This window comes from Carboxylicivirga mesophila, assembly GCF_018271975.1.
Taxonomy (GTDB): domain Bacteria; phylum Bacteroidota; class Bacteroidia; order Bacteroidales; family Marinilabiliaceae; genus Carboxylicivirga; species Carboxylicivirga mesophila.
In genome coordinates, this window is record NZ_JAGUCN010000023.1 from 1 (window position 1) to 57,671 (window position 57,671).

The window sequence follows — 57,671 nt, forward strand, 5'->3', positions numbered from 1 at the left end:
GGGTTCCACCTCTTCCCATTCCGAACAGAGAAGTTAAGCCCGATAGCGCCGATGGTACTGCGTAGAAGTGGGAGAGTAGGTCGCCGCCTTTTTTTTAGAGAAACCTCTTATTCAGAAATGAGTAAGAGGTTTTTTGCGTTTATGGTTATCTTATATTGTTTGCTATTTTAATTAATTCCAAATAAAAACTATTTTTGTGGCCTAACAATTTGTATATGCATATTACAGGTGATATGAAAATGGTGGATGTTGTTCAACACGACATCCAACTGCTGGCTGTTATACAGCGCTTTGAAATTCCTTTGGGCTTTCGAGAAAAAACAGTAAAAGAAGTTTGCGATGGACACGAAGTAAATGTAGACTTCTTCTTACACATCGCGAATTCATTTCATGATAAAGAATTTTTAGATTGGCAGAAGTTTAAAACTTTTCCTATAGAATGGATAATTCGTTATCTCAAAAATGCCCATCGCTGCTATATTGATTACCGCATTCCTGAAATTGAACGTCAGATACAGAACTTCGAAAAGCAAGTTGATATTAATGAGAAAAATATTGATTTGTTATTGAATTTCTTTAGAAAATACATTACGGAGTTTAATGCACACATAGAGCAGGAGGAAAAAAATGTATTTCCATATATTATACGTTTAAATCAGCTTGTAAACGAGCCAACTTCTGAAGGTATTGACACGTCTGATGAATTCTTTATAAAGCAATATCACGAGGAGCATAATAATATTGAAGAAACGTTATTTGACCTGAAAAGTATTTTACTGAAGTATCTTCCTCCACCGGTTAATAACTGTTTGTATAATAACTTGATATATGACATATTCAGGTTAGAACGTGATTTATTGGATCATGCCGAGTTGGAAGAGAATGTTCTTTACCCATTGGTTAAAGAGATGGAAGATATTTTAATGTCGAATAGAAGCAGTAAATAATGGCCAGAGTACTAATTGCCGAACAATCACATATTATTGGATTAGGCTTATACAACCTGGTTAAAAGCTTCCAGGAAGTTGAAAGCATTAAAATTGTTGCACACGGAGAAGACTGTTGTAAGATCATAGAGCAATATGAACCTGAATTACTCTTTGTAAATACCACCTTTCTTAAACCAGAGATGATGCAAAAGGTAATGGACTTAAAGAAATCAGATGCTATACTGCTTCATGTTTTTAATACTTCTTTACCACTTGATGCTCCATTGACGCAGATATCTATTTTAGACAGTAAGCAAAAGCTACATCAAAAGATTGAAGAAGCTTTGAACAAGGTAAAAGAGTCTTCTGATGAAATGGATACCGAAGAATTGAGTCCAAGAGAAAAAGCGATATTGAAAGAAGTTGCTTTAGGTTTAACTAATAAAGAAATTGCCGAAAAAACGTATATTAGTACACACACTGTGATATCGCATCGTAAAAATATCACCCGGAAACTGGGAATTAAAACGGTGTCAGGATTGACAGTGTATGCTATATTGAATAATATTATTCAAATGGATGATATATCCTGAAGATGACAAAAGAAGGCAAGCTGCAAATTGGACAAATTAATTTCTTTACCGAACGGCTATTGGCTGGTTTAGTAGATGGGAGTATTGTGTTGGGACTATCACTATTTCCTCGTATTGGGTGGTTGTTTGGACTTATATATTTTCTGTTTAAGGATAGCTTGCCACTATTGAATGGACAAAGTTTTGGACGTCGCTTATTCAAAATTAAGGTAATTAATAAGGCGGATGGTACTGGCCTAATGAAGTCACCTGATAAGGCACTTATCAGGCAAATTATATTTTTAGTTCCAATCTTAAATTTACTTGAATTATATCGGTTCTTTACCAAATCAGAGCGCTTTGGCGACACCTGGACTGATACAACTGTTGTTAGAAGTTAATCTTCTTCATAAGCTGGAAACTGGATGTAGAAAGTAGTACCAATATCTTCGGTGGTTTTAAACCAGATTTCACCACCGCTATTAACAACAATATTTTTCACAATAGCCAAGCCAAGTCCCATACCGCTTGATTTTGTAGTAAAGTTGGGCATGAAAATCTTGCTCATTACATCATTGCTGATTCCTTTACCATTGTCCGATATGGCTATGGTTATCTGCGATTCAGCAGAGGTTGCCGTAATATTTATAATCCCTTCTCTATTAGCTGGAATTGCCTGAACAGCATTTTTAATGACATTATTAAAAATACTAACCAATTGGTCGGGATCAGCAAAAACAAACCGTTTGGTTGCTTCAATGTTCAGGCTAAAATGCATATCAGGTTCTGATTTCTCAAACAGTGCTGTTGTATTAATGAGCTTTTCAATAATATCCACTTTTGTTCGCTTAGCTTGTGGCATTTTAGCAAAATTCGAAAACTCGTTGGCAATGGTGTGCAACTGGTCAATTTGTTCGATAAGTGTTTTTGATACACGCTCGAGGTAGCTATCAAAATCTTCGGGGTTGTTTTCCCAGGCTTTAGTCAGGTATTGTACACTAAGTTTCATTGGAGTCAGAGGGTTCTTAATCTCATGTGCAATCTGTTTTGCCATCTCGCGCCATGCCATCTCCCGCTCCGATTTAGCCAGCTTTTCAGCACTTTCTGATATCTCATCAACCATACGATTGTATTCTTTAACCAAATTGCCAATCTCATCGTTGCCTTTATAGTTTATTTTTTGGTTCAGCTTATCTATTCGTATTTGTGCCAGGCGATCCTGTATCAGGAAAAGAGGGCGAGTGATTCGGCGCGAAATGAATACCGCCACGCCAATAGCAAATAGTACAAATAGCAGGTAGGCATTAATAACTGCTACTATAAGTGAATAAATTTCTGATTTAAGTTCGTTATTACCAACGAAATAGGGGAGGTTTAAGTAAGCCAAAACGTTTCCTTCATAGTTATATATTGGTACATAGGCTGATGTGAAATGTAGTGTACCAATATATTCCTCATGGATGTATTCTGCTTTTTGCAGGTTAGTCAATTGATAAAAAGCATGGGTATTCATCATTTGACCAGATAATCCTTGCTGATATACTTCAGGGCGTGATGTGGCCAATAGCCTACCGTTAGTGTTATATAGGTTAATATCTGAATAAAAAACATTTGAAAATTTCTGTAACAAGTATTGCAGGTAGTCATGCATGCTATAATCAAGCTCTTGTTCGTTAACAATTTTTTGCTCCATCTCCTGTAGCACTGATTTAATGCGTTGCGATAGCATCTGATTGTTTTTCTGCTTAAACTGGTGAATGGAGTAGAATACTGAACTGATACCTATCGCTAATAAAATGACTACCATTAGGCTGACAAATGTGATCTGTATTTTTTCCTGTATCGAGAAGTTGACAGCAGAATTCTTGTGGGTTCGTGTAATAAAGAAGATGATAGCAGTAAGTAGGAAAAACAGCAGAGCGTAAACAGAAAATGACATTAATAGATAAATGATCTTTATTTCAGGCCTGCTTAATACCAGCACAGTATCTTCACTTATTTGATATATCAGGTGAACTGTATTCTCATTGTGAAAGAATAGCTTGCTGCCAGATTCTGTTTGTGGAAATGTGTTGTTAATAGAGTACCTGTATGGGCCCAATTGTTTAACAAGTTTGTTGTCTATAAACTTTGCAAATGAATAGTTCTTATAAAGAGCATTGTTTATCTGTTCAGACTGGTTTTGTAAAAGCTCGGGATATCCCAGACCTGAAAAAATGGGTGTTGAGTTTATCTCACAATAAAGGGTTGTTTCTTTATTTGGGTCATCCTGCAGATATGGAATCTTACCAAAATATGTGATCTGACCGTTATCGTTATCCAGAAAATAGAAATAATCACACGATTCCAATGGTTTACCCTGCTTAGTAATCAGCTCATCAAAGTATTGATAGCAGTTAGTGGTAATATTTTCCGATTCAAGATATAAAGGCGCACTTTCCCAGCACACTACTATTTCAAGGTTATAACGCTTCCAATAACCGTAAAAATAGTTTTTCTCAAGGTAGCTGTTTATAAGTTCCTCATTATTTTCGTTATCTAGCAGTAATTTAATCAACTGCTCATCTGATTTTAGTTTCTCTTCAATATCACTCAGATACATTTCGGCTATTGGATCTGATTCTCTGGTGAGTTGGAACGATAAATTTTCGATAAGTAACTCCCGGCTATCCTTTTCTTTATCAAGGTTGTAATGGTACAATAGAATTACCAGATAGAAGGAAGTGATAAAAATTACCCAGATAAAGGAGCTATAGGTAATACCATTTGAATTATTGCGTTGAGCAGTAAGTAGTATAAAGCCAATGGCAAACAGTACTAACGGGTGTATGAGTAATAGAGTGTTTTGGATTATGAGGCTAGTAATAAGTGCGATAAAAATAAATATACCAGCAATTATCAGGTATTCTTTTCTTGATAGATGGGATTTTATAGCAACAATAATCCGTTCAAAAATGAAAAGAACAGATATGTATAAAAGACAGATGATTATCAGCTTATATAATGCAATTGAATTTAGATCTGTTATGTTGAAAAACACTGCTGCCTGTGAAGAATTATTGACAATGATGGCAAGTAGATTATCTGCTGCTAAAAACAAAATAAGCAGTAGTACAAATTGAGTTGTTATGAACAGATACTTGCTAATTCTCGATTGTTTGTAAAGAAGAAAAGCAGGCGTTTTATAGTATCTGTAAAAACAATAAGCAAATATGAGTATGAAAAGGCTAAACATTAGCATGCTGCCAAGCGAAGAGAGCCAGTCGGAAAAGGCAAAAACGACAGGCGAGAATAAAGGATGGTAGCTAAAATCTTTTGGGATAGCAAAATTGATAAACAGCAGCCATAGTCCTACAAAAAATACCAGTGAACCAATTAAAAAATGATTACTCCATGCTCGGTTTTTAAAGCTATCTAATGCTTTAATGCCAATGGCAATAAGTAGCGAAAAGCATAACAGGTATAATACAAAAGCAGCTATGCTGGTTGGCGATGTTATCTGATGATAGCTATAATGAAGGGATAGCAGGTAATTATCATTGATATCATATATGGGAACCGTATTTTCGCTTTGAGTCAGACTGATGCCGGGATTATGTGTGATGGTAAAATCATCAGCAAAATCATTGTTCAGAAATTTGTTCTGGTATTCATACTGCTTTTTAATCAGACTGATTGCCAATAGTTCATACCTGCCAACATTAATGCGTTGTTGCAAATACCAGCCATTGGCCAGTTGTATTACAGAAGCCGATTGGGTAACTATCTTGTTGATGGGAACAATGTGAGTGGACCAGGCAATAAGAGTTGAGTCTTCATATAAATAGAGCAGCTGATCTTTCTTTGCCAGCGAATCCATCGTTCCCCACCTGTTGTGCTCATTCCATTTACTTGTATCGTTTAAACCAGCCAGCGATTGTATTAGTTCGTTCTGTTTGTCCTTTATTGTTAGCTGAATCGAATACGAGTCCGCATCATGGGTATATTCATGATCGAACTGATGTTCTACTATTCTTCCTAATAAGTAAAGGGCAATAGCAACTATTAAAAGTGTGATAATTTTGTGCTGTTGACGCGACATAGTCATGGTTTAATACACTAAAGATAGAAAAAATCAGAGAGGGGCCTACTCATGGTGGTATGGTTCATTTTTTAAGATAGTCATGGCCCGGTATAATTGTTCAGTAAAGACCAGTCTGACCATTTGGTGCGAATAAGTCATTTTTGACAGGCTTATTTTACCATTTGCTTTAGCATAAACTTCATCGGAAAAACCGTAAGGCCCTCCAATTACAAACACCAGGCGCTTTAAGCCTGCTACCATATGCTTTTGTATCATTGTTGCAAATTCAATCGAACGATACTCTTTGCCCTTTTCATCCAGTAACAATATGTGATCGCCTGCTTTAAAGGTTTGCAGAAGCAATTGCCCTTCCATGCTTTTTTGTTGGTTGCTCGACAGGTTTCTGGTTTTTTTCAGGTCAGGTATTACCTGCATTTCGTAAGGCAGATAGTGCTTTAAGCGCTTCTCAAATTTCTCAATGCCAGTTTGTAAATAAGCCTCGTCTGTTTTACCAATCACAACCAAAACAACTTTCATGCGTATACCCCTTTTTTAACAATAATAAATTAAAACCTTAAAAGTGTAGTTAAATTAAGCTAAACCTCTATTTTTGTTGTAAAAGTAATGAGTGATTGTTGAAATCAAGAGGAATAGTGGATGGAATAATGGAGTTGGGCACTTATTTATATTACATTTTGACTAAATAGGCTTGATATTTGTAAATGTTTGGTCGACAAACGCTAGATGATGATTAATTTCAAATACATTTTTACGCTTTCGCTGGTTGTGTTTTTAACCACTCAGTTGCTGGATGCCCAACAAACGGCTTCTTTGCCCGATGGTGTTATTATGGCAGTAAAAAACAGCGATGCCGAAAAGCTGTCAGCTACCTTTAATGAGCAAGTTGAAATTATTTTGCCGCATAAAACTGCGGTATACAGTCGTAAGCAGGCCGAAATGGTTTTGAAAAATTTCTTTGAACAGAATCCAATTACTGAATTTAAGTTGATTCATCAAGGGAAAAAAGATAAAGCCTCATATGCCATTGCTAATTACTACACGTCAAACGGGCAATTTCGCTTTACTTTTCTGACCAAACAAAAAAGTGGTAAAATTTATATTCATCAGATAAGAATTGAGAGACAATGATTAATGAATTAATTGATCAGTTTATTGATATCTCCATACGCGAAGATATTGGAGACGGTGATCATTCTTCACAATCATGTATTCCTTCAGCTGCAGAAGGGAAGATGTATTTACTGGTTAAAGAAGAAGGGATTTTGGCTGGTGTTGAAGTGGCCAAAAAGATATTTCATAAAATTGATGCAGATATTAGCCTCGATATACATATTAATGATGGGGCCAAAGTTCAAGTGGGCGACATCGTGATGCATGTGAGGGGTAAAGTTTGGTCGCTGTTGCAGGCCGAGCGATTGGTGTTAAACGTGATGCAACGTATGAGTGGCATTGCTACCCGCACGGCCGAATATGTCGAACGTTTGGAGGGGACCAACACCAGAGTGCTTGATACACGTAAAACAACACCAGGTATGCGCTACCTTGAGAAGGAGGCTGTGCGTTTGGGTGGAGGAGTGAATCACCGTATGGGTTTGTACGACATGGTGATGCTTAAGGATAATCACATCGATTTTGCAGGCGGTATCGAAAAGGCAGTGCAACAGGTGAAAAGCTACCTAAAGGATAAGGGTAAAGACCTTAAGATTGAGGTGGAAGTGCGCGATTGGGACGAGCTCGAAGAAGTGATACGTGTGGGCGGGATTCAACGCATTATGCTCGATAACTTTTCGGTGGAGGAAACTAAAAAGGCGGTTGATTATATTAATGGAAAGTTTGAAACCGAATCAAGCGGAGGTATCACCATTGACACCTTAAGAGATTATGCGCTTTGTGGTGTGGATTATATCTCGGTGGGTGCACTTACGCACCATATCAAGAGTTTGGATTTGAGCTTAAAAGCCATGGACTAGAAAAAGAATATGGGCAGGAGCCCGTTAGATATAGTAATCCCCTTCGTGACCACTGAGGTCAAACGAAGGGGATTATTTGTTAGAAACAAGCTGTTCTTATTAGCCTGCCTTGTGTACGTAAATCGTTTTTAGCTAAACCTACACTACTTATAATAAAGTTTCAGCGACTTAGGTTCATCTGAAATATTGAGCTTAATTGATTTCATCTGACCACCTTCTCCAGTGTAGTTAAAGCTGTAGGCTTTGTTCTTTTCCAATACAAACTCAAGTACGTCGTTCATATCCTGTGTAGGCCCTGCTGTGCGGCCGCCACCAACCTGGTCGGCACCACAAAATACGTCTACATTTACAGACATGCGATCATCGCCCTGAAAGGTGCATACATCGTCTTTAAACATCATCACCTTAACCGTCACATGCGTTTCGGCAATCTTTTTTGCAGCTTCTTCAGCTTCGTATAGTTGTATGTAACGCTCTGATACATTAACAGCCGGTACATATTTAATATCAAAATCCCACACCAATGGAAAGTGGATGCCTGTTGGTTTCCATGAGCTGGCATAGATGGCATGCTCCGGATTATCGGGAATAGACTTGCCGGCATCGGGCAAAAACCAGCTTTTATTTAAACCGCTGGGGTAGTATTCAGTGAAATACCACTGGCCATCCACCCACACCTCATTCCAGTTGTGGTTGCCTCGCTTATCGTGCCAGTTTGGTGTACCGCCAATACGTGATGGAATGCCAACGGCTCTGAAAGCATCGGTTAGCAGAATGGACAGACCGCTGCACGACGCCATGTTTTGTTCCATGGATTCATAAGGGCTTTGGTCGGGTTTTTCACGTTTGGTATTGTAGTCTACGCTCACTTCGTCGCGTATATTTTTATTTACCGAGTCGATGGCCGAACGGATATCTTTACAGTCCTTCACATATTTTGAGAAGCGTTCGTAGAAATCTTTTCGCCAGTTGTCGCGTCGCTCGTTCAGGCTGGCATAGGGGAGCACATCGTTAAAAAACACTGAATCAGGAATGGCCTGTGCCCATACAAACTGCTCACGGGCTATGAAAGCATAGTCGGTGTTTTCAAGAATAAAATCCGCACTTAGCGCTTTCAGATCGTGCTCGGGCATGTAGGCGATTAAAAAAGCTACAGCTTCTTTTTGGTGAGCAGGAGCTGCCTCCAGAGCCTTTTTGATTTCAGGCGCATTTTGTTCGGCTTTAACAAGGGCTTCATCGAGCAATTGATGATACTGTTTTGGAATACCCGTGTATTTTGTACAGGCACCCAGGCTGAGCACCATTAATAGTGCGAGGATTGATTTCTTCAGCATGATAATTACGATTTGTTTGAAGCAAAACTACAAAAAGTTAGGGCTGATAGATGTTAAACGATGTTCAGATAGGTGAACAAGCTACAGTAAAACGACAAAAAGAAAGCCGGCAAAATGCCGGCTTTTATCTATAAAGAAAATCTTGCGTTATTTTTTCAAACGGGCAATGCTTTCCGTTAATGTTTTGATCTTGGCTTCGGCATCGGCCTGCTTTTGACGTTCCTTGGCCACAACGGCTTCGGGGGCGCTGCTCACAAAGCGTTCGTTACCCAGCTTCTTCATCACACCTTTCAGGAAGCCTTCCTGGTGAGCCAACTCTTTTGTGAGTTTTTCTAACTCAGCTTCTACATCAATCAGACCTTCCATTGGCACAAAATATTCGCTGGTACGCACCATAAACGAAACGGCTCCCTCTACTTTCTCATTAACCATATTTAGTTCGTTCAGGTTGGCCAGCTTGCAAAGTACGGCGTTGAAATCGGGAGTAAAGCCTTCGCCTGCAAAAATGCTTAACGAAAGAGCATCTTTCATCGGGATGTTCTTCTCCTTACGGATGGTGCGCACACCACCAACTCCTTCTTTCAGCATTTCAAACTTATCGATGATAGATGCATCCAGACCTTTAACGGTTGGCATCTCTGATACCATGATGCTTTCGCCTTCTTGACGCTCTTCCAGAGCCTGCCATAGCTCTTCTGATAAGAATGGCATAAATGGATGCAACAGTCGTAGCAACTTATCAAAGAACTCACTGGTGGCTTTGTAAGTCGCTGCATCCAATGGTTTTTGATAAGCTGGTTTTACAGCTTCCAGGTACCATGATGAGAACTCCTGCCAGAAAACGGTGTAAACCGTCATCAGGGCATCAGAGATACGGTACTTCTCAAAATGGTCGTTCATGGTGGCAATGGTCTGATCTAATTTGGCATCGAACCAGGCAATTGCTTGCTTAGCCGATTCGGGCTGCTCAATGTTTTCATCAATCTCCCAGCCTTTTACCAATCGGAAGGCATTCCATATTTTATTGGCAAAGTTACGGCCTTGCTCAGGTAAGTTTTCGTCAAATAGCAGGTCGCCTCCAGCCGGCGAACACAATAGCATACCCACACGCACACCATCGGCACCATATTTGGCAATCAAATCCAATGGATCAGGCGAGTTACCCAGCGATTTAGACATTTTACGACGCTGCTTGTCGCGCACCATACCGGTAAAGTACACATTCTTGAACGGGAAAGTGCCTTTATATTCGTAGCCGGCAATAATCATACGCGCTACCCAGAAGAAGATGATATCGTGCCCCGTTACCAAGTCATTGGTGGGGTAATAATAGTCAATTTCAGTCTGGTCTTCGCCATAGCCGTCGAATACCGATAGTGGCCATAACCATGAAGAAGCCCAGGTATCCAGCACATCTTCATCCTGCTTGATGTCGGCCATGGTTAAGGCCGTGTTGCCCGTTTTTTCTTTGGCCAGCGTTAATGCTTTTTCGTCATTTTCGGCTACCACGTATGAACCGTCGCTCAGATAGTAAACCGGAATGCGGTGGCCCCACCACAGCTGACGTGAGATACACCAGTCTTTCACGTTTTCCATCCAGTGACGGTAAACGTTCTTGAATTTCTTAGGGTGAAACTCCACTTCATCACTCATCACTGCTTCCAACGCAGGCTTGGCCAGTTCTTCCATTTTCAGGAACCATTGGGCCGATAGCTTTGGCTCAATCACCACATCCGTGCGCTCCGAGTAACCTACTTTATTGGTGTAGTCTTCTATTTTGGCTAAGCTTCCTGCTTCTTTTAGAGCAGGAATGATTTTATCTCTAACGTCAAAGCGATCTTCGCCGATGTATAGCTCAGCGGCTTCGCTCAATGTGCCGTTATCGTTAAAAATATTGATGCTCTCAAGGTTGTGGCGCATGCCAATCTCGTAGTCATTGATGTCGTGGGCAGGAGTAATCTTCAAACAACCTGTACCAAACTCCATGTCTACATACTCATCCTCAATAATAGGTATAGAGCGATTGATTAATGGCACCAATACTCGTTTGCCTTTCAGGTGAGTAAAGCGCTCATCGTTGGGGTTGATACACACTGCTGTATCACCTAAGATTGTTTCAGGGCGGGTAGTGGCAATGGTAACAAACTCATCGCTTCCTTCAATCTGGTAGTTCAGATAGTACAATTTCGATTGTACTTCTTTATAGATCACTTCCTCATCCGAAACAGCAGTAAGGGCTTTACAGTCCCAGTTAACCATGCGCACGCCACGGTAGATGTAACCTTTTTCAAAAAGGTCAACAAACACCTTAATAACCGCATCACTGCGCACTTTATCCATTGTGAAGCTTTCGCGATCCCAATCGCACGACGCACCTAACTTCTTTAATTGCTGAAGAATTATTCCGCCATGTTCCTTCGTCCAGTCCCATGCATGATCCAGAAATGCATCCCGCGACAATTGTTTTTTGTCAATGCCTTGCTCCTTTAGTTTGTTAACAACTTTGGCCTCGGTGGCAATAGATGCATGGTCGGTACCCGGCACCCAGCAAGCATTTTTGCCCATCATTCGGGCACGACGGATTAATATATCCTGAATGGTATTGTTAAGCATGTGTCCCATGTGCAGGACGCCGGTGACGTTTGGTGGTGGGATGACAATGGTGTAGGGTTCGCGCTCATCAGGAACCGATTTGAAAAATTCATTATCCATCCAATACTTATACCACTTGTCCTCGGTAGCAGACGGGTTGTACTTGCTTGCAATTTCCATAATTGTAATTGTCTTTCTTCGTTTTTCGTAATGATTACCCATGGCCATTTGCCAGGGAATTTTGATAAGGATGCAAAAATAAGAAAAAAAACAGTGTTAAGGTATTGTTTCAGGGAGAAGTGAACGCTTAAAAGGTTAACAAGTATTTAGCAGGTTGAAGAGTATAATGTTGAAAAAAAACACGCTGTAATATTCAGTTAATCAGTATTTAGGTAGAGTGAAAGTGTTTTAATTTATTTTCAAATGCAACAATGTTGCATCAAAAACGTTACTTTTGCAGCAAAACACTTTAATTATTTAACTTATGAAGAAGGTATTTCACATTTTAATGCTAATGGTTGTCATTATTGGTTTATCATCATGCGAGAAAGATGACCCGGTAATTCCCAATGAAGGCGAATTAATAACCACTCTTATCTACACGTTAACTCCGCAGAATGGAGGAGAATCAGTGGTTTTATCGTTCAGAGATATGGGAATGGGACAACCGGAGGTAGTTACAGGAACTTTAAAGGCAAACACAAACTATTCAGGAGCCATAAAATTATTAAATGAAATTGAGATTCCTGTAATTGATATTAGTGAAGAGGTAAAAGAGGAGGGCGATGAGCATCAGTTCTTTTATTTGAGCACGATTGAAGGCCTTGATGTTAACTATACTGATGTTGATGAAGATGGTTTGCCTATTGGTTTAGCTACGCAGGTGGTTACCAAGGCTGCTGGTTCGGGAGAGCTAACTATTATATTGCGTCATGAACCTGCAAAAGATGCACCTGGTGTGTCGGACGGTGATATAACAAATGCAGGCGGAGAAACTGATATTGAAGTAACTTTTGAGGTGGATGTTGAATAAGTTCACATATCTCATTGCTTTTTTTGTTTTCAATGCCAGTTATGGGTGGGCGCAATTGTGCAATAATAGCCTTGTGGGCCATGTAGTTGATCAGCATAGTGGTGATGCAATAGCCTACGCTGCTGTGGCTGTTGAAGGGAGTAATAAAGGAACCATTACCGAAGAGGATGGTTCCTTTGTGTTAATGCAATTGTGTAATTCCGACAAAGTACTGCACATAAGTTGTGTTGGCTATAAAAAGGCGATAATTAATCTGGATAGTATTAATGGAGGTAATCTCCAAATCAAACTTTTGAAAGCAGTAAGTACTTTTGATGAAGTTGTAGTTAATGCCAATTACATATCCGAAGCACAGCAGGCAACAAAGAAAGTTAACTCAGAGGACATCTCTCAGGGAGCTAACCAGAATCTGGCTGGGCTGCTGGAGGCGGTTTCCGGAATCAGTTCGCTCAAAAGTGGCGGAGGTGTATCCAAGCCAGTGGTGCATGGTCTTTATGGCAATCGCCTGCCAATTTTAAATAATGGCATTGCTCAGAGCGGACAGCAGTGGGGTAATGACCATAGTCCCGAAATTGATCCTTTAGTGGCAAATACAATTAGTGTTTTAAATGGAGTTGATGCCTTGGAGTATCAGGGGCGCTCGCTGGGAAGCATGGTATTGGTGGAGCCTGCCAGGATAAGTGCTGTTGAACAGTTAAACGGACAGAGTAACATCTTTTTTGAATCAAATGGCCGCGGAGCAGGTTTAAACCTTCAACTGCAGCAGAGTGCCCCAGGTTTGGCCTGGAAAGTGAATGGGACTCTAAAGAAGAGAGGTGATCAGCATGCAGCCAATTACTTCTTAACCAATACAGGTGTGGAAGAGGCGAATATTGCTGTTCAGCTCGAAAAAAAGGTTAATGAGCAATGGTATATTGATGCCTACCTGAGTTCATTCAATACACAAATTGGCATCTTGAGAGGTTCACACATTGGTAATATTACAGATTTAGAAGAGGCACTAAAGCGAGATGTGCCTTTTTATACTAAAGAAAATTTTTCCTACACGATTGATGCTCCGCGGCAAACAGTGCAGCATCATTTACTAAAGTTTCAGGCAAAACACCTGATAAATAGCAGGAGATGGGTTCACTTTACTTATGCCACTCAGCTTAATAATCGAAAAGAATTTGATGTGAGAAAAGGTGATCGTTCTGATATTCCGGCCATGAGTTTGACTCAATTTTCTCATTATTTGAAGGCTGGCTATACATCCTTGCTTGGCAATAACTGGAAGTGGAAAGCCGGGCTGCAGTTTACATTTATCGACAATACCAATCAGCCGGAAACCGGCATTTTGCCTTTGATCCCGGATTATAATTCTTATGAAACGGGTCTGTATTCATCTTTTAGTAAGAAAATGGATGACTGGGATCTTGATTTTGGTTTTCGCTACGATAGACAGATTCAAAATGTGGCAGCAATTTCAACAACAGTACCACGAGAAATACAGAGATACAATAATGTATTTTCCAGCTACAAATTGGCGTTAGAAGCAAAAAACTACCTTAGTGAAGATGTGTATTGGTTGATGGGAGTTAATCTGGGCACTAGAAATCCGGAGGTAAACGAGTTGTATAGTAATGGTTTGCACCAAGGAGTGGGCGGGATAGAAGAAGGAGATTCTACTTTAAAACCAGAAACAGGGATTAAAGTTAATGCCTTAATTAACGGCCAATTATGGCATAAGATGCTATTTGAAACAGATTTTTACTATCAATACATCGATAATTATATTTTTCTTAATCCGCAAGATGAAATACGATTAACCATTAGGGGGGCTTTCCCGGTATTTAAATACGAGCAAACAATGGCTCATATTTATGGTGCCGATCTCAATCTATCCTATCTGTTTAGTTCTCAGTTGAAGGTGAAAGGACAATACAGCTATTTGCGAGGTCATAACGTAAGTGACAATGAACCTCTGATTTATATGCCATCAAACCAGTTAAGATTTTCTTTTGTTTATGAGTTGGAGCGTTTGGCTGGTTTCGAAAAAGTGACTATTGAAAGCAATTATCAATACGTATTTCAGCAAAAGCACTTGCAGGCCGATCAGGATTATGTGTTGCCGCCTGATGGATATGGTTTGTTTGGGGTGCGTATGAGTGCATATAAGCAATTTAAACGTCACCGCCTTCAGGCTTATGTGAAATTCGATAATTTGCTAAACAAGGCTTATCGTGATTATATGAATCGAATGCGCTACTTTGCCGATGATGTAGGTCGTAATGTCGTAATTGGTCTGAATGTAAATTTCTAACTCAATCATTGTTTTCTTTAACGTACTAAAACAATTACTTTTGCCAATATGATGAGTGAAGATAGTATAAAAGAATATTTGAGAGAGAGAGCACTTAAAGCAACGCCTATCAGGGTAGGATTGCTGAGTTTGTTGAGTGAGCGCGAATCGGCTATCCCATATTCGGAAATACAGGAGAACCTGAAGAGTTTTGATCGTGTGACACTGTATCGCACACTCAATGCATTAATCGACGGAGGGATAGTGCATAAGGCATCAACTTCGGGCGATGAAACGTATTATGCTTTGTGTAGTCAAAAATGCTCTAAGCATTGTCATAAGCATGAGCATATTCACTTTAAGTGCACCGCATGTCATGAAGTATCGTGTGTGCATATTGAGCAGGCTATTAAAATTTCAATTCCTAACTTTCAGATAGAAGAAGTTTCTGTAGAGGTGAAAGGCGTATGTGACAAGTGTTGCAAATAACAATTGCTGAGTAGCTGTAATAACTGTTTCTGACTTGTGGAGATTTATCCGATAATAAAAAAGCGCAACTGAAATCAGCTGCGCTTGAAAAATTTCTATATATCATTACGATCTTGGATGGAATTGAATGAGTGTATTCTTTAAATATTCCTTATCAAGATGTGTATATATCTCGGTAGTAATTATCGATTCGTGTCCTAACATTTCTTGTACCGCTCTCAGGTTAGCTCCTCCGTCAATTAAGTGAGTTGCAAACGAATGGCGGAATGTATGCGGGCTGATATTTTTTTCAAAACCTAATTTTCTGGTCAGGTTTTTAATGATAGTGAATATCATAACGCGTGATAACTTACGTCCTCTTCGATTTAAGAATAGAATATCCTCATCTTCCTTATGAATCTTAAGAGTGCGGCGGTATTCACTTAGGTATAAATTAATTTCTTTAATAGCCTTGGAGCTAATAGGAACTAATCTTTCCTTGTTACCTTTCCCTTCAATTTTGATAAAACCTGATTCGAAGAATAGGTTTGAAATCTTAAGTTCAATCAATTCTGAAACACGTAATCCACAGCTGTACAGTGTTTCCAGTATTGCTTTGTTACGCTGTCCTTCAGATTTTCTCAGGTCAACAGAATTAATAATTGTGTCAATCTCCTCTACAGATAAAATATCTGGTAGCTTACGGCCTATTTTAGGAGATTCGAGCAGAGCAGTAGGATCTTTCTCAACTTTTTCTTCAATTAATAAAAATTTATAGAAAGATTTAATGCCGCTGATAACGCGAGCCTGTGTGCGTGGGCTGATGCCTCTTTCACCAATCCACTCCATCATTTCCTTTAGGTCTGCAAGAATAACATCCTCTGGTCCTTTTTTACTCCCTTTGTCCTCCAAAAACGTCACCAACTTTGTGAGGTCAGTAATGTACGCATGGATGGAATTGTCAGATAAACCTTTTTCAATTTTAAGGTAATTTCTGAATTCACTAATTTCTGATTCCCAATTCATAATAAAACTTTTAATTGTATTTCCCGATTTCGTATCAGTAAAAATAAGAATTGAACTGATAACGAGCAATAAAAATAAAGAAAAATTTAAAATAATGTTTATTTTCCCTATGAAATTTTAATTTTTCTCTGTGTTTTTTTATTCCAACAAACTATCGTAATTTTGCGGCCATAAATAGTACAGCCAATATGAACTTGTTAATAATAAACGGTCCTAATTTAAACCTGTTAGGTAAACGCGAGACTTCCATCTATGGATCAGAGGCTTTTGAAGTTTATCTTAACAAGCTCATAAAAAGTTACCCTGAAGATGTTTTGAGTTATTTTCAGTCGAACAGCGAAGGGGAAATTATTGATAAAATCCATAATGAAGGTTTCTCTGTTGACGGTATCATTCTCAACGCAGGAGCCTATACTCACACTTCATTGGCAATTGCCGATGCAATATCAGCTATTAAGAGTCCGGTTATTGAAGTACATATTAGTAACGTGCATAAACGCGAGCAGGTACGTCATAAGTCATTTCTGTCACCTGTATGTAGAGGTGTAATAGCAGGATTTGGACTTGACTCATACCGTTTGGCTATTGAAGCTTTTAAATTATCAGAATAATATAGAAAAGAGTGTTTGAAAAGTTGAATCTAAGTAGGGGAAGGACTTAGTTCAGCATAATATAAATTGTTGCATACCACCAAGAAAAATTTAGTTATGAAGAAGTTTACCAAAATTGTTGCTACAATTTCGGATCGCAATTGTGATGTTGATTTTCTGAAGAAACTGTACAAAGCAGGCATGAATGTCGTGCGCCTGAATACTGCGCATCAGGATTTTGAAGGCGTATTGAAGGTTGTGAATAATGTAAGAGCTGTTTCAGATAAAATAGCCATCTTAATTGACACAAAAGGTCCGGAAATCAGAACCACTAAATGTGAGGCTGATATTGAGTTGACAACAGGTGATGTGTTGAAGGTAAAAGGCGATTTGGATGGGATTTCGAGCAAAGAGTGTATTTGCGTAAGTTATGGAGATTTCGTACAGGATATGCCTGTTGGAGGTCAGATTCTTATTGATGATGGCGAAGTGGCTCTTGAAGTTTCATCTAAAGAAGATGACCATTTGCTTTGTAAGGTGCTGAACAATGGAATTGTTGGTAGCCGTAAAAGTGTTAATGTTCCGGGAGTAAGAATTAATTTGCCATCGGTAACAGAAAAAGACCGTAACTTCATCAAATTTGCAGCTCAGAATAACATCGATTTCGTAGCGCACTCATTTGTTCGTAACAAAGAGGATGTGATTGAAGTACAGCAGATCCTGAATGAGATGGAAAGCCCGATGAAGATTGTGGCTAAAATTGAAAACGAAGAAGGTGTTGAAAATCTGGATGAGATTCTGGAGCATGTACACGGAGTGATGGTGGCGCGAGGTGATTTAGGTATTGAAATTCCGCAGGAGAAAATCCCTGGAATTCAGCGACGCATGATTCGTAAATGTGTTGAAGCCAAAAAGCCGGTTATTGTTGCTACCCAAATGTTGCACACGATGATTAAAAATCCTCGTCCGACACGTGCTGAAGTAACAGATGTAGCCAATGCTATATACTACCGTACAGATGCCATCATGTTAAGTGGTGAAACTGCTTATGGTAAGTATCCTATTGAAGCAGTAAAAACAATGGCTAAGATTGCCAAGGAAGTAGAAGCTGCTAAAGATAGTCGTTATGATATTCCGGTGTTACAAGATAAAAATGATATTACAGCCTATTTAGCCGACACAGCTGTTCAGGCAAGTAAGAACCTGGATATTAAAGCTGTTTTAACTGATAGCTTAACCGGAAAAACAGCTCGTTATTTGGCTGCGTTCAGAGGTGCTTGTCCTGTGTATGCACTTTGCTACAATTCTAACGTTGGTCGTCAGCTAGCACTTTCTTATGGTATTTTCCCTCGTTTAATGGAAGATGGAAGTTCTAAGAAAGAAATTCTGAAGAAAACGCTTAAAAAGCTATTGAAAAAAGAAATCTTAGTTGAAGATGATTTGGTAGCTTATTTAGGTGGAAGTTTCGGTATTGGTGGCGGAACAACCTATTTGGAAGTAATTACCGTTAAGGCTTTGCTTAAAAAGGTAGATAAAGACTAATCAATCATTGTATTTTACAATATTAGTTAAGGTGTCATTATTTGGCACCTTTTTTTGTATCTGACGATATTATACGATGAACAAAGGTTGTTACAAAGTGACTTTAGTTAGTTGTCAATGTATTTTATGCGATAGTATTCGTGTATGTTTATCTTGAAATGCCAATAAACTATGAAGGAGAATAAAACTCAGAATAGTGTTGTCAGGCTTTAAGGTGCTCATATTTTGTAGCTGGTTTTTGTGGCAGAATGACTGAAGGAAAAAAATCAGAAAAAAGTTTTGATCATAAATGGCTGACAACAAAGCTTGAATGGATTTGAGGTTAATAAAAACAGTACTTCTATTGAAAAAATGTATTGCATAATAGAAAAGAAGCTTTATCTTTGCATCGCTTTCAGAAACAGGGGTACCACTCAATACGGTATCAATAAAGGGAAGCAGGCAATTTAAACGAAGATTGCATCATTAAAAAGACTGTAGAAAATCTAAACTGGTCTGGTAGTTCAGCTGGTTAGAATGCCGGCCTGTCACGCCGGAGGTCGCGGGTTCGAGTCCCGTCCAGACCGCTTGTTTAGTTTTCCAAAATATTGAAGTGTAAAACTGGTCTGGTAGTTCAGCTGGTTAGAATGCCGGCCTGTCACGCCGGAGGTCGCGGGTTCGAGTCCCGTCCAGACCGCTTGTTTTAAACTTCATCTATTGGTCTGGTAGTTCAGCTGGTTAGAATGCCGGCCTGTCACGCCGGAGGTCGCGGGTTCGAGTCCCGTCCAGACCGCACAAAAGCTCATCTTCTCAGATGGGCTTTTGTTGTTTTTATACCCTGGCTTTCATCTTTAAATTTATTTCATCAAAGGATATTAGATCTTTATCCTGCCATAAGCTGGTGTTCGTGTAAACGTAGGGGTGTAACAGCAACATACACCATAGAAAACCGTACAAAATCGTCAATAGATTAAATTAATTCCCGACGATACATGAGAATTCGTAAAACAGTACTTTTAATAGTTTATCTTTTGCCATTTATAACCTTTGCTCAGGAAGGAACAAAGCAATTTATGCCCAACTCAACCGATAGACTTTGGTTAGAGATTTATCGGGCCGATGATAAGTACTTTGCTACACAGAGCGCTACCGATAAAGAGCGTTTGTATGTATATCTGAATGCTGGCGAAAAGATGCACTTTGGCATGCATATGGCTAACTATTCAGAAGGAAATGCATCCCGTACTTCAGTACGCGTTCTGGATGAGAGCGGCAATGTTGTATTTTCCGAAAGACGCTTCCCCTCATCAGGTGCAGGTTATATTTCGAGTTACACAGAAGCAGTGGCAGGCCCCGAAGGTGTTATTTTAAATGGAGCAACCATTTCTGATGGGGATGGATACACACCATACATTTATGAGGCCCAATCTACCGGTAATCATTACATCGAGTTTGAAACATGGCGTTGGGATTATAATGCAGGCAGTAATAATCAACTAAGACGACGACGTTTTGCGCTTGAGTTTTTTGATGTAACTGTAACGGATGCTACTAATAATGTGATTACAAATCCAGGTCAGCCCAATGTGTCTGCTGGCAGGCTTTGGTCTAAAGGCTGGGCATTTACAACAACCAGCTATACCGACTATCCGGTGAAGGCAGATTTTTTTGTTTTTACTGCCGATGAGTTTGTGAATAAGGTGCAGTACGAAATGAAGCCTTATTCATTCAATTTTGTAGCAAACTCATATGGGGTTTCTCTTGATGTGAATGATAATGTCATAGAAAAGGCTCAAAGTCAGGATGGCGATCTTACCAATACAAGTGATATTTCTGAGTATCGTATTTTCTTAAACGATCCTGATCGTGAGGTTTGGCAAAATACGGCATTACCGCCACCCGCTGTAAAAGTATGGTTTGATGACAATCTGATATACGATTATGACTATAATCGTCAACCTCAGGAATTAGCCCTGGAGCCAAGTGCTATTACTTTGGAAAAAAATAATGTGTCTTGTCCGTTTGAGAGTATTACCATGTTTAAGATAGAGACTAACATTGACGGTTTCGCCACTGTACTGCTCGATTTAGATGGTAATGGATACTCTACTGCAGGAAATGATAAGGCATTGCAATTGGAGCTCAAAATTGGCACTAATTATGTGCTCTGGGACTTTACCAACGATAATGGGTCAGAGGTGGCTGATGGCTCTTATACGGCCACAGCAACCTTTTTAGGACGCGGACCAGCTCACTTTCCTTTATACGATGTGGAGTCGTTAAGTGGTATATCAACCTATTCCATTCGTCCGTTTAATAAACTGGGGCCAACTCTTTACTGGGATGATACACAAATTAGCTCATGGGGCGATCCTACCGGAAACGGCAGTATGGATGAAACGCTGCAAAAGCAGTTAACCATTAACAATCATATTCCGCGCGTATGGATTTATGATTCAAACAATACCGCTTATAATGGTAATGGAACTACCATGAATTCATGGTTTAATGCCATCGACCTGGGAATGCCTTTAATCAATTTCGATGTCACCACCGGAACCACTAAATGCGTTAATGGTGAGGCGCCTGTGTTAGGAGACATCCATTTAGTTGCCGGTATTGATGAGGTCATTAGCTTTAACCTGACTGATTTTACCGATAAGTATTATGATCCTAATGATTTAGAACTGACAGAAATACAAATACTGACACTGCCGGCAAATGGTATTCTAAGACTATCTGGCGTTCCAATTACTGCAGGACAGGTAATTTTAGCCAGCCAGATAAGTAATATTACTTATACGCCACCAAGCGGGTTTGGAGGTAAGTACACTTTTGAGTTTACAGCCTCTAACGGTACAAACTATGCACTACAATCAAGTATTGTTAACCTGGTGAGTAATTCGGCACCAAGTATAAATGCCATTAGTGATCAAACTATTTGTACGAACGAAGGATTATTGAGTTTTCCAATTGTCATTGGAGATGCTGAAACCCCTGCTGATGACCTGACGGTGATTGCTTATTCTCATGACCAAAATGCAGTTGAGAATAGTGGAATCAGTTTGTCAGGGACTGGTGCCAGCCGTCAGCTGAATGTGGTGCCTATTCCTGATCAATCAGGATATGCTATTATCTATGTCTTGGTGGATGATGGCTATTCACAAAGTATTGAGGAATTTGCCTTGCACATTGGCCCTTCGGTATTATTCACGGGTGATGTTTCTGTTTGTGTGGGAGGTACCTTGTCGCTAACTGCCGAGGAAGTTGGTGCCAGCTATATATGGAAGAAGGGTGAAACCGTATTAAGCACCGCGCAAAACCTGACGGTTAGTAACCTCACATTAGCCGATGCAGGCACTTATTCATTGTCGGTTGCAAAGTCCGGTTGCTCAATCACCAAGCAGTTTGAGGTATCCATTGCGCCAATTGTCTCTTTTACCGGAGATGTGGCTCTTTGTGTTGGTGAAGACTTATCACTAAGTGCCGATGAAACAGTGGCCACCACTTATACCTGGAAGCGGGGAACATCGGTAATTGGCAGCTCAAAAGTATTGGCAAAGACGGATGTAAGGTTGGCTGATAATGGCTCTGATTATACATTGGAAGTAACAAAAGAAGGATGCTCCAACGCCTCTGCACCATTTACTATTTCTGTGGTTAATGTTCTTGACAACAGCCTGATTGTGCAGGGCTCACAGGTTGTTGAGAATGTTGCAGGAACTGTTACCATCCAATCGGCAGAGCAGGATGTGGTCTATACAGTCTACAACTCAAGCAATACGCCAGTGGCCTCCGGAACAGGTAGTGATGCTGATTTGACGCTGAATGTATCAGAGACCTTTTTAACTGTAGGCAATAATACATTCACCATCAGTGGAGATAACGGCAATTGTACAGTTGATTTGGTGAACAATGCAAGCATCACAGTAAATGGATTACCAACTGTATCGTCACAAGTGGTGAGTACCGACGAAGATATCCCTTATGCAGGTAATTTGCTTACTGGTACTACTGATGATGATGGCGGTAACCTTTCTGCTGAAACAACACCCGTTACGCCTCCGGTAAACGGTTCAGTAACAATTTTGGCCAATGGTAATTATACGTATACGCCCAACCCGAATTTTAATGGGGCAGATAGTTTTACCTTCCGCATATGCGATGATCAAACGCCTAATGCTTGTGTGACAGCTGATGTGAGTATCACCGTTAATGCTGTTAATGATGCGCCTGTTCTATCTGATGTAAGTATTAATGCCACCGAAGATGTTGACTATATCTTTACAGCAACGGATTTTACCGCCGCCTACACCGATGAAGAAGGTGAATCAATGGTAAAAATTCAAATTACCGGCTTACCCAATGCAGCAGCAGGTGAATTGCAATTGACTGGCAATCCTGTTATACTTAACCAGGAAATTGATTTGGCGGATATTAGCAGTTTAAAATTTGTGCCGGTAGCTAACTGGAATGGTGCAACATCTTTCCAGTGGAACGCCAGCGATGGAGCAGCTTATGCAACAACCGGTGCCGCTGTAAATTTAAGTGTTGCAGCCCAGGATGATATCCCTTCGATTATAAATGGTACAGCTACTGTTTCGGAAGATGCGGCTAATAATACCATTTTTTTTGATATAAATGATCAGCTGACCGGGACGGATAATGATGTGGATGGTGAAAAGATTAGTTACTCCATCTTATCGGGCAATACATCTAATGCTTTTAAAGTGGATGCCGGTACCGGTGAAGTAGCAGTTAATACTAGCTCTGCTATTGATTATGAAAGTCTGACAAGCTATAGTCTGGTTATCAGAGCCAGCGATGTTAATGGCGGATTTGACGACCTTGTATTGACCATTAATGTGCAAAATTCAGACAGTGATGTGGTGCTCACCGTAGCTAATACATCGTTAACCGAAGGAGATGCTGGCAGTAGCAATATGGTGTTTACTGTGACAGCATCAGAGAATGTGGCTGCTAACCTTTCATTTGATTTTGCCATTGCAGAGGCAACAGCTAGCTACCCCGAGGACTACAGTACTGAGTCGGGTTCGGCAATGATTGCACTTGGTAGCAATACAACCACTTTTAGCGTGCCAGTTGTTGGCGATGCTGTTGTTGAGCCAGATGAAACGTTCACGGTTACCCTCAATAACTTATCAGTGGGCTCTGTGGCCTCATCTGCCACGGGAACCATCATTGATAATGACAATGCTAGCTTATCCATCGCTAATGCTTCTGCTTCGGAAGGCGACGGGCAAATTGCTTTTGATGTAACGCTCAATGGGGCTGTTCAGGGAGGGGTAACCGTTGGCTATAACCTTACCGACCAGACGGCTAACAGTGGAAGTGATTACAATGGAGCGAGCGGAACAGTGGTGTTATCGGGTGTTGATGGACAAACACTGCAAGTAGTTGTTCCGCTTAGCGATGATAATGTGGTTGAACCAATCGAAACATTTACAGTTGCCTTGAACACAGCCAATACGGCCATTGATGCTTCAGATACAGCTATCGGTTCGATTACAGATAATGATGGACAGGCAACCCTAACTATAGTCAATCAGACAGTAGATGAAAATGGCTCAGCGGTATTTACCATAGCCGTTGACAAAGCAGTGCAGGGCGGTTTTACAGTGAACTACAATGCCACAGATGGCTCAGCTATTGAGGGAACTGACTTCACGGTTACAGGCTCAAGTCTGACTTTTGCAGGTACAGAAGCGGAAGCTCATGATTTTAATGTCACAGGTATTGATGATGCCATTGTGGAAGGCTCAGAAACATTTATCATCAATCTATCAACAGCCAATCCATTAATAAATAGTGATGATACGGCCACCGGTACTGTTATCGACAATGATGTGGCAGTGGTGACAGTGGGCGACGTAACAGTAACAGAAGGAGGCGACGCTAACTTTACAGTCACACTAAATAAGGCAGTAGCCGGAGGAATGGTTATTACCTATGATTTAACAGATAATACGGCCGAAAAAGGGGTGGATTATCTCGAACCAGCCGACAGAACACTCACATTTGCGGGTGCTGCAGGTGAATCACATAACTTTACAGTCACCACTCAGAATGATAATGTGGTGGAGCAAAGTGAAGAGTTTACAGTAAGCTTATCGTCGAGTAATCCTTTGGTGGGTGCCGATGATGTGGCAACAGCTACCATAACAGATAATGATGGAACGGCAGCAGTGACAGTTAGCAATGTGACCGTTGCTGAAGGCGACAACGCACAATTCACGCTGACACTTGATAAGGCTGTACAAGGAGGTGTGGCCATCAACTATTCGACAAATAATGGCACCGCCATAGCTGGAGAGGATTACACCGCAGCCAGTGGTTCCGTGGTTTTTGCCGGAACCGCAGGTGAATCGAAAACCATAACTATTGCTACCTTAGAAGATGCAGTAGTGGAAGAAGATGAGGACTTTACGCTCACATTCTCCGAGGCACACGCATTGGTTGATGTAACAGGTAGTGCAACGGCCACCATCACCAACGATGATGGCCAGGCGACCATCAGTATTGCCAATGCTTCGTTTAATGAAAATGGCACAGGAACCTTTGCTTTAGTGGCTGATAAGGCAGTGCAAGGCGGCTATTCGGTAAACTATAGTTTCGAAGATGGCAGTGCCGTGGCAGGTCTTGATTTTGATGATGAGGTAACACCGGTTAGTTTTGCAGGAACGCCCAATGAATCAAAAGAAATCAGTGTGGCTGGTATCGACGACGCATTACTGGAAGGCCCCGAAACATTTGCCATCAGATTATCATCGTCAAACGCCTTGGTAGTCGCTAATGGTGCAGCGCAGGGAACTATTAACGACAATGATGCAGCAGCTATCACCATTGATGATGTGACTATCAACGAGCATGAGATCGCTACTTTTACCATAAAACTTGATAATGCGGTGCAGGGTGGCTTCACAGTCGATTATGCCTTTAGCCATGGTTCGGCCACCGTAGGAGATGATTTTACTACCACATCATTGCCCCTGGCCTTTGCTGGAAATATTGGTGAAACACATTCCTTTGATGTGGATATTAACGATGATAATATTGTTGAAAGCAGCGAAAACTTCACCGTAACTATCACCAGTTCAAATGCACTGGTTGATGATTCGGATACGGCTACCGGTAATATACTTGATAATGACGGACCAGCCAATGTGACGGTCGCTAACGTAATTGTCGCTGAAGGAGAACGTGCCGAAGTGGTGTTGTTGCTTGACAAGGCTGTTCAGGGTGGTTTTACAGTGGATTGTTCAACGGCTGATGGCACAGCTACTGCCGAATCTGACTACGAGACATCAGCCGAGGCGATAGTATTTGTCGGAACGCTAAACGAAACGCAGTCATTCTTTATTGATGGCCTGACGGATGTGGTGGTGGAAGAAACTGAAAATTTCACCGTTACCTTCTCAACACTATCAGCACTGGTAAATGTTCAGGCTTCATCGCTAGTGAATATTACTGATGATGATGGACAGGCCAAGGTGACTGTGGAGAATATTACCATGAATGAAAATGGTTCCGGCACATTTACTTTAACAGCAGATAAAGCCGTGCAGGGAGGTTACGCGCTAAGCTATTCATTTATTGACGGCACGGCCAGTGGCGGTGTTGACTATAACAATGCCGGTGGTAATATTGTATTTGCAGGTACCGAGGGTGAAACAAAAGATGTGATAGTAGCCTCTATTAATGATGATATTGTAGAAGTGTCGGAGATATTTACTATACAGCTAAGTACGCTGAATGCCCTGGTGGATGCCAGTGATAATGCTACTGCTACCATTGTGGATGAAGATAATGCAACATTGGTCATTGATGATGCACAAGTGACAGAAGATGGAACTTTGAGTTTTACCGTTACTTTATCGCAGGCAGTGGATGGCGGTACCTCAGTGACATGCAATTTTATTGATATGAGTGCCACCGGCGGTTCAGATTATGATAATGAACCACAAGAATTGGTGTTTGCCGGCACAGAAGGAGAGACTAAGACTTTTAACGTTACGCTGACTGATGATCAGATGGTGGAAACGGATGAGATCTTCAGGCTACAATTATCCAGCTCCAATGCTTTGGTTGATGCCAGTCAAACAGCTATTGGTACTATCCTTAATAATGATGGTGTGGCCACGGTAACCATTGCCGACGTTGCTATTAGTGAAGCCGATAAAGCCCAGGTTAAACTGGTGGTTGATAAAGCTGTTCAGGGAGGGTTTAATATTTCTTATGCTACAGCTAACGGTACTGCAATGTCTGTTTCTGATTATACCTCGGTAGTTGATGTGCTTACTTTTGATGGAACTGTCAATCAGGAACGAATCATTGAAATTAATACTATCGATGATGCAGTGGTGGAGAATGCAGAGAATTACGTTGTTAATTACACATCCAATAGTGGTTTAGTGACAGTGCCAGCGTTTAATACTATTACTATTGCCGATAATGATGGTACAGCTACTCTCGCAGTAAGCAGTGTGTCAGTTACCGAAGGTGGTTCGCAATTGGTTACATTGGCAGTGGATAAGGCTGTTCAGGGCGGATTTGAAGTTAGCTATCAGTTTGTAGATAACGAAACATCGGGTGTGAGTGATTATGAAGCAGCAGGCGATCCGCTTGTCTTTAACGGCACACCAGGTGAATCAGTCACCTTTGAGGTGAGTGCTTTAAACGATGATTTGGTTGAAGGGAATGAAACGTTTAATATCGTTTATACGCCATCAGTTGCAGCAGTTCAGGCACCGGATGCATCACTTATAACCATTATTGATGAGGATAGTGCCAACCTGACGATTGAAGATGTGACGGCTAATGAAGATGAGACTATGACCTTCACCGTATCATTGAACCGTGAGGTGGCAGGCGGTTTAGTTGTGGATTACACACTAACACCGCAATCGGCCACCGCAGGTGATGATTACACCAATATACTTGATGGTCAGCTGACGTTTATCGGTGGGGCCAACGAAACACAATCATTCACGGTTGATTTGAATGATGATAATGTAGTGGAAGGCAGCGAGACATTTATAGTGTCACTATCCAGCCAAAATGCCTTGGTGGGTGATGATGATTCAGCTATAGGAACAATTGTTGATAATGACGGAACAGCCACTGTAACAGTTGCTGATATCACTGTCAATGAGTCGCAGCAAGCTATATTTACTTTAGAAGCTGATAAGGCCGTTCAGGGAGGTTTCAGCATTGCTTATCAAACAACACCGGGTACAGCGTCCAATGATGACTTTGTACCTGCATCAGGTGATATAGCGTTTGCAGGCACTCTTCTCGAATCACAAATTATTACCATTAATCTGGAGGATGATGACGTGGTGGAAGCCGACGAGCAATTTGCTTTAGCCCTAAATACAGCCAGTAGCCTGGTAAATGTAGTGGCTTCAGTAAATGCTAAAATTAATGATAATGATGGTGTTGTAAGCCTTTCAGTAGAGGATATTTCGTTTGAAGAGAATGCAACAGGTCAGTTTGTTGTCAAGGCAGATAAAGCCATTGAAGGTGGTTTTGAGCTGAACTATTCGTTTTTGGATGTGTCGGCAACAGGTGGAGTTGATTACGATAATACGCCAAACACCATTTACTTTGCCGGAAATGCAGGGGAGGAGCAGGTAATTACGGTAGCAGGTATCGATGATAATGATGTGGAAGCTGATGAAACCTTTACGCTCCAACTGACATCTTCTAATGCGCTGGTTGATGCCACTATATTGGCTACTGCTACGATTACTGATAATGAAATACCCAATAAAGTGCCTGTAGCTAATGCTGATAATTTCTCAACAGATGAGGATGTCGCTTTACAAAGTATGGATGTGTTGGCTAATGATGCGAACCTGGAAGATGGAAATATTATGGTGTCAGTTGTGGCACAACCAACCAATGCTTTGGTGAGCGTTAATCCTGATAATACCCTAAAGCTGGTTCCGGGCAATAACTATTTTGGCGATGTATCATTTGAATACCAGGTGTGTGACGGCGATGGCGATTGTGCATCGGCTAGTGTGACGGTGACTATTCTTCCGGTGAATGATGTCCCAACGTTATTATCCGATGTGGCGACTGTTAACCAGGATGAAGTGCTGGATGGAGCCAATCTGTTAAGTAACGATACGGATCCGGAAAACGATGAATTGACCATCAATACAACACCGGTTGTTGATGTAACCAATGGTACCTTGGTAATTAATACCGATGGAACCTATACGTATACACCTGTTCAGGGCTTCTTTGGTGAGGATGGCTTTACATACGAGGCCTGCGATAATGGTAGTCCGGCTTTGTGCTCAAGTGCCAGTGTTCAAATCATTGTTGCAGAAAAGAAGGTGGTTAATGAAGCTCCAACCGCTGTTGATGATGTGTTTGAAACAGGGCGTAACCAAGTATTGGAAGGATTTTCTGTTTTGGATAACGATACAGATAAAGAAGGAAATACGCTGTATGTAACTACAGTGCCACTGGTAAGACCTGGCAATGGAACAGTAACTATGGAGGTGGATGGAACATTCGTTTACACGCCTGATGCCGACTTCATAGGTATAGACTCATTTACCTACCAGGTATGCGACGATGGTAGTCCGAGCGAATGTGCTACAGCTACAGTAACGATCTCAGTGGTGATAAAAGATAGTGATGAAGATCTGATTCCGGACGATATTGAAGGTGATGATGACCCGGATAATGACGGGGTGCCTAACTATCTGGATGATGACTCGGATGGCGATGGTTACAGTGACAAGGAAGAAGGTATTGGCGATTGCGACAATGATGAGGTGCCTGACTATCTGGATACCGATTTGTGTTATGATGAGTATCCGCTATCCAAAGGCTTTTCACCCAATGGTGATGGCATTAATGACATGTATGAAATACCATGGTTAGGTCAGTTTACAGAGGTGAGCATAGAGGTATTCAACCGCTGGGGAAATGTAGTCTATACAGCCGATAGGTATTTGAATGATTGGGATGGCACATCCAATGCAGGTTTCTCTATTGGTGATGAGTTGCCTGTTGGTACCTACTTCTACATCATTAATGTTAAGGACACCAAGCAAGTGTTGAAAGGGTATATCTATTTAAATCGATAACTGATAATACAATACAGAAATGAAGATGATGAAATTATTTAAGATTGCATTGGCTTGCTCACTGGTTGTTTTATCAGTAAGTGTAAAAGCTCAGCAAGAGCCATTATATACGCAGTATATGTTTAATACTATGTCGGTCAATCCGGCTTATACGGGCACACAGGATGCTTTAGAAGCGGTGTTTCTGTCGCGTATGCAATGGACGGGTTTTGATGGAGCACCACGTACTTATTCATTTGCCGCGCATACGCCGTTTACGCAGCACGATATGGGTATTGGAGTGGCTTTGGTGGCCGATAAGGTAGGTCCTGTCAATAACTTTTATTTCAATGTAAATTATGCCTACAGAGTTAACCTGACTGATGATTTAAAACTGTCGATGGGTATCAAGGGTGGATTTTATAACTACCACGTAGGGTTGGATAATCTGTTGCTTGATGCTAATTCAATCGATCCCTCTTTTCAGGGACAGGTGGAGCGCAAATTTCAGCCTAATTTGGGCGCTGGTTTGTACATCTACGACGAACGTTTATATGCAGGAATATCAGTACCTAAGTTATTTCAATCAGAGATTAATCCTGAGGAGGCACAGCAAGATGCTTTGGCTGTTTTAAAACGTCATTATTACATCATGGCCGGTTATCTGTTTACCATCAATGATGACTTTAAGCTCCGACCTTCATTCATCAATAAATTTGTTGAAGGAGCACCGCCATCAACTGACATCACTGCTCAGATGGTGTATCAGGATATGTATTGGCTGGGTCTGACATATCGTTTGGGCGATGCATTGGCTTTTATGGCAAATGTCAATGTAACTGAAGAATTGATGATTGGTTACTCCTACGATTTCTCAGTATCTAACCTGGGGAATTACAATAGTGGGAGTCACGAAATTATGCTGAGTTACCGCTATGGAGGTTTTGTAAAATCAAAACGAACAAGACGATTACGTTAAGTCAACTAATCGGGAGCTATGAATAGCAGCCGGCTAACCTTAGCCGGCTTTTTTATGGATAGATAAATACTATAACTCCATCAGTATTGCATTAATGCCTTGCCAGAACTGAATATGAAACTGCATGCTCTCTTCATCCAGGAAATCCGATAATAATTTCGGCTGCCCCTCAGGATGAAACGTGTACTTTTTGGATCTTAAATAGAATTGAGAGCGTTCTGGATGAAACTGTACGCCAAATACATTGGGGTAGTGTGCATGGAACATTCCTTCAATGATTTTTCCATCGGTAGAGGTTGCACCAATAACAAAGCCTTTACCCAGCGTTTCAACAGCTTGGTGGTGGTAGCTGTTTATCGTTGGTCGTGATTCGGGCTCTATACTCGCCAGGCTTGGAAAAAAATAATCCTTAAATACGATTTGATGGAAACTAGAACCAGCCAATTGCTTACCCTCGTGGATCGGCATTTTAGCATAGAAATTGCGGTGTATCTCTTCTGATGTAAGGTGTTCAAGTCCCATTGTTTCGTCACCATTAAATATTTCGCTTGGTATATCCTGAATGAGCGTACCACCGGTGGCCACATTCATCGATTGCATGCCCAGGCAGATGCCAAATACCAGGTAATTGGTGTTTTGCTCAATCAAAGGGTTATAGTCGCTGTTCTGGTAGCCACCCAGCAGGTGATAAAGAAAGGAGATTTCGAAATAATGGCGGAAAGGATCGGTAACTGCTGTGCGTTTATGCGGAAGTTCGTTGTAGATAGACGCGGGGATATCAGGACCGCCGAAGAAGATGATACCTTCGCTCTCGTCAAATAGTTGTTGAAAAGTTTGAGAGCAGGCATTATGGCAAAACAGGCTGTCTGCGAATAGAGTATCTGTTAGTTGGTAAAGTTGCAAATTAATGCCATGTATGGTATCCAGCATAAGCTGCGACTGGCTGTAGTCATAAGTTTCATCTTTATGGTATATGCCCACCAGTTCAATGCTATTTAGGTCAATTAGTTGATGCTGATGAAGTGTTGAAATAACCTCAATGGTGCTGGTGGTCGGATGAGCCAGAAGCAAGCGTTTATTCAGATGATCAGGCAGGGGGCTTAATAATTGAGCACTCAGGTTGAAGGAGCAGAGCAGTAACAGGAGGGTTTGGATTTTCATAACATGCTGTTTTGAACAGCTAAAGTACAAAAAAAAGCGACTGTCATAGATTTGATGACAGTCGCCTTAAGCAATAATTAATTGTATTTCATAGATTGATTGGGATGTATATCTTTATATAGATTCATACTCATCGTCTACCGATTTAGTATTCTCTTCAATATCAATCTGAATACCTTCGGCCATTTTTTCTTCATTCGCAACTTTAGCTGATTTCTTTTTGCCTGCCTTTAATGTAGCCTGGCGCGGTGAAGTTTCTTTCGTTTTGAAGAATGAAACTGTTTCTTTCATTTGAGCTGCCTGTGAAGATAACTCTTCAGCGGTTGATGCTAGCTCTTCTGATGATGCAGCATTTTCCTGTGTAATATTGGCTAATTGCTGTACGCCAGAATTGATTTGCGTCACACCGGCACTCTGTTCTTCACTTGAAATATTAATTTCCTCAACCAGTTGAGCCGTTTTTTGAATTTCGGGCACTAATGTTTTAAGCATATTACCCGATTTCTCAGCAATATCAACACTTGTAGCTGCCAGTTCTGTTATTTCGCGGGCAGCACGTTGAGTTTGTTCGGCCAGTTTTCTTACCTCACTGGCAACAACGGCAAAACCTTTCCCATTCTCACCTGCTCTGGCAGCCTCCACAGCAGCGTTAATGGCCAGTAAATCTGTTTTATGTGAGATGTCGTTGATGATGAATATCTTCTCTGCAATTTGTTTAATGGCTCTGTTGGATTCATCTACTGCCAGCTGGCCTTCATTCATTTCCCGTGCAGTTTTATTAGCTATTTGCTCGGTGCGTTTTGCATTATCAGCGTTTTGCGAAATACTGCTGGTCATTTCTTCAATAGATGATGAAATTTCTTCACTTGAAGCCGCCTGCTCCGAAGAACCCGAAGATAATTGCTCCGATGAAGTACTCAACTGATTACTGACAGTTGCAAAATTATCAGAGGCTATCATTATTTCCTCAATAATAATTTTCAGTCGGTTCACCATTTGAATGAGTGCATCATCCAGCTCGCCTTCAAATTCATCTTCATTCATCGAGTCCAGCACAAGCAAGTTACCTTTCGACACCTCGGTGGCTACCGTTACGCTTTTGCGCAGTTTATTAATCATTAGTTGCACATCTTTCAGCAGCTTGCCAATCTCATCTTGATTCTTGATTTCAACATTTTGTGAAAAGTCACCATGGGCCACTGCATTAACGGCATCCTGTGCAGCATGTAATCCGTTTTGAATGGTTGAAAGAATCACGATAAGCAGGCTGATGGTTGCTACTAAAAAGAAGATAATGAGAACAATGATGTTTCGAATGGTGGCATTGATTGATTGCTCACTTTCATTTTCAATGGCAACAACAATGGCATCAATGGCAGGTTCTGTTTTGTGTATAGTAGCCCGCAATTGTCCTTTAATGCCTTCTGTCTCACTCAACCCAATTCGTTCGTCAATACTGATGATGTTATTAAAGGCCTGCTGGTAGTTCTTTAATCGCATGGTCAGTATGTCTTTCTTGCTTTCGGTTAGTTGCTTACTGCTTTTTATCTGTTTAATGAAAGCATCAACAGCATCATTTAACTTTTTCTGGTAAGAAATATCCTTTCTAAGCAGATAATCTTTTTCATGTTTACGCAATAGCAATTGTTGGGCTGCTATAAATGATGCGTCGTTGTAATTCTCTTCCAGTGCTTTAACGGCTGTTCGCATTTCGCCAATACGCCCGTAGTCCTTAAGGCCCCGCTGGGTGAGAAGTTGTACCAGGCTATCAAAGTGTTTGTCGTATTCTTCAAAATCGGCTTTTAATTCCTGCAGGTTGTTAACTAGGTTGAATTCTTCAATATAACGGCTTTCCTGAAGAGTTTGCAGTGTTTTTAGGTTATCTTGCTTTACCTCATGAAAGGCGTTCAGGTATTTGCTCTGTCCGGTTTCAAAATAATCATAACTGATTAAATCCCTCAGCATGAAGTCCTTTTCTGATTTACGCATTTTAAGCATGTTCTCTTGCAGTTGTTTTGCATAGGCAAGATGCTCGTGCAATGTATCAATCTTATTAAAAGAAAGGTACGTCATTGTACCAATGATTAATAGTACCAAAGCGATAGCTGCAATAAGCCCTATTAGCTTTTGTCTGATAGTAAAATTTCCCATTTCCCAATTTGTTTTCAGGCAGTGCCTGATGAATTCCCTATTTAATCCTTTTGTCCTTGAAACGGATTACGATTACGCTTGGTTTCATCAATTTTGCCATTGTTAAGTCTTAATATCGAAACAATAAAAGACCTCAATGTCTTTAAAGCTTATCTGTAATGGTTTGTGTCATCTTCATAGTTCTAATGTTAAATTTTATAACTTAACAGTATGTTCCTAAGAAACATGACTAAAATCACGTTTAGTTGCATTTTTATTGATTGTCTGCGGGAAACAATCGACCAGCAATAGCAACTTTTGATAGAAATAAGTGCAACTGAAAACAAAAGGCGAAGCTATCGGTTATTTACAATAACAATTTAAACTCTTAAGATATCGCTAATTAAAATCGAATTACCCTATGAGCGTAATAGTTAATAAAAACTCTAAAGTAATAGTTCAGGGATTTACCGGCAGTGAAGGAACATTTCATGCTACCCAGATGATTGAATATGGAACTCAGGTGGTGGGAGGTGTGACGCCAGGTAAAGGAGGTACTCAACACTTAAATCTACCGGTATTTGATACGGTTGCTGAGGCTGTTGAAAAAGTTAAGGCTGATGTGTCAGTGATTTTTGTTCCACCGGCCTTTGCGGCTGATGCTATTATGGAAGCGGCTGATGCAGGCATAAAAGTCATCATAGCTATTACCGAAGGGATTCCTACCAATGATATGGTAAGGGCTAAAGATTATTTAAAAGATAAAGCAGCCATACTGGTTGGACCTAACTGCCCGGGTGTAATAACAGCCGAAGAATGCAAAGTAGGTATTATGCCTGGCTTTATTTTTAAGAAAGGAAGAGTAGGTGTGGTGTCAAAATCAGGCACATTAACCTATGAGGCGGCTGATCAGATAGTGAAGTCCGGTTTGGGTATTTCAACAGCTATTGGTATCGGAGGCGATCCGGTAATTGGTACTACTACTAAAGAGGCAGTGGAGCTGTTTATGAATGATCCTGAAACAGATGCTATCATCATGATAGGTGAAATAGGCGGAACCATGGAAGCTGATGCTGCCCGTTGGATTAAAGAAAATGGTACTAAGCCAGTAGTTGGGTTTATTGCAGGACAAACAGCTCCTAAGGGGCGTCGTATGGGACATGCGGGTGCTATTATTGGCGGCAAAGATGATACGGCTGCAGCCAAGATGGCCATCATGCGCGAGTGTGGTATTCACGTGGTTGAATCGCCGGCTGATTTGGGTGCCACTGTAGTAAATGCCTTAGCTAACTAGTTATAGCCAAAAAATATAATGAAAAGTACCATAGTCATATGGTACTTTTTTTATTGCTTCAAATCGTGATTAGCGATTCACTATCTTAAAATAGGACACCTGTCGCTGTAATTCATTGGCAAAAGCATTTAGCTCATCGGCGCTTTGTGCTAAGGCATCGGCCAATGTAGCGTTTTGTTGGGTGCCATGATTCAGCTGTTGAAGGGCGCCAGATATTTGCTGAATGCCGGTGTTTTGCTCCAGGCTGGCAGCAGTTATCTCATCCACCAATGATGAGGTCTTCTCTATCTCAGGAACAAGTTCCTCCATGTCATTGCCGGCTTTCTCTGAAATCATTAGAGCACGTCTCGATAGTTTTTCTATTTCTTTGGCGGCATCCTGACTGCGTTCAGCCAGTTTTTTTACTTCTGAAGCTACCACCGAAAAACCGCGTCCGGCCTCTCCGGCCCGTGCCGCTTCAACGGCAGCATTTAAGGATAGAATATTGGTTTGGGCCGCAATATCCTGTATAATAGAAATGCGTTCGGCCACCGAACCCATTGCCTGCCGCATGCGTTGTGTGGAGTTGTTGCTGTTTTTAACACTTTCCAATGCTGTGTGTGACAGTTGTGAGGTGATGCGCGCGTTTTCGGTATTTTGCTCAATGTTGGCCGTCATCTCTTCGATGGCTGATGATACCTCTTCTGATGATGTGGCCATCGATGAAGTGGCGTTTGATAAGGTGCTCGAATCTTGTTCTAATCGGTTGGATGCATCTTGTATTTGCTGCGAGTTTTCGCGAATCATTTTTACTACTACCGATAACTTTTCCTGCATGTCGAGGAGCGAATTATTAAGCACATCTAATTCGTCTTTTTCTTTTTTGTAGTTAAATACGCTGGTTAAGTCGCCTGATGATATGGTCGATGTAATCTTAGCGGAACTAATAATAGGTGTAGCTATACGGCCGCTTACCAAGTAAACGAGTATCGCAATCACTGCAATTGATGCCAGTCCAATAATCAGCAATACGGAAACAATCCAGTTGGCTTTAGCTGTTAGTACCTTCTTAGGAGTCTGGATGAGTACGAACCAGGGCGACACACTTTTTCCGGGATATATTGGCGCCAGTGAAAATACCATTTGCTCGCCATCAACCTGATGTTCAAATACTGCAAATGCATCTTTATCCAACAATGCAAAGTTGCTTATATTGATGGAATCATAGTAATTAGTTATGGATTGGCCGAGCATATTGGTATCGGCATGGCCAATAATGGAGCCTTTGGTAGATAATAAAATTGCTGTAGACGCTTTAAAAGGTTTAATGTCAGCTACAAAAGCCGGAAAGGCATCCAGTGAGATGTCAATGCCCACAACGCCTATTCCAACACCGTTGGCCTGCATAGGCACAACAATCGATGTTTCAAGTATTTTATCCGTTTCTTCTTCGCCATATTGGTACCAATAGGGTTCAACAATCATTTCATTTAATGATTCAATGGCATCATAGTAGGGTGATGGTTTAATGCCATCTATATCCCGGACTATTTCCTTGTGTTGTAATTCACCTTCTTCTCGTGATAAGGTAGATGTTAGGCGTCCTGGTTTATTGCCCCAATCAGGCAGTATATATTCATACTGAAAACAATTCCATACAGCCAGAAAATCATCCTCTTCCTTTGCTACTTGCTCCATAGAAGCGTTGAAGAGCGGAAACATTTGTTCCCAGTTGTTGCTGTAGGTAACTTCAAAAGAACGTGCCAGTGCGCGGGCCACTCCCATATGCGACGATAGCTGTTGATTAATGGCATTGGCTGCTTTTTGCGTTTCTTCAATCAGCAGGTGCTCATTTGACTCAACAAACGAACGGCGGATAAATAATAATGAAACAGTCAGGAATATACAGAATACACTTCCTACGGCAATAATAGTAAAGCTAGCCAGCTTCTTCTTAAGATTTAATTTCATCTGCGATCAGGCAATTTTATAGATAACGATTCTCATTTACAAAAGTAAAAAATGGCTCAAGGTAGCAAAATGTAATTTGATAAACCCTTTAATAATGGTGACGGAGCGCTTGCTTTTAAAGGAGATTTACTGAATAACGGCCATGAGTTGCGTATTGAGCTTGTGTTATTGTAAAAGTTAATTATTTATGTTGATTCAAAATAACAGGGTTTGTATGTGTTTTGTGTGATTATGTATATATTTGTTGTCAGGTAATCGGGTTAAGGTGAGATGATAAGTAGTGTGCTCATGAATGAGCATGATTGTGTAATTGTAACTTAACCTAATGATGAAATTTCTTACACAAATGGAGCGCTATGAGTGCATCCTCAAGCTAATTAGGCGCAAGGCGACTGGTACACCTCAAGAGCTGGCTAATCGTTTGGACATATCGGAGAGTACCCTGTATGAACATATAAGAGTACTTAAGCACTGCGGTGCACAGATAGAGTACTGCCCCTGTCGGCAAAGCTATTTGCTTCATAATGATTTTACCATTGCCTTTGGTAATTCAGATTAGAATTATACAAATATTAAAAGAGGCATTTCGTTTTTTATTGACTCCAAACAATTAGGAGTTGCAATTTTATACAGATGAGGCATATCTATCTGGTCCTTATAAATAATATTCTAATTCTCTAAAAAAATCTTATGACCCATATATATACAAAGGTTTTAATTAAAAGGATCGCATTAAGTGTTATAATACAACTTTGTTGCGTTTTAGTTAATTCACAGAATCTTGCACCCAACCCGAGCTTTGAGTTAAATTATGCTTGCCCTGATTCAATTGGAAATCTTGAACTCGTAAAGGATTGGTGGAGCCCGTTTGGACGCCCGGTGTATTTTCATACTTGTAACAATTATAAAACCAACTATCGTCGAATTGTGCCTCCGGGGCAGAAAGCTTACAATGAGGAGCCTGTAATTGCCAACTCAGGAGTAGGTTACGTTGGTATTTATATGTCAGTTATATCAGTTCCTTCGCACCACGATTACCTTATGTGTAAGTTGAATAGTCCACTTAAAAAAGATTCCATTTATGATGTGGAAATGATGGTTCGCTTAGGTAATGTTTGGAAGTATATCGATTATATTGGAATGTTTTTTTCACGCGATAAATATGAAGTGCCAAAGCGACAAACCATTAAAACTTACAGAGCTTATAACGACTCTTATACATACAAAACTCTAGATAGGGTATCACTTAGTTTTGATAAAGATACAGTTCGATTAAGCAATGATAGTTGCAAACTAAATAATCGGCATCAATGGATTAAGGTTAAAGGACAGTATACCGCGAAAGGAGGGGAGCAATATGTAACGATTGGTAATTTTTGCATAGGCAATAGAGGATTGTTCAACAATAACATTAAGCCAGAGAATCCAGTATACGTCGTGGATGGGCATAGTTATTTAGAAGGGGACTTCAGTTATTCTAGCTATCAAAGTACCTTCTATTACATTGATGATGTTTATATAGGGCACCAATCAATCCGAAATTCTAAAGTTTACCAGTCATTTGAGTCAAAAATGAAGGTAGGTGAACCGCTAAAGTTGGAAAACATCTATTTTGAGACGGGTAAAGCCACTTTAGAGGATGTTTCTTATTCTACACTTCGCTTACTTCAAACATACTTAATTGATCATGAAGATCTATGTGTTGTCATTGAAGGACATACAGACAATATAGGTACAGATGAAGCGAATCTTTTATTATCTCAGCAACGGGCCGAGGCAATCATTCATTATCTAAATGCGAATGGCATAAGCAGTTCTAGAATGAAAGCTTTGGGGTGTGGCCATTCACAACCGATTGCAGATAATGCATCAGCAGGAGGTCGCCAACTAAACCGACGAGTAGAATTTACTTTAACTAAAAAGATGAATCCATGAATAAACTAGCAATTGTTGTAGTATTATGTAGTGTGTGTATGGTGATTGAGGCCCAATCTGCAAAAGAGTATTTTTCGCTGTCGAATGAAGTCAGTCAAGCTGCAGAAGGGGATAATGAATTGCTATTGCAACAGAGTAGACAGCTGTTAGATTGGTCAACTCGAAAATATGAAGTTAAGCGGGGTGGAAAGGATACCCTTTTATCTGTTACACCTTACACTGCACTTATTGGCCATGCTATTTACTACGCACGCATAGATAAGTTGGACAGCACCTTTTTTTATCTCCAACAAGCAATTGACCATGGAATGGACGATAAATTGGTATTTGTTGATAATTACAAAGACTTTCATCAGATATATAATACACCTCAAACAATAAAAATGAAACGGAAGATGAATAAACGCTTTTTATCATCTTTAGCAACATCAAATGAAAGGAAAATAGCTAAGCAGGTGATTGATATGTTTGAGTTAGATCAATATACCAGAACTTATTATGAGTATTCTAAACATGTCTTAAAAGCAGACTCTGTTGAGCTTAATAGTATAAAATCTAGATGGGAGACAATAGACCGTCGAAATCAAACTGCAATGATGGATATTTTGGATAATTATGGTTATCCGGGAAAAAGTTTAATGGGTGATTCAAGAGCAGAGTGTGCGTTCTTTATTATTCAACACTTTAAAGATGTTGAGCAGCAACAGAAATACTATCCTATGCTTAAACAGGCTGCGGAACAAGGAGAGCTAGACCCATTTATGCTAATGATGATAGAAGATCGAATAAATATTAAAGAGGGTAACGTGCAGAAGCATGGGACACAGACCTTTATTATAGAATAGTTTGTTAAAAAAGTTGTCTTGTAATTATTATTTACAAGGTGCAATATATAGATTAAAAAATGTTGAGATTTAAGAGAGTAGTTCTTTCAATAGCTTTGCTTTGCGTTAATTGTGTATTGATAAGTTCACAGCATAACAGCAGTGAACGAATACAGCAGATTACCAATTGGGTAAATATTAACCAGAAGCAAATATATGACATTTGGCAAAGACCATTAGGGCAGTATGTAGTCTATGCAGATAGGCAATCCAGAGCAGTGTTTAGTACTTGGCAGATTGATTCATCGTATATACGAGTGTCCAATGGATTGTTTGAAGGGGTGTTGGCTGATAGTGTTATTATAGCTAATACAGATATTGTTTTGAATGAAATGCCGGCTGCATTGGTGGCTTTGCCAGTGCCTGATGATTTTGAAAGAGCATTGTTGCTGGTGTTGCATGAGTCATTCCATAGCATTCAGGATTCTATTTTCAAAACCAGGGGATGTAATAATAGTCATCTGAACGAACCGGAAGCATGTGCGTTATTAAAAACAGAATGCCATTACCTGGCAAATGCCCTGGCAAGCACAAATAATCAGCGCGATTCGTTGTTATGTCAGGCTCTGGCCTGTCGCTTCCACCGGATGAACCTATATAGTGATTATACCGACGATGAAGCTGCTTTTGAATTAACAGAAGGACTAGCTGAATATACTGCAATTAAGGCTGTTTATATTTCTAAATCAAACAGTATGGCATATATACGTGAAAAGAGTGATGCATTGCTTGATGCAAAATCGATACATCGTCGATTTGGATACGTAACCGGTTTGATTTATGCGTTGTTACTCGATAGCTATGTTCCTGGGTGGAAGCTCTGTTTAAATTCAGATAGCAACATGGCTATCATGCTTAAAGAGTCTATTTGTGCTGATAACCGATTAACGATAGATGTCTGCAGTGATTCGGTTTTTACTCATTATTATAACCAGGAATTATTAAGGCAGCAACAAATACAACATTTTAATGATTCGGTTAAAACTGTTTTTGCAAATACGCCGTCGTACATTGTACCGCTGTCGTCAAACAGGCAGTTTGGCTTTAGTCCCAATCACATGTTCAATATTCCCGATTTCGGTATATTCTTTCCTTTTATGGAGTTGACTGACCAATGGGGCAAAATAGTTGTTAAGCCAGGAGGAGGTGTTTTACTGATTGAGGGCAATAAAAAAGCTAAAGTTCTGATGAAAGATAATTATATTGAGATGAAGATTGATGGTGATTGGAAATGGCAAAAGATATTAGCTGGTATGCAGTTAGTTAAGGCACGCTAAATGCAAATAAATGAAGCTGTAACTTTATTAATGGATGTTTTGAAGTGTCCAATCAGGTTTGAACTATGGCAGGCTACTGCCCTTTAAGCAGAATATGCAGGGTGTGGACGAAACTATTACCGAAGATCTGACTCTGGCTCAACGAATGATTTATCCGCTAAGAGCGATTTTGGAAGAGCATGTGAAATAGTTTTTATTCACTCCGGAAAAATCGGAGCATAAGGTTTTATAATTGTCATGCATACATGTTCTGGCCGGAAGGATGCCCCAATTCCACTCAGGGTAATGAGTGAATCATTAAAACTTAAAAAAGATGAAAAAATTGAAAGTAACGTTCTTGGTAAAAATGATCTGCTATCTTTAAAAGGCGGTTTAACAAGGGCTGAGTTTCTAGAATCATATAGATGGTTAGTTGAGAATGGGCACCATGATCAGGCAGCCGAAATTATGAAAATGGCTAATTCTGGGATGATAGAATTTGAAGATTCATCAAGTGGTGAGTATTTTAATCCATAATTTATGTTGTTAGAGGTTGACCGTGTTCAACCTCTCATTATTTATAAGGTATACACAAATAACAATATTCGTTCATGAAGAAGCTCTCAGTTATCGCCTTTTTCTTTATTTCCTTCTTACATGTTTATGGTCAATCAAACTTTGATTATTTATATGAAAGTGTCAGGCTTTTGACCTCATCTGAATTTAAAGGACGGGGTTATATTTATGGAGGTGCTGACAGTACAGCCCGGTATATTAAGAATGCTTATCGTGAAATTGGATTGTCAGCGTTGTCATATGATTTTCAGCAAAGCTTCTTAATCACTGCGTTTGGCAGGATAAATGAGCAGTCATCAATTAGTATAAATGGTAGGCCATATGCTATATGGAGTGATTTCACAATTAATCCTTATGTCAATGATTGGACTCGTGGACAATTTATAGGGCAGCATCATCTTTATCCATATTATAAAAATGATTCGGTGTTTCTTTATAGAGATAGAGATGCTGAAGATTGTTTAATTCGTGTCAAGCTAATTAGCGAGAAGCGCATATTTCAAACGATATTAGAAGGTGATACTTTAGCTGATAAGTTCTTTGGTAGAAAACACACAACTGCTTGCTTACATTCGTATTTGCAACAACCAAATATGAATTTGTATCCATCACCAATGATGAGTCGGAAACTAAAACAGATAGCTAACATTAATACTAGTAATTCTGTTAAGGAGACTATATTTGTAGATATACAGAGGGATACTTCCAGTTATTTGTGTTCTAATATTATTGGTAGATTGAATGTTAGGTCAAGTGTAGATTCAATAATTTTAGTCACTGCTCACTATGATCATTTAGGGCAAAGAGCAACAAGTTATTATCCGGGAGCTAATGATAATGCATCCGGGGTTGGTGTAATGCTCGAGCTTGCCAATTGGTTAAGTATTGCGGTTGATGAAGGATGGCAACCGCGTCACAATATTGTTTTTGTAGCCTTTGCAGCTGAAGAGTATGGTTTATTAGGTTCTGAATATTTCGTGCAAAGCAATTTGATTGATACATCGCTAATTAAATGTGTGCTTAATTTGGATATGATTGGTGGATTGGGAGCGACACTTAAAGAGCATAGTAGATCCTTGTATCTTTTAAAAAGCGCTAATGTCCAGCATACTTACATAGAATATCTACTTGAAGCAGATAGTGTAAATGCAGGCGTTGATTTTCTTTTAGATGGAAATGCAAAATACTTAAGATATTCTGATCAGGCTAGTTTTATTAGGCGGGATATTCCTTCTTTATTCCTTTTTTCGGGTGAGGACGGCGTTATTCACACAGTAAATGATACAGCTGATAAACTGAATTTCGAAAAAATGGAAAGTTTAGTGGAAGTGCTTTATGATTGGTTAAAAAGAAATTAATCTTCCCCACTCCGGAAAAATCGGAGTGGCTTTTCCTATACTCGTCTTGCTAATCAATTTTTTAATCCATTAAAACCTAATGTTATGCAAGAAAACAGAATTGAATTAAACATTACAGACGAAGAGCAAGCCCAGGTGAATGAGGCCATTAATGTGCTTGAGCAGGTGTTGTTGCCTAAGCTATATGTTTTGGAAAAAGACGAAAAAGCAGACCTGCTGCACATGGGCGATAAGTCGGTGGCTTTCGTTGACAAAAGTTTAGAAATAGCCAGGCAGGATGAGGCATTGCTCGATGCGTTTGTGGATGTAAGCGCCATGGCGGTTGATGTTGGTGCCGTTTCTTTATTGCGTTCGCTGAGCTACAAGGTGGAGCGCATCGCTTCGGCCCTCGAAGATTCTAAAGCCTTGGCGGGCCACGAAGCATACAGTACATCTTTGATGGTTTATAGTCTGATGAAGAATGCTGCCAAGATGGGGCATCCAGGTGCTAAGGAAAAGGTAGCGGAACTCAAACAGCGCTTTCCGCGTGGACGAAAAAAAGCAGCTTCTGTAAATTAGTAACAAGCTTTAGCAGTATTTACAGACCGGGCAGGGTTGGTGGTTAAATAGTTAATCGTTGACCTTGTTTTTTTTAGGATCAGGGGGCGGGCTTCTGGCTTTGGTATGCAGTCTCCTGTCTTTTTCACTCGTCTGTCTGCTGTTGTGTCACAACTCTCTCTGATTTTCGCAGACGCTTCTTCAAAATTCGGAGAAACGTCTGTGAGATTTTGAAAACTTTCTCTGAAAATCGGAGAAATGGCTCCCTTTTTCAGAGAGCTTTCTGGCTTTGAAGCAGAACTTTTTAAGTAAAAACCAGAACTTTCTGAGATTTTATCAGGCCAACGAGCAAAAAAGCCAGGTGGATCAGGTAGTAATCCAGACCGTTGGGTGTTTAGGCATGAATAACAACCTCTTCTTCCTTTGCTGCTTGGTAGCTATGGCTATTTTCGAGGTATTCTCTCAGCTTATCGAGGTTGGCCGTCTGTATGCTTTCAATATCAAACGCTTTGTCTTTTAATTGTGCCAGGTCTTTCATGCGGCATCTGTAAACAGTTGCATCAGCCTGGGGTATTTCTCATCATCCAGCTTCACAAAGGTACTCAGGCGGTCAATTTTCCAATAGCTGATATCGCTTTTACCCAACCCGGTTAGTTCCTTCAGTTTATCGTCTTCGGGCGTGCAGCTGTGAGTATCAAAGAAGGATACTTAATAGTTACTTAGATACAAGTATTGTTTATGATTAGCAGTGGTAGTTTTCTTCAATATCTGATAATTAACCATTTTTAATAAATGAACGTTCGTTCATTAAATAAAAACCTATACATTTGTCAAATAAATGAACGTTCATTCAGTAATGGGCAGAACAATAATTCAAACATCATGCAGGTCAGAGGAAAAGTAAAAGACAAAAAAGGCGCGATTCTTAATGCGGCACTCACCCTTGTAACCAAATATGGTTTACACGGCATCAGTATGAAGATGATTGCCGAAGAAGCTGATATTGCTGCCGGTACCATCTATGTGCATTTTAAGAATAAGGAAGAGATGCTGGCATCGTTGTTTAGTAATATCACCAGCGAAATTAATCTCCTTGTCGAGGAGCTGTACAGTCCCGATAAGCTGTTTAAGGATAATTTTATCCGCATATGGAGCGAGGTGCTAAAGACGTATATTAACGATCAGCGTATGCCCGATTTTATTAATCAGTATGCCTATTCGGCCAGTGATAACCGCAGCTACAGAGAGCAGTTGTTAACGCCTGTGTACGGACTGCTTGAGCAAGCTCGCAGAGATGGTATTGTAAAACAATTGCCTTTGCCGGGACTCATCGCCTTAATACATGGTCCTCTTATCTCATTGGTTCGCATGACGCGTGATTCCGATGTACTATCAAAAGATATTGATGTAAACATTTACGCCGAGGCTTGCTGGAATGCTATCAGTGCTCACTAAGATTATATAAATCGAACTCAGGTTAATACAAAACAGAAGATTGATGAGAACAAAAATTATTGCGTTGGTGCTAATACTTCTTACCGCAAAGGTAAACGGACAAACGCTGCAATCAGATACAGGTAGAGTGGATTTTCTGGTACTAGCTGAAGCTGCAATGGCACACAATAAAACCTTGCAAAATCAGCAGCTTGAACTGAAGAAGTTAGGGTTGACGCAAAAGCAAATATACCATACGTATATACCAACGCTTGAGGCCAGTGGCGCATATGCCTATTCCAAAGGTCAGCTAAATATTGATACTGATCCCATTCCTTTCACCTTGCCGGGTATGACACTGCCGTTGCCTGGTTTGCCTCCCGTTGAACTACCGCCAATGCATCTGGCTATTCCTGGCATCGATCAGGGCTTGGATTATAGTGGTAATTTGTGGATGGGTGGACTGACAGCTAAATGGACGCTATTCACCGGCCTTAAGGCCCCATACCTGGGCAAAGCTATGAAGCATAAAATTCAGGCAAATGAGTATTTACTGCAACAAAGCGAAGCCGATATCATTGAGGAGTTGGCAATTTACTACGATAAAGTAGCTCTTTTGGCACAGGCAGAAAAGCTATTAAAGGAGAGTGAAAAGCGACTTAACCGCGAAGCTGATGTGGCACAACGGGCACTGACTGAAGGATTGATAACTCAGCACGATTACCAGAAAATTGAAATAGCTCGTTTGGATTTGGCTTCGAGGCAAATAGAGCTGCGCGGAAACAGGCAGCTGTTGCAACTTAAGCTACAGCAGTTAACCGGCTTGTCGGTGGATGAAATAGCCGGAATAAGCGTTGAGCTGCAACCAATGAGAAATGTGGCCGGCGAAGGAACTTACATGGCACGTCCGGAACTTAAGGCACTTGATGAAGCGATTGTAGCATCGGAGTATAAACTTAAAAGTGAGTCAAGCGGCTACTTGCCAAAAGTGCAGGCATTTGCTACTCATCAGTATGCCGGCTTTACCAACGGTGAGCTGGGACCTGTGGGCTTTAACGAAATAAGTGCTTATCCGGTTAATGCTGTTGGTGTGGGATTTAAGTGGGAGTTGTTTGATGGTTTCCATACGCACGATGAGCGGAAGAAAGCTAAGATTCAAATACAGCAAACACAAAATAAACGCGCCGAAGCTGCAGAAATGCTGATGCTCAATTATAACAATGCATTTAATAGCTACCAGGTGGCCACGGCTCAGGAAGCTTTGCGCGCCAGGCAACAAGATGTTTCAAAGCGTAGCCTGCAGATTTCTTACAAAGAGTATCAGAATGGCTTAATTAAGGTGAGTGAATTTCTGGAGGCACAAACCGATTACGAAAAGTCGGTATTAGATTATTATCAAACAGTATACGAGCAACGGCAAAGTGCTGTTAAGCTGTTGAATGCAACCGGTGAACTTAACTTAGAAACCATTAGAAACTTATAATATTAAACTGTTGAACGTAGCTGATGAAAAAATATAACAACATGAAAACAATACACTATTGGCTAATAGCTATTTTGACATTATTGACAGTGGCTTGTCAGAATAAACCAATTGAGGGACTTCAGGGAAAAGTAAAACGCGATGCGCTGATGGTGGTGTCCAAGTACCCTGGTCGTATTATTGAATTATATGCGGCCGAAGGTCAGCAGCTTAATAAAGGTGATACACTGATGCTATTGGATATGCCAGAGGTAGAGGCCAGGTTGAATCAGGCATCCGGCGCAGTAAGTGCTGCCAAAGCACAATATCAGATGGCTTTGCACGGGGCTACCAACGAGCAGTTGGAACAAGTAATGGCTAAGCTGGACGCTGTAACAGAGCAGTATAACTACGCGCAGAAATCTTATGAGCGTATTAATAACATGTTTAAAGACAGCATGGTGTCGGTGCAGCAGCACGATGAGGTATACATGAAATACCAGTCGGCCAAAGCACAGTATAATGGTGTTAAGGCGAAATATGATGAGGTGAAAAAAGGCGTGCGTGATGAAAAAGTGCAAATGGCGCTGGGTACCTACGAGCGGGCAAAAGGTGCTTTAGAGGAGGCACAGGTGGCTTACGCCGAACGCTTTATTGTAGCACCACAGAACATGACCATTGAAACCATTGCCCTGCACGAAGGCGAGTTGGTACTACCCGGCTATGGCATTGCTACAGGCTACCGCTTGAGTGAAGCATTCTTTCGTTTTACCGTATCCGAAAGCAGGGTGAGTGAGTTTTCAATCGGCGATCAGGTTAAAGTAGTTTCACCATTTACCAGGCAGGAATACCAGTCGCGTATTGTGTCCATCAAGCAACTGACACGCTATGCCGATGTCACCTCCGCATTTCCTGAATACGAATTGAGTGAATCGGTTTATGAGTTAAAGGCAATACCTGTGCAGGGCGAAGATGTAAGCGATTTGCTGACTAATATATCTGTCATATTGAAAAAACGCAGTAGGAATGAATAATTTTATTGACTTAATCAAGCGGGAGTTCCGGCTTTTTGCCAGCAACTCGGTGGTGATGGCTATTTTTATTGGTGCCCCATTGCTCTATGGATTGTTGCTGGGAGCTGTATATAGTAAAGGAAAAGTCGATAATCTGCCCATCCTTGTTATTGATTTGGACGATTCACCCATGAGTCATCGTGCTATTGATATGTTGAATGATGCAGAGGTATTGACCGTAACAGTGCACTATGATCAGCAGGAGGTGCGTAAAGGCATTATTACGGATGGGTATGAAGCGGTTGTTACCATTCCCTACCGGTTTGAAGCAGATATTATTCAAAAGCGCCACCCTGAAATTCAGGTGGAAGTGAATACCGCCAATATACTGCCGGCCAACTATGGTGCTAAAGCCATACAGGTGGCACTGGGAACGCTCAATGCAGGGATTGAAATACAAAGCTTAACCAAAACAGGCATGCCACTGACAACGGCCAAAGAAAGCTATGAAGCTTTTAGTGTTAATTATGCCCGTTTCTTTAATAAGTCGGCCAACTATATGACCTTCTTATGGCCAGGCGTACTTGGGGTAATTATCCAGCAGGTGTTTATGCTGGCCATGGCACTGAGTTTTGCCCGCGAGCAGGAAGACAAGACCTTTGCCACTGAGTTTTATCCGCGCGTGCGCAATCCCTGGTATGCGATGTTTATTAAGTCATTGCCCTTTTGGCTGATGGGCCTTGGTGTGTTGGCTGCTTTGTGGGCGATGTTTCCCTTGTTCAAAGTGCCGCTGCAGGTGCATGGTATGGGGATGATTACTTTGCTGGCGGGCTTGATTTTTTCTGTAACGATGATGGGTATTTCGGTTAGTCTGGCTATACCCAGTCAGTTAAAAGCAACCGAAGTACTGATGGTTATCGCTACGCCAAGCTTTATTTTAAGTGGTTTTACCTGGCCCTTGTCACAAATGCCCGATTGGGTGGTGGGGTTGGCTAACACCATTCCGCTCACTCATTTCCTCGAAGGCTTGAGGAAGCTGATGTTTTATGGCGCTACGCTTAATGATATCTGGCCACAATTGTCAGGCTTACTATATATATCACTGTTTTTCATGGTGCTTAACTATATCCTGTTTAAGACTATTCCCAGATTGCGAACTAAATAATACTATTATAGTGTGTGCAACAACAAGCCGGCCTGAGTTTTCTGTGCCGGCTTTTGTTTTGTAATCTGTTGTACTGGGTTTGGCAATGGCTTTAGGCCCAAAATGGTATTTATTTTATTCTGGTTTAACAAAAAACCACTGGCATTTAAATGAAAAAAATAGCGAAAAGCTAAGAATTGTTCTATTTTTGTCGGGTTAAGTTTGAAACAGATAGCTTAAGTGGAGACTTAGCTATAAATTTAACGCATTAATTTATTGTAATGATGGACAGGTCATTGAAAATGGTCCATCTGAACTATTAAATAGAACAATATGAAGTTACTAGAAGGAAAAACAGCTATTGTAACCGGTGCTGCTCGCGGTATTGGTAAAGCAATCGCTATCCGTTTTGCACAAGAAGGTTGTAATGTAGCATTTACTGACCTGGTTATTAACGAAGCTGCTCAGGAAACTGAAAAGGAGCTTGAAGCACTGGGAGTAAAAGCTAAAGGTTATGCTTCTGATGCAAGTAATTTTGAAGATACACAAAAAGTAGTTGCTGAAATCGTTAAGGATTTCGGGCAAGTTGATGTTTTAATCAATAACGCCGGTATAACTAAAGATACCCTGTTGATGCGCATGACTGAAGAGCAGTGGGATGCTGTAATCAACGTTAACCTGAAGTCGGTATTTAACTTCACCAAAGCTGTTCAGCCAACCATGTTGCGTCAACGTTCAGGTTCTATCGTTAACATGAGCTCGGTAGTTGGTGTAAGCGGTAACGCTGGTCAGGCTAACTATTCTGCTTCTAAAGCGGGTATGATTGGTTTCACCAAGTCAATCGCAAAAGAGTTGGGTTCACGTGGTATCCGCAGCAACGCTATCGCTCCTGGATTCATCATCACTGAAATGACAGGTAAATTACCTGAAGATGTGAAGAAGGACTGGGAAGCTAAGATTCCATTGAAGCGCGGTGGTACTCCTGAAGACGTGGCTAATATCTGTGTGTTCTTAGGATCTGACCTGTCGGCTTATGTGAGTGGACAAACCATTCATGTGTGTGGTGGAATGAATATGTAAGAATTTAACTGATATATTCGAGAAAGGGTGGTTTTTTAGCCACCCTTTTTTATTTTTATAGGCTTGAAGTGCGATGGCATCATTTTTGTTAACAAACGTTAAACTCTAAATCATGAGAAATTTTACATACGAAGCATCTACAAAAATCTTATTTGGAAAAAACCGCATAGCTGAGATTGGGAATGAAATTCTGCCATATGGCAATAGCGTTCTATTGGCTTATGGAGGTGGCTCAATAAAAAGTTCAGGACTCTATGATAAGATTGTTGAGGTGCTGAAGAAAAGCGGTATCCGTTTTGTTGAGCTGGCGGGTGTTCAACCCAATCCCCGGGTTGAAAGTGTAAGAGAAGGCATTCGTTTGTGTCGCGAAAATAATGTGCAATTTATTTTAGGTGTTGGTGGAGGTAGTGTTATAGACTGTATCAAAGCCATTGCCATGGGCGTTACTTATGAAGGTGATGTATGGGGTTTTTATATACGCAAAGCCAAAATAGAAAGCGTTTTGCCCATCGGGGCAGTGCTGACATTAGCTGCTACAGGAAGTGAGATGAATGGTGGAACCGTCATTTCAAATGATGCTACACAAGAAAAAAGAGCCACCGGACATGATAGTCTGCGTCCAAAGTTTTCAGTACTCGATCCTACTATTACTTTTACAGTAAATAAATGGCAAACAGCTGCCGGCGTGGTGGATGTGATGAGCCATATTTTTGAACAGTATTTTACGCAGGATAAAGGAACATTTGTGCAGGATGCCATGGCCGAAGGCATCTTAAAAACATGCATTCACTATGGTCCAATACTTCTTAATGATCCTGAGAACTATGAAGCCCGAGCTAATATTATGTGGGCTTCGAGCCTGGCCCTTAACGGGCTGACAGCTACTGGTAAGCTGTCTGGCGATTGGGCTACTCATATGATTGAGCATGAGGTAAGTGCTATTTATGATTTGACCCATGGAGCGGGTCTGGCAATACTCTTTCCTGTGTGGATGGACTATATCCTGGATGAGAAGACAGCACCCAAGTTAGCTCAGTATAGCCGGAATGTTTGGGGCGTAAAAGAAGAAGATGATGTGGAGGCAGCCCGACAGGGAATAACTAAGACACGTGAGTTTTTCAATGCGATGAATATGCCAGCCAGCCTGGAAGATGTCAAAATTACCAACGAAAACATTGAGGCGATGGCCGAAGGTGCTTGTAAATTTGGCCCGGTTGGTATGTATAAACGATTAGGCAAAGAAGATGTTGCCGCAATTTTAACCAAAGCCCTGTAAGTAAAGTCTATGATTAGTCGTATTTCCATTAGTATTCTGATTGTATTATCCCTTTTTTCCTGTAAAAGTTACGAGGTGATGTACTTCGATGTGCTTCGCCCGGCACAATATTCGGTGTCGCCAACCATTGCATCAGTCGTTATTGTTGATAATGCATATTCTTATAATCCTGATAATGCTCATGTTGCCAGTGTAATGGGCGAAATGGTTAGATTAGATACAGTGCGGGTGGATACCTTCACCACTGTAATTATTGCTGAACTGAAAAAAGAATTGGAAAGACGACGTTTTTTTGACACCGTATTTGTTGATACGCTTAAATATAACCCCGGTTCTTCAGGTAAGCCATATCGGCAATTGACGCCTGCTCAGATTATTGATATCTGCAATCAATACAACGCTGATGCGGTATTATCCCTTGCCGGAGCCGAATATGGCACAGCTATTACGGTTGAGGATATGGAGGCTGAATACTACGCCACCATGGATGTAAGCGGTCAGGTGTATTGGCGTTTATTTGATGGTTATTCAGCCGAAGGTTTACATGCCAAATTGCAAAGAGATACGTTGTATTGGGATGGTGTTGGTAGCGATGTAAATAGCTCAGTGGCATCGTTTCCATCTTTGAAGGAGGCGACCATTGAAGTAGCCGCTTACCTGGGCAATGAGTTTGCCGATGAAGTGGTTCCTTATTGGGAGCAGATTAGCCGTAAGGTGTACACGGCTGGTAATGTTCACTTTGTTAATGCAGCTGAATGGCTTGCAAAGGATAATCGCTTTGAGGCAGAAAAATTATGGGGCTTTGTTTATGAGCATGGCAACTCAAGAGAGAAAGGGAAAGCGGCCAACAATATCGCTGTATCACTTGAAACGCGTGGTGAGCTTAAGCTGGCCATGGAATGGGCTTATAAAAGTTACGAGGCATTTCAGGCGAAGGGCGTAACAGGTAATGTGGAGGAACGGCAAACTTCTAAGGAGCTATACCTGGATATGGTGAGGCGCTATCGCGACGTCAAGAAACTGGATGAGCAAATTGGAGGAGTAGAATGAAGGTAGCTTTGATTTTTCTAGCGATGTTGATGGCTTGTAGAATGGCGCCACATGTTGCTGAACAAGAAAATGTGGCCAAGCCTTATTCGGTGGATATAACACGCCATGGTGCCGTTTCAATGATGGCGGTGGATCTGGCATCCGGAGAAGTGCTCTTGTCTCATCGCGCTGATGAGCGTATGACACCTGCTTCATTAACAAAGATATTGACCACAGGGGCTGCACTGGAGTTACTTGGGCCCGACTATAGGTACAACACCCGTTTTTATTTACAGGCTAAGTCGGGTGTCAACAACTTATATATTCAGGGAGGTGCTGACCCGACTTTAGGCTCCGACAGATTTGATGAGTCAAAAGCTGAGATCATCTTTGCCAATGTACTTCGCTCTTTGCAACAAAGGCACATTACTTCAATCAATGCAATACTTGTCGATAACAGCTGTTTGCCTGGTATCAGTCATCCTTCTAAGCGTTTGTGGGAAGACATGGGTAATTATTATGGAGCAGTGCCCAATGGATTAAGTTATAAAGAGAATACCTTTTACCTGACATTGCAATCACCATCAGGAAGCGGAAAGTCTGTTAGCATAGTTGAAACAGAACCAGAACTGGCTATTGAGCTGCAGTGTATTGTTAAAAGCGCCTCAAATAATAAAGATAGTGCTTATATCTATGGACATCCTGATATGGGCAAATGGTATATAAGTGGGACCATTCCCCAGGCTCGTGATGCTTTTGTGATAAAAGGCGCTTTGCCTCATCCTGAAATGACTTTGGGTCGTGAGTTAAAGACTTTCTTAATTGGCAATGGTATTGAGGTGAAATCTGTGGAGAAACCTGATAAAGGCGACTTGCCAAATGGTGACTTGCTGTTTAGTCATGCATCTCCTGAGTTGAGGCAAATGATAGGTGTTATTAATAAAAAGAGCCATAACCTGTTTGCAGACCACCTGCTCTTTTCTATGAGTAAAGGACAGGCGAATTGGGATAATGGAATACGCGAGGTCAGTGGTTTCTGGAAGGAACAGGTACCTGAGTTTTCAGCAATACTTTTTGACGGGAGCGGTTTGTCTCCCTTTAATGCCTTTAGTGCGGCAGATATGGTGAATGTGCTCAAATGGATGCACGCTCATGAGCATAGCGAGGTGTTCAAGCATTCATTGTCAGTTTCAGGAGTGGATGGTACGCTTAAGAGTATTCTTAAAGAACCTGGTCATAAAGGATCGCTGATAGGTAAAAGCGGCTCGATGAATGGGGTATTGGGCTATTGTGGTTATATCACTACCCAAAGTGGTAAAGAGTTGGCTTTTTGTGTGATGGCCAATCGGTTTACGGAGTCTTTTAGTCAAATCCGATCGAATATGGAAGTGCTCATGAAGGAATTGATTGAGCGAAATTAGTGTCCTTAGAATTATTGAAATTTCAGTTGATGATACAGTTTATTGTTGTGCTGGTCTATTTATGTCTGCCAGCACTAATTCTTTTTTTGTGTAATAAATACCAGTTTCTTAACCGCATTGGTTCTGTGGTGCTGGCTTATGCCTTTGGTCTGCTACTTGGGCTAAGCGGGCTGCTTGGTGAGCAATATGATGTAGCAAAAGAAGTGCTTATGTCGGCTACTGTGCCCCTGGCTATTCCCTTACTGCTGTTTTCTTCCAATGTGCGCGAATGGAAGAAATTGGCCATTCAGCCTTTTTACTCTTTGGTATTTGCGATGTTAGCTGTGTTTATAGCTGTTATTGGTGGCTACCTTATTTTTCATGGGCAGTCTATTGAAGACTTCAATAAGGTAGGTGGCTTGTTGGTTGGCATTTATAGTGGAGGTACGCCCAATCTGGCATCACTCAAGATGATTCTTAATGTCGATGAGGAAGTCTACCTGGCAGTGCATTCGTATGATATGGCCATTGGAGCTATTTACCTGTTTGTGCTGATGGGTTTTGGTCAGCGGTTATTTTCATATGTTCTGCCGCAAAGTAAATCAGATAGCAATGATAGTATGCAGGAAGAGGACGAAGAGAATCTGGGGATGGTCTTACGTGCTAAACAAGATAGGATCAGGCTTCTGAAGATTCTTGGGCTGGTGGTGTTGATGGTGGCTGCTTCCGGTGGTGTGATGCTATTATTACCTGTTAGTGCGCAAATGGTCGTCTTTATTTTCCTGATAACGGCCATGGGTATTGGTGGTTCTTCAATAAAGGCAATTAATCAGACTAAGGGAACTTTTAGCCTGGGGATGTACCTGATTCTAATCTTCAGTGTGGTGGTTGCTTCAAAGGTGCAGCTGGGTAATCTGACTGATATCAATCCGGTCATTTTTGCCTACATCACATTTGTGGTATTTGTCAGTCTTTTGTTGCATGTATTATTGGCCAGCGTGCGCAAAATAGATGCAGATACAGTTATTATTACATCAGCAGCATTGATATGCAGTCCGCCCTTTGTGCCTGTAGTTGCAGGTTCATTACGTAACCGCTCGGTTATTGTACCGGGACTGACGATTGGGCTGATTGGTTATGCCTTGGGTAATTACCTGGGCTATTTTATGGCCATATTGCTAAGCTATTTTTAATGTCAGAATAGATAGTTAAGCGTGATGTAAAGCCCTGATGTGCCATCTTGTTTGTTGGTTGCTATACCATAGTCGGCCGAGAGAACGAAGTTTTCATTTAATGCTGCTTTAAGACCTAAACCATAACTGAAATGTGGGCGGTCCTGTTCGTCATTAAAATAGAAATCGTATTCGTTCTGCGGAACCATTGACTTATCAAATTTATAAGCTTGAGTGATGAGGCCCATATCAACAAAATAGTTGGTGCCGAGGTAAAAATCTTGTCTGAAGAGTTTGGTTCGCCACATTTTCCATCGTAACTCAATATTCGTTAGAAGGCTGCCATTGCCAACCAATCGGTTGCGGTTGATGCCTCTCAACGTTTTGGCACCACCCAGTCCTTGCGAGGTGGCTGAAGTTAACACACTGCTGGCCATATGTGGCAGAAGGTAAAACGGGATAGTACCATTTAGTTTATGCTGAATACCTATTCGGTATGCAGCTATGAGGTTGCGCTTTGGTGTTAGGTTGAAGTATTGTCGGTGAAATAAATTAATACGTGTGTAGCTGCCCGAATGGTTAGAAAGAAACGCAGGCATATGGGCAATGAATAGCTCTGTCCAGGTACCTTTAGTTGGGTTGGCAATAATGTCACGGGTGTCATATGCTAAGCCTGCCTTAAGATAGGCATGTCGTCCGCCTTCGGCTTCTTCAGTATTAATAATGCCCCAATCCACATATTTGTCATACAATCCATCAATTGGAGGTAAAAGTTCATCGTCGTCTTTATTCTTATTGAGCCGATCGATATCTACCGAACCAATTGTAAAATCAAAAAATACCAGTCCGGCCATCCAGCTCCATGATGGCTTATCAGCTTGTATACTGCCTTTAAAATTTGTCATGATGCGAAACATGCCCCGGTGATGACGATAAAATACCCTGGATTTGTAATCAATTGAATTGTCATCTTCCCATGAATTATTATATACCGCTTCGCGCCCGTTAAAACCATAAAAGTCCATGGCCAAATCTCTGAACCAGGTCACATCGGCAGTAGTCCGAATGTTTCGTACCAGAGACGGGGAATCGTAATATAGGCGGGCCAGTGTGGAGCCGGCCGTATACTTTGAAAACTCAAGGTATAGCGAATGGTTGTAATCAGGATAAGCTGAGCCATCACCATACCAGTAAAGGTTGGTTAGCCCGCCGTATTGAAAGCCTAAATCGGCATCAAACGAAACAGCAGGTAGCAGTCCAAAGGTGAAGCCTTTTTTGATGTAACTTGAATCGGTTTGTGCCAAAGCAAATGCTGCAGTGATACTAAAAAGAAAAAGTGATAATGTGAATTTTTTTAGCATAGATTTTTATTGGAGGTAGGTTGCTAAGGTAATACCAATGGTTGACAAAGGAAAGACTGGAGATGGGATGAAAAACGAAAAAAAAGCCCGCTTACACAAATAGGCAAGTGGGCTTTCTGATTTTCATAGACTTGGATTGTGCCTAGGCACTTTTTTCTTCTATTGACTTAAAGCCTTCTCCAATAATTTCAGATGTTTCCATTACTGCCATAAAGGCTTTGGGGTCAATATGCTTTATCATGGCCTGAAGGGCTGATACCTCTCGGCGGGTTACCACTGTAAATATGACCCGCTTATTATCACCGCTAAACATGCCTTCTCCCTTAAGGTAGGTTCCACCCCGCTCCAGTGTATGTAATATCTTTTCTTTAATAAGTTCATGTTTTTCAGATACTATTACCAATGCACGCTCATAGTTGAGTCCATCAATGGTGATGTCAATCACTTTGCCGGTAATAAATATGACAATCCACGAGTAAAGTGGAATTTTCCAGTCTTTAAATACAATAAGTCCTACTAATACAATCACTGAGTCAACCACCATCAGAAGCTGGCCAACCGATATTTTTGTGAACTTAGCTAATATCATGGCGACAATATCCGAGCCGCCCGATGTGGCTTTCGCTTTAAAAATCAGTCCGAGTCCAAAGCCTATTACAATTCCGCCAAATACGCAGGAAAGCAGCAGGTCGTCTGCCAGTCCTAAAGGATCATTTTCTCCTATAAAATACGTGAGTCCATCCATAAAGATGGTTGTTAGAATCATGCCAAGTACAGTCTTAAGTCCAAAACGAGTACCTAATATTTTTATGCCCAGAAGTGTTAATGGAACATTTAGAATTAAGCCGAATGTGCCAACCGGAATAGCTGGAATAAGGTGGTGAACAACGATGCCAATGCCATATACGCCGCCGGGCACAATGTTATACGGATTAATAAAAAACACAAATCCAGCTGCTAAAATAAAGGCACCAATTGTTATTAATGAATAGTCAAGGACTGTTCGTTTCAGGCTCTCGCCATATAGCTGAGAGGGAATTTTGATTTGTTTCATTTTTCAATTTGGTTGATTAATATGGTTAGTCTGCTCATTTTTTCGGAGTGCAAAATTAGATACTTATTTCAATATAGAGCTAATAAAATCACAAAACACTTATAAATGTTGAGAAATAAACAAAGTAGCCATTTGAATAATTAATGATGAAGCCTTATACTTGTGATAGATGTAGAAAAGACAAATTGATGAACATAAAAATTGCACTGCTGCAGTTTGATATTGCATGGGAGGATACCGGTTATAACCTGAAATATTTGACAAAGGCATTAATGAATCTGGAAGAAGACACAGATGTGCTTATTCTTCCGGAGATGTTTCATTGCGGGTTTAGTATGGCGCCGGAAAATAATGATCAAGTTGATGGTGGCGAGGTGCTTGAGTGGATGAAGAATACGGCAAATGAACTTGGTATTGCCATAATGGGCAGTGCGATAGTGCAAGTTCAAAATAAATACTTCAATCGGTTGTATGTGGTTCATGATGGCACTGTTAATTGGTACGATAAAAGGCATCTTTTTACAATGGGAGAAGAGCACATGCACTATCAACGTGGCTTGGAGCGTTTGATAATAGAAGTTAAGGGCTGGCGTATTTGTCCGCTTATTTGCTACGACTTGCGCTTTCCGGTTTGGAGTCGAAATACAGGTCATTATTATGATGTGTTGGTTTATGTAG

41 protein-coding genes, 3 tRNA genes and 1 rRNA gene (1 of these 45 running past the window's edge) are annotated in these 57,671 nt (G+C 40.8%); 34 read left to right on the forward strand and 11 right to left on the reverse strand.

The window, feature by feature from the left end; translation table 11 throughout:
* From rrf to KEM09_RS17270, 4 genes are all read left to right on the forward strand, one after another.
* Nucleotides 1-92, forward strand: a 5S ribosomal RNA gene (gene rrf / locus KEM09_RS17255); the annotation flags it as partial.
* A gap of 123 nt (nt 93-215) precedes the next feature.
* On the forward strand, nt 216-947 hold the full coding sequence (locus KEM09_RS17260) for a hemerythrin domain-containing protein (protein ID WP_212230187.1): 732 nt from the start codon (nt 216-218) through the stop codon (nt 945-947).
* Nucleotides 947-1,522, forward strand: a complete 576-nt coding sequence (locus KEM09_RS17265; RefSeq protein ID WP_212230189.1) for a response regulator transcription factor — start codon at nt 947-949, stop codon at nt 1,520-1,522. Before KEM09_RS17260 ends, KEM09_RS17265 begins: the two co-directional genes overlap by 1 nt.
* Nucleotides 1,523-1,524: 2 nt before the next feature.
* The gene (locus KEM09_RS17270; RefSeq protein ID WP_212230191.1) at nt 1,525-1,902 is read left to right on the forward strand and encodes an RDD family protein; all 378 of its coding nucleotides are present in this window, start codon (nt 1,525-1,527) and stop codon (nt 1,900-1,902) included.
* On the opposite strand, the gene KEM09_RS17275 is transcribed toward KEM09_RS17270, so the two are convergent.
* On the reverse strand, nt 1,899-5,582 hold the full coding sequence (locus tag KEM09_RS17275; protein WP_212230194.1) for a sensor histidine kinase: 3,684 nt from the start codon (nt 5,580-5,582) through the stop codon (nt 1,899-1,901). The genes KEM09_RS17270 and KEM09_RS17275 overlap by 4 nt on opposite strands.
* 45 nt (nt 5,583-5,627) lie before the next feature.
* Nucleotides 5,628-6,101, reverse strand: a complete 474-nt coding sequence (gene rlmH / locus KEM09_RS17280) for a 23S rRNA (pseudouridine(1915)-N(3))-methyltransferase RlmH (protein WP_212230196.1) — start codon at nt 6,099-6,101, stop codon at nt 5,628-5,630.
* Nucleotides 6,102-6,308: 207 nt separating this feature from the next.
* Between rlmH and KEM09_RS17285 the strand changes: the two genes are divergently transcribed.
* Both KEM09_RS17285 and nadC read left to right on the forward strand, forming a co-directional pair.
* Nucleotides 6,309-6,713: a DUF4783 domain-containing protein gene (locus tag KEM09_RS17285; RefSeq protein ID WP_212230198.1), complete on the forward strand. Its 405-nt coding sequence runs from the start codon at nt 6,309-6,311 to the stop codon at nt 6,711-6,713.
* A complete protein-coding gene (nadC, locus tag KEM09_RS17290) occupies nt 6,710-7,555 on the forward strand; it encodes a carboxylating nicotinate-nucleotide diphosphorylase (RefSeq protein WP_212230200.1) in 846 nt (281 codons plus the stop codon). Before KEM09_RS17285 ends, nadC begins: the two co-directional genes overlap by 4 nt.
* 143 nt (nt 7,556-7,698) lie before the next feature.
* Here nadC and KEM09_RS17295 read toward each other — a convergent pair whose 3' ends face one another.
* Entirely contained in the window at nt 7,699-8,889 is a 1,191-nt protein-coding gene (locus KEM09_RS17295) for a transglutaminase-like domain-containing protein (protein ID WP_212230202.1), read from the reverse strand.
* 147 nt (nt 8,890-9,036) lie between these two features.
* Nucleotides 9,037-11,661, reverse strand: coding sequence for a valine--tRNA ligase (locus KEM09_RS17300; RefSeq protein WP_212230204.1), 2,625 nt, complete (start codon nt 11,659-11,661; stop codon nt 9,037-9,039).
* 304 nt (nt 11,662-11,965) lie between these two features.
* On the opposite strand from KEM09_RS17300, the gene KEM09_RS17305 reads away from it, so the two are divergent.
* Genes KEM09_RS17305 through KEM09_RS17315 form a run of 3 tightly spaced genes read left to right on the forward strand, consistent with a single transcriptional unit; the run spans nt 11,966 to nt 15,284 of the window.
* The gene (locus KEM09_RS17305) at nt 11,966-12,514 is read left to right on the forward strand and encodes a hypothetical protein (RefSeq protein WP_212230206.1); all 549 of its coding nucleotides are present in this window, start codon (nt 11,966-11,968) and stop codon (nt 12,512-12,514) included.
* Nucleotides 12,504-14,816, forward strand: coding sequence for a TonB-dependent receptor (locus KEM09_RS17310; protein WP_212230208.1), 2,313 nt, complete (start codon nt 12,504-12,506; stop codon nt 14,814-14,816). The genes KEM09_RS17305 and KEM09_RS17310 overlap by 11 nt, the downstream gene beginning before the upstream one ends.
* Before the next feature lie 48 nt (nt 14,817-14,864).
* Nucleotides 14,865-15,284, forward strand: a complete 420-nt coding sequence (locus KEM09_RS17315) for a Fur family transcriptional regulator (RefSeq protein ID WP_212230210.1) — start codon at nt 14,865-14,867, stop codon at nt 15,282-15,284.
* Nucleotides 15,285-15,389: 105 nt separating this feature from the next.
* On the opposite strand, the gene xerD is transcribed toward KEM09_RS17315, so the two are convergent.
* On the reverse strand, nt 15,390-16,289 hold the full coding sequence (xerD, locus tag KEM09_RS17320; RefSeq protein ID WP_212193305.1) for a site-specific tyrosine recombinase XerD: 900 nt from the start codon (nt 16,287-16,289) through the stop codon (nt 15,390-15,392).
* 188 nt (nt 16,290-16,477) lie between these two features.
* Between xerD and aroQ the strand changes: the two genes are divergently transcribed.
* From aroQ to KEM09_RS17355, 7 genes are all read left to right on the forward strand, one after another.
* Nucleotides 16,478-16,900 (forward strand): type II 3-dehydroquinate dehydratase, encoded by a 423-nt coding sequence (gene aroQ / locus KEM09_RS17325; RefSeq protein ID WP_212193306.1) that lies wholly within the window; start codon nt 16,478-16,480, stop codon nt 16,898-16,900.
* Nucleotides 16,901-16,996: 96 nt separating this feature from the next.
* Nucleotides 16,997-18,421 carry a pyruvate kinase gene (gene pyk, locus KEM09_RS17330; RefSeq protein WP_212230212.1) on the forward strand — a complete coding sequence of 475 codons (1,425 nt, stop codon included), beginning with the start codon at nt 16,997-16,999 and terminating at the stop codon, nt 18,419-18,421.
* A 492-nt stretch (nt 18,422-18,913) separates the two neighbouring features.
* Nucleotides 18,914-18,987, forward strand: a tRNA-Asp gene (locus tag KEM09_RS17335).
* A gap of 36 nt (nt 18,988-19,023) precedes the next feature.
* Nucleotides 19,024-19,097 (forward strand) — tRNA-Asp (locus KEM09_RS17340).
* Nucleotides 19,098-19,119: 22 nt separating this feature from the next.
* A tRNA-Asp gene (locus KEM09_RS17345) sits at nt 19,120-19,193 on the forward strand.
* A gap of 199 nt (nt 19,194-19,392) precedes the next feature.
* Nucleotides 19,393-29,529, forward strand: coding sequence for a Calx-beta domain-containing protein (locus KEM09_RS17350; RefSeq protein ID WP_212230215.1), 10,137 nt, complete (start codon nt 19,393-19,395; stop codon nt 29,527-29,529).
* A 25-nt stretch (nt 29,530-29,554) separates the two neighbouring features.
* The gene (locus KEM09_RS17355; RefSeq protein ID WP_244825087.1) at nt 29,555-30,487 is read left to right on the forward strand and encodes a PorP/SprF family type IX secretion system membrane protein; all 933 of its coding nucleotides are present in this window, start codon (nt 29,555-29,557) and stop codon (nt 30,485-30,487) included.
* A gap of 69 nt (nt 30,488-30,556) precedes the next feature.
* On the opposite strand, the gene KEM09_RS17360 is transcribed toward KEM09_RS17355, so the two are convergent.
* Nucleotides 30,557-31,648 carry a gamma-glutamyl-gamma-aminobutyrate hydrolase family protein gene (locus tag KEM09_RS17360; RefSeq protein WP_212230217.1) on the reverse strand — a complete coding sequence of 364 codons (1,092 nt, stop codon included), beginning with the start codon at nt 31,646-31,648 and terminating at the stop codon, nt 30,557-30,559.
* A 114-nt stretch (nt 31,649-31,762) separates the two neighbouring features.
* Complete coding sequence (locus KEM09_RS17365; RefSeq protein ID WP_212230219.1) at nt 31,763-33,799, reverse strand: methyl-accepting chemotaxis protein; 2,037 nt, start codon at nt 33,797-33,799, stop codon at nt 31,763-31,765.
* A 400-nt stretch (nt 33,800-34,199) separates the two neighbouring features.
* Between KEM09_RS17365 and sucD the strand changes: the two genes are divergently transcribed.
* Nucleotides 34,200-35,072 (forward strand): succinate--CoA ligase subunit alpha, encoded by an 873-nt coding sequence (gene sucD, locus KEM09_RS17370; RefSeq protein WP_212230221.1) that lies wholly within the window; start codon nt 34,200-34,202, stop codon nt 35,070-35,072.
* Nucleotides 35,073-35,141: 69 nt separating this feature from the next.
* On the opposite strand, the gene KEM09_RS17375 is transcribed toward sucD, so the two are convergent.
* Nucleotides 35,142-37,022, reverse strand: coding sequence for a methyl-accepting chemotaxis protein (locus KEM09_RS17375; RefSeq protein WP_212230223.1), 1,881 nt, complete (start codon nt 37,020-37,022; stop codon nt 35,142-35,144).
* Between the two features lie 325 nt (nt 37,023-37,347).
* Between KEM09_RS17375 and KEM09_RS17380 the strand changes: the two genes are divergently transcribed.
* From KEM09_RS17380 to KEM09_RS17410, 7 genes are all read left to right on the forward strand, one after another.
* Entirely contained in the window at nt 37,348-37,581 is a 234-nt protein-coding gene (locus KEM09_RS17380; RefSeq protein WP_212230225.1) for a winged helix-turn-helix domain-containing protein, read from the forward strand.
* A 131-nt stretch (nt 37,582-37,712) separates the two neighbouring features.
* Nucleotides 37,713-38,957, forward strand: coding sequence for an OmpA family protein (locus tag KEM09_RS17385; protein ID WP_212230226.1), 1,245 nt, complete (start codon nt 37,713-37,715; stop codon nt 38,955-38,957).
* Nucleotides 38,954-39,802, forward strand: coding sequence for a DUF6624 domain-containing protein (locus KEM09_RS17390; protein WP_212230227.1), 849 nt, complete (start codon nt 38,954-38,956; stop codon nt 39,800-39,802). Before KEM09_RS17385 ends, KEM09_RS17390 begins: the two co-directional genes overlap by 4 nt.
* 59 nt (nt 39,803-39,861) lie before the next feature.
* The gene (locus KEM09_RS17395) at nt 39,862-41,118 is read left to right on the forward strand and encodes a hypothetical protein (RefSeq protein ID WP_212230228.1); all 1,257 of its coding nucleotides are present in this window, start codon (nt 39,862-39,864) and stop codon (nt 41,116-41,118) included.
* A 285-nt stretch (nt 41,119-41,403) separates the two neighbouring features.
* Nucleotides 41,404-41,634 carry a hypothetical protein gene (locus KEM09_RS17400; protein WP_212230229.1) on the forward strand — a complete coding sequence of 77 codons (231 nt, stop codon included), beginning with the start codon at nt 41,404-41,406 and terminating at the stop codon, nt 41,632-41,634.
* A gap of 74 nt (nt 41,635-41,708) precedes the next feature.
* A complete protein-coding gene (locus KEM09_RS17405) occupies nt 41,709-43,031 on the forward strand; it encodes a M28 family metallopeptidase (RefSeq protein WP_212230230.1) in 1,323 nt (440 codons plus the stop codon).
* 84 nt (nt 43,032-43,115) lie between these two features.
* Nucleotides 43,116-43,589, forward strand: a complete 474-nt coding sequence (locus KEM09_RS17410) for a hypothetical protein (protein ID WP_212230231.1) — start codon at nt 43,116-43,118, stop codon at nt 43,587-43,589.
* 373 nt (nt 43,590-43,962) lie between these two features.
* Here the strand turns inward: KEM09_RS17410 and KEM09_RS17415 are convergent, their stop codons facing one another.
* Nucleotides 43,963-44,106: a hypothetical protein gene (locus KEM09_RS17415; protein ID WP_212230233.1), complete on the reverse strand. Its 144-nt coding sequence runs from the start codon at nt 44,104-44,106 to the stop codon at nt 43,963-43,965.
* A 254-nt stretch (nt 44,107-44,360) separates the two neighbouring features.
* Here KEM09_RS17415 and KEM09_RS17420 point away from each other — a divergent pair, with 254 nt between their 5' ends.
* From KEM09_RS17420 to KEM09_RS17460, 9 genes are all read left to right on the forward strand, one after another.
* Nucleotides 44,361-45,023 carry a TetR/AcrR family transcriptional regulator gene (locus KEM09_RS17420; protein WP_212230235.1) on the forward strand — a complete coding sequence of 221 codons (663 nt, stop codon included), beginning with the start codon at nt 44,361-44,363 and terminating at the stop codon, nt 45,021-45,023.
* A 43-nt stretch (nt 45,024-45,066) separates the two neighbouring features.
* Nucleotides 45,067-46,485 carry a TolC family protein gene (locus KEM09_RS17425; RefSeq protein WP_212230237.1) on the forward strand — a complete coding sequence of 473 codons (1,419 nt, stop codon included), beginning with the start codon at nt 45,067-45,069 and terminating at the stop codon, nt 46,483-46,485.
* A gap of 41 nt (nt 46,486-46,526) precedes the next feature.
* Nucleotides 46,527-47,498 (forward strand): HlyD family secretion protein, encoded by a 972-nt coding sequence (locus KEM09_RS17430; protein WP_212230238.1) that lies wholly within the window; start codon nt 46,527-46,529, stop codon nt 47,496-47,498.
* Nucleotides 47,491-48,642, forward strand: coding sequence for an ABC transporter permease (locus tag KEM09_RS17435; RefSeq protein ID WP_212230239.1), 1,152 nt, complete (start codon nt 47,491-47,493; stop codon nt 48,640-48,642). Before KEM09_RS17430 ends, KEM09_RS17435 begins: the two co-directional genes overlap by 8 nt.
* A gap of 312 nt (nt 48,643-48,954) precedes the next feature.
* Complete coding sequence (gene fabG / locus KEM09_RS17440) at nt 48,955-49,701, forward strand: 3-oxoacyl-[acyl-carrier-protein] reductase (protein ID WP_212192605.1); 747 nt, start codon at nt 48,955-48,957, stop codon at nt 49,699-49,701.
* Between the two features lie 112 nt (nt 49,702-49,813).
* Nucleotides 49,814-50,977 carry an iron-containing alcohol dehydrogenase gene (locus KEM09_RS17445; protein WP_212230240.1) on the forward strand — a complete coding sequence of 388 codons (1,164 nt, stop codon included), beginning with the start codon at nt 49,814-49,816 and terminating at the stop codon, nt 50,975-50,977.
* A 9-nt stretch (nt 50,978-50,986) separates the two neighbouring features.
* Complete coding sequence (locus KEM09_RS17450; RefSeq protein ID WP_212230241.1) at nt 50,987-52,027, forward strand: DUF6340 family protein; 1,041 nt, start codon at nt 50,987-50,989, stop codon at nt 52,025-52,027.
* Nucleotides 52,024-53,427 (forward strand): D-alanyl-D-alanine carboxypeptidase/D-alanyl-D-alanine endopeptidase, encoded by a 1,404-nt coding sequence (dacB, locus tag KEM09_RS17455; RefSeq protein ID WP_212230242.1) that lies wholly within the window; start codon nt 52,024-52,026, stop codon nt 53,425-53,427. The genes KEM09_RS17450 and dacB overlap by 4 nt, the downstream gene beginning before the upstream one ends.
* A 29-nt stretch (nt 53,428-53,456) precedes the next feature.
* Nucleotides 53,457-54,599, forward strand: a complete 1,143-nt coding sequence (locus KEM09_RS17460) for a DUF819 family protein (protein ID WP_212230243.1) — start codon at nt 53,457-53,459, stop codon at nt 54,597-54,599.
* Between the two features lie 2 nt (nt 54,600-54,601).
* Here the strand turns inward: KEM09_RS17460 and omp85 are convergent, their stop codons facing one another.
* Nucleotides 54,602-55,939 (reverse strand): Omp85 family outer membrane protein, encoded by a 1,338-nt coding sequence (gene omp85 / locus KEM09_RS17465; protein ID WP_212230245.1) that lies wholly within the window; start codon nt 55,937-55,939, stop codon nt 54,602-54,604.
* A gap of 142 nt (nt 55,940-56,081) precedes the next feature.
* Nucleotides 56,082-56,993, reverse strand: coding sequence for a YitT family protein (locus KEM09_RS17470; protein WP_212230247.1), 912 nt, complete (start codon nt 56,991-56,993; stop codon nt 56,082-56,084).
* Between the two features lie 188 nt (nt 56,994-57,181).
* Here KEM09_RS17470 and KEM09_RS17475 point away from each other — a divergent pair, with 188 nt between their 5' ends.
* Nucleotides 57,182-57,671, forward strand: partial view of an amidohydrolase gene (locus KEM09_RS17475; RefSeq protein WP_212230248.1) — the 5' portion only. 281 nt of this gene lie beyond the right edge of the window; only the first 490 of its 771 coding nucleotides appear in the window; it begins with the start codon at nt 57,182-57,184; the stop codon falls past the right edge of the window.

Excerpts from the sequence above, each read along its gene's own strand:
- KEM09_RS17435 (WP_212230239.1), top strand. The coding sequence starts at position 47,491 with ATGAATAATTTTATTGACTTAATCAAGCGGGAGTTCCGGCTTTTTGCC.
- aroQ (WP_212193306.1), top strand. The coding sequence starts at position 16,478 with ATGAACTTGTTAATAATAAACGGTCCTAATTTAAACCTGTTAGGTAAA.
- sucD (WP_212230221.1), top strand. The coding sequence starts at position 34,200 with ATGAGCGTAATAGTTAATAAAAACTCTAAAGTAATAGTTCAGGGATTT.
- KEM09_RS17420 (WP_212230235.1), top strand. The coding sequence starts at position 44,361 with ATGAACGTTCGTTCATTAAATAAAAACCTATACATTTGTCAAATAAAT.
- xerD (WP_212193305.1), bottom strand. The coding sequence starts at position 16,289 with ATGAATTGGGAATCAGAAATTAGTGAATTCAGAAATTACCTTAAAATT.
- KEM09_RS17310 (WP_212230208.1), top strand. The coding sequence starts at position 12,504 with ATGTTGAATAAGTTCACATATCTCATTGCTTTTTTTGTTTTCAATGCC.
- KEM09_RS17275 (WP_212230194.1), bottom strand. The coding sequence starts at position 5,582 with ATGTCGCGTCAACAGCACAAAATTATCACACTTTTAATAGTTGCTATT.
- KEM09_RS17260 (WP_212230187.1), top strand. The coding sequence starts at position 216 with ATGCATATTACAGGTGATATGAAAATGGTGGATGTTGTTCAACACGAC.
- KEM09_RS17445 (WP_212230240.1), top strand. The coding sequence starts at position 49,814 with ATGAGAAATTTTACATACGAAGCATCTACAAAAATCTTATTTGGAAAA.
- KEM09_RS17300 (WP_212230204.1), bottom strand. The coding sequence starts at position 11,661 with ATGGAAATTGCAAGCAAGTACAACCCGTCTGCTACCGAGGACAAGTGG.
- KEM09_RS17385 (WP_212230226.1), top strand. The coding sequence starts at position 37,713 with ATGACCCATATATATACAAAGGTTTTAATTAAAAGGATCGCATTAAGT.
- KEM09_RS17400 (WP_212230229.1), top strand. The coding sequence starts at position 41,404 with ATGAGTGAATCATTAAAACTTAAAAAAGATGAAAAAATTGAAAGTAAC.
- KEM09_RS17405 (WP_212230230.1), top strand. The coding sequence starts at position 41,709 with ATGAAGAAGCTCTCAGTTATCGCCTTTTTCTTTATTTCCTTCTTACAT.
- nadC (WP_212230200.1), top strand. The coding sequence starts at position 6,710 with ATGATTAATGAATTAATTGATCAGTTTATTGATATCTCCATACGCGAA.
- KEM09_RS17365 (WP_212230219.1), bottom strand. The coding sequence starts at position 33,799 with ATGGGAAATTTTACTATCAGACAAAAGCTAATAGGGCTTATTGCAGCT.
- KEM09_RS17315 (WP_212230210.1), top strand. The coding sequence starts at position 14,865 with ATGATGAGTGAAGATAGTATAAAAGAATATTTGAGAGAGAGAGCACTT.
- KEM09_RS17430 (WP_212230238.1), top strand. The coding sequence starts at position 46,527 with ATGAAAACAATACACTATTGGCTAATAGCTATTTTGACATTATTGACA.
- KEM09_RS17460 (WP_212230243.1), top strand. The coding sequence starts at position 53,457 with ATGATACAGTTTATTGTTGTGCTGGTCTATTTATGTCTGCCAGCACTA.
- KEM09_RS17375 (WP_212230223.1), bottom strand. The coding sequence starts at position 37,022 with ATGAAATTAAATCTTAAGAAGAAGCTGGCTAGCTTTACTATTATTGCC.
- KEM09_RS17390 (WP_212230227.1), top strand. The coding sequence starts at position 38,954 with ATGAATAAACTAGCAATTGTTGTAGTATTATGTAGTGTGTGTATGGTG.
- KEM09_RS17360 (WP_212230217.1), bottom strand. The coding sequence starts at position 31,648 with ATGAAAATCCAAACCCTCCTGTTACTGCTCTGCTCCTTCAACCTGAGT.
- fabG (WP_212192605.1), top strand. The coding sequence starts at position 48,955 with ATGAAGTTACTAGAAGGAAAAACAGCTATTGTAACCGGTGCTGCTCGC.
- KEM09_RS17285 (WP_212230198.1), top strand. The coding sequence starts at position 6,309 with ATGATGATTAATTTCAAATACATTTTTACGCTTTCGCTGGTTGTGTTT.
- KEM09_RS17350 (WP_212230215.1), top strand. The coding sequence starts at position 19,393 with ATGAGAATTCGTAAAACAGTACTTTTAATAGTTTATCTTTTGCCATTT.
- KEM09_RS17355 (WP_244825087.1), top strand. The coding sequence starts at position 29,555 with ATGATGAAATTATTTAAGATTGCATTGGCTTGCTCACTGGTTGTTTTA.
- dacB (WP_212230242.1), top strand. The coding sequence starts at position 52,024 with ATGAAGGTAGCTTTGATTTTTCTAGCGATGTTGATGGCTTGTAGAATG.
- KEM09_RS17415 (WP_212230233.1), bottom strand. The coding sequence starts at position 44,106 with ATGAAAGACCTGGCACAATTAAAAGACAAAGCGTTTGATATTGAAAGC.
- pyk (WP_212230212.1), top strand. The coding sequence starts at position 16,997 with ATGAAGAAGTTTACCAAAATTGTTGCTACAATTTCGGATCGCAATTGT.
- KEM09_RS17410 (WP_212230231.1), top strand. The coding sequence starts at position 43,116 with ATGCAAGAAAACAGAATTGAATTAAACATTACAGACGAAGAGCAAGCC.
- KEM09_RS17395 (WP_212230228.1), top strand. The coding sequence starts at position 39,862 with ATGTTGAGATTTAAGAGAGTAGTTCTTTCAATAGCTTTGCTTTGCGTT.
- KEM09_RS17450 (WP_212230241.1), top strand. The coding sequence starts at position 50,987 with ATGATTAGTCGTATTTCCATTAGTATTCTGATTGTATTATCCCTTTTT.
- KEM09_RS17425 (WP_212230237.1), top strand. The coding sequence starts at position 45,067 with ATGAGAACAAAAATTATTGCGTTGGTGCTAATACTTCTTACCGCAAAG.
- omp85 (WP_212230245.1), bottom strand. The coding sequence starts at position 55,939 with ATGCTAAAAAAATTCACATTATCACTTTTTCTTTTTAGTATCACTGCA.
- KEM09_RS17380 (WP_212230225.1), top strand. The coding sequence starts at position 37,348 with ATGATGAAATTTCTTACACAAATGGAGCGCTATGAGTGCATCCTCAAG.
- KEM09_RS17265 (WP_212230189.1), top strand. The coding sequence starts at position 947 with ATGGCCAGAGTACTAATTGCCGAACAATCACATATTATTGGATTAGGC.
- KEM09_RS17470 (WP_212230247.1), bottom strand. The coding sequence starts at position 56,993 with ATGAAACAAATCAAAATTCCCTCTCAGCTATATGGCGAGAGCCTGAAA.
- rlmH (WP_212230196.1), bottom strand. The coding sequence starts at position 6,101 with ATGAAAGTTGTTTTGGTTGTGATTGGTAAAACAGACGAGGCTTATTTA.
- KEM09_RS17295 (WP_212230202.1), bottom strand. The coding sequence starts at position 8,889 with ATGCTGAAGAAATCAATCCTCGCACTATTAATGGTGCTCAGCCTGGGT.
- KEM09_RS17270 (WP_212230191.1), top strand. The coding sequence starts at position 1,525 with ATGACAAAAGAAGGCAAGCTGCAAATTGGACAAATTAATTTCTTTACC.
- KEM09_RS17305 (WP_212230206.1), top strand. The coding sequence starts at position 11,966 with ATGAAGAAGGTATTTCACATTTTAATGCTAATGGTTGTCATTATTGGT.